General features: G+C 69.3%; 58 protein-coding genes (2 of these 58 cut by a window edge). 45 read left to right on the forward strand and 13 right to left on the reverse strand.

Features of this window, described 5'->3' with window-relative positions; translation table 11 throughout:
* The 4 genes in view from ACRC20_RS08020 to ACRC20_RS08035 are tightly spaced (at most 31 nt apart) and all read left to right on the forward strand, a layout consistent with a single transcriptional unit that may run on beyond the window.
* On the forward strand, positions 1-568 hold the 3' portion of the coding sequence (locus tag ACRC20_RS08020; RefSeq protein ID WP_438685838.1) for a DUF4129 domain-containing protein. 110 nt of this gene lie to the left of the window's left edge; the window shows 568 of its 678 coding nt (coding positions 111-678); the start codon falls outside the window, past its left edge; its stop codon occupies positions 566-568.
* Positions 565-1722, forward strand: coding sequence for a DUF4350 domain-containing protein (locus ACRC20_RS08025; protein ID WP_438685839.1), 1158 nt, complete (start codon positions 565-567; stop codon positions 1720-1722). Before ACRC20_RS08020 ends, ACRC20_RS08025 begins: the two co-directional genes overlap by 4 nt.
* On the forward strand, positions 1719-2687 hold the full coding sequence (locus ACRC20_RS08030; protein WP_438685840.1) for an AAA family ATPase: 969 nt from the start codon (positions 1719-1721) through the stop codon (positions 2685-2687). Before ACRC20_RS08025 ends, ACRC20_RS08030 begins: the two co-directional genes overlap by 4 nt.
* A 31-nt stretch (positions 2688-2718) precedes the next feature.
* Positions 2719-4041, forward strand: coding sequence for a DUF58 domain-containing protein (locus ACRC20_RS08035; RefSeq protein ID WP_438685841.1), 1323 nt, complete (start codon positions 2719-2721; stop codon positions 4039-4041).
* Positions 4042-4091: 50 nt separating this feature from the next.
* Here the strand turns inward: ACRC20_RS08035 and ACRC20_RS08040 are convergent, their stop codons facing one another.
* On the reverse strand, positions 4092-4478 hold the full coding sequence (locus tag ACRC20_RS08040; RefSeq protein ID WP_438685842.1) for a hypothetical protein: 387 nt from the start codon (positions 4476-4478) through the stop codon (positions 4092-4094).
* Positions 4479-4535: 57 nt separating this feature from the next.
* Positions 4536-5528, reverse strand: coding sequence for a stage II sporulation protein M (locus ACRC20_RS08045; protein ID WP_438685843.1), 993 nt, complete (start codon positions 5526-5528; stop codon positions 4536-4538).
* Between the two features lie 39 nt (positions 5529-5567).
* Here ACRC20_RS08045 and ACRC20_RS08050 point away from each other — a divergent pair, with 39 nt between their 5' ends.
* The 8 genes from ACRC20_RS08050 (at position 5568) to ACRC20_RS08085 (ending at position 14884) form a co-directional block, all read left to right on the forward strand.
* A complete protein-coding gene (locus tag ACRC20_RS08050; RefSeq protein ID WP_438685844.1) occupies positions 5568-6389 on the forward strand; it encodes an RDD family protein in 822 nt (273 codons plus the stop codon).
* 5 nt (positions 6390-6394) lie between these two features.
* Positions 6395-7534: an L-dopachrome tautomerase-related protein gene (locus ACRC20_RS08055; protein WP_438685845.1), complete on the forward strand. Its 1140-nt coding sequence runs from the start codon at positions 6395-6397 to the stop codon at positions 7532-7534.
* 56 nt (positions 7535-7590) lie between these two features.
* Positions 7591-8898 carry a glycoside hydrolase family 27 protein gene (locus ACRC20_RS08060; protein ID WP_438685846.1) on the forward strand — a complete coding sequence of 436 codons (1308 nt, stop codon included), beginning with the start codon at positions 7591-7593 and terminating at the stop codon, positions 8896-8898.
* A 4-nt stretch (positions 8899-8902) separates the two neighbouring features.
* The gene (locus ACRC20_RS08065; protein ID WP_438685847.1) at positions 8903-9847 is read left to right on the forward strand and encodes a bifunctional riboflavin kinase/FAD synthetase; all 945 of its coding nucleotides are present in this window, start codon (positions 8903-8905) and stop codon (positions 9845-9847) included.
* Positions 9848-9990: 143 nt separating this feature from the next.
* A complete protein-coding gene (gene rpsO / locus ACRC20_RS08070) occupies positions 9991-10260 on the forward strand; it encodes a 30S ribosomal protein S15 (protein ID WP_438685848.1) in 270 nt (89 codons plus the stop codon).
* A gap of 380 nt (positions 10261-10640) precedes the next feature.
* Positions 10641-12836: a polyribonucleotide nucleotidyltransferase gene (locus ACRC20_RS08075; RefSeq protein ID WP_438685849.1), complete on the forward strand. Its 2196-nt coding sequence runs from the start codon at positions 10641-10643 to the stop codon at positions 12834-12836.
* A 103-nt stretch (positions 12837-12939) separates the two neighbouring features.
* Positions 12940-13260 (forward strand): hypothetical protein, encoded by a 321-nt coding sequence (locus tag ACRC20_RS08080; protein ID WP_438685850.1) that lies wholly within the window; start codon positions 12940-12942, stop codon positions 13258-13260.
* A gap of 121 nt (positions 13261-13381) precedes the next feature.
* The gene (locus ACRC20_RS08085) at positions 13382-14884 is read left to right on the forward strand and encodes an APC family permease (protein ID WP_438685851.1); all 1503 of its coding nucleotides are present in this window, start codon (positions 13382-13384) and stop codon (positions 14882-14884) included.
* On the opposite strand, the gene ACRC20_RS08090 is transcribed toward ACRC20_RS08085, so the two are convergent.
* On the reverse strand, positions 14833-15303 hold the full coding sequence (locus ACRC20_RS08090) for a hypothetical protein (protein ID WP_438685852.1): 471 nt from the start codon (positions 15301-15303) through the stop codon (positions 14833-14835). The genes ACRC20_RS08085 and ACRC20_RS08090 overlap by 52 nt on opposite strands.
* A 91-nt stretch (positions 15304-15394) precedes the next feature.
* Between ACRC20_RS08090 and dapB the strand changes: the two genes are divergently transcribed.
* From dapB to ACRC20_RS08130, 8 genes are read left to right on the forward strand one after another with little or no spacing between them, the layout of a single operon-like run.
* Entirely contained in the window at positions 15395-16162 is a 768-nt protein-coding gene (gene dapB, locus ACRC20_RS08095) for a 4-hydroxy-tetrahydrodipicolinate reductase (RefSeq protein ID WP_438685853.1), read from the forward strand.
* A gap of 18 nt (positions 16163-16180) precedes the next feature.
* The gene (locus ACRC20_RS08100) at positions 16181-16636 is read left to right on the forward strand and encodes a hypothetical protein (protein WP_438685854.1); all 456 of its coding nucleotides are present in this window, start codon (positions 16181-16183) and stop codon (positions 16634-16636) included.
* Positions 16629-17108 carry a flavodoxin family protein gene (locus ACRC20_RS08105; RefSeq protein ID WP_438685855.1) on the forward strand — a complete coding sequence of 160 codons (480 nt, stop codon included), beginning with the start codon at positions 16629-16631 and terminating at the stop codon, positions 17106-17108. The genes ACRC20_RS08100 and ACRC20_RS08105 overlap by 8 nt, the downstream gene beginning before the upstream one ends.
* A 50-nt stretch (positions 17109-17158) precedes the next feature.
* A complete protein-coding gene (locus ACRC20_RS08110; RefSeq protein WP_438685856.1) occupies positions 17159-17971 on the forward strand; it encodes a thymidylate synthase in 813 nt (270 codons plus the stop codon).
* 25 nt (positions 17972-17996) lie between these two features.
* The gene (locus tag ACRC20_RS08115; protein ID WP_438685857.1) at positions 17997-18485 is read left to right on the forward strand and encodes a dihydrofolate reductase; all 489 of its coding nucleotides are present in this window, start codon (positions 17997-17999) and stop codon (positions 18483-18485) included.
* Between the two features lie 4 nt (positions 18486-18489).
* Entirely contained in the window at positions 18490-19830 is a 1341-nt protein-coding gene (locus ACRC20_RS08120; RefSeq protein WP_438685858.1) for a winged helix-turn-helix domain-containing protein, read from the forward strand.
* Between the two features lie 11 nt (positions 19831-19841).
* A complete protein-coding gene (gene dapA / locus ACRC20_RS08125; protein WP_438685859.1) occupies positions 19842-20738 on the forward strand; it encodes a 4-hydroxy-tetrahydrodipicolinate synthase in 897 nt (298 codons plus the stop codon).
* Positions 20735-22477 (forward strand): ribonuclease J, encoded by a 1743-nt coding sequence (locus ACRC20_RS08130; protein ID WP_438685860.1) that lies wholly within the window; start codon positions 20735-20737, stop codon positions 22475-22477. Before dapA ends, ACRC20_RS08130 begins: the two co-directional genes overlap by 4 nt.
* A gap of 2 nt (positions 22478-22479) precedes the next feature.
* Here ACRC20_RS08130 and ACRC20_RS08135 read toward each other — a convergent pair whose 3' ends face one another.
* The 3 genes from ACRC20_RS08135 to ACRC20_RS08145 are packed head-to-tail and all read right to left on the reverse strand — an operon-like array spanning position 22480 to position 24578.
* Positions 22480-23223 carry a hypothetical protein gene (locus ACRC20_RS08135; RefSeq protein ID WP_438685861.1) on the reverse strand — a complete coding sequence of 248 codons (744 nt, stop codon included), beginning with the start codon at positions 23221-23223 and terminating at the stop codon, positions 22480-22482.
* A 13-nt stretch (positions 23224-23236) separates the two neighbouring features.
* On the reverse strand, positions 23237-23629 hold the full coding sequence (locus ACRC20_RS08140) for a hypothetical protein (RefSeq protein ID WP_438685862.1): 393 nt from the start codon (positions 23627-23629) through the stop codon (positions 23237-23239).
* 13 nt (positions 23630-23642) lie between these two features.
* Positions 23643-24578: an alpha/beta hydrolase gene (locus tag ACRC20_RS08145; RefSeq protein ID WP_438685863.1), complete on the reverse strand. Its 936-nt coding sequence runs from the start codon at positions 24576-24578 to the stop codon at positions 23643-23645.
* A gap of 131 nt (positions 24579-24709) precedes the next feature.
* On the opposite strand from ACRC20_RS08145, the gene ACRC20_RS08150 reads away from it, so the two are divergent.
* Genes ACRC20_RS08150 through ACRC20_RS08160 form a run of 3 tightly spaced genes read left to right on the forward strand, consistent with a single transcriptional unit; the run spans position 24710 to position 29861 of the window.
* Complete coding sequence (locus tag ACRC20_RS08150) at positions 24710-25708, forward strand: LLM class flavin-dependent oxidoreductase (RefSeq protein WP_438685864.1); 999 nt, start codon at positions 24710-24712, stop codon at positions 25706-25708.
* A gap of 40 nt (positions 25709-25748) precedes the next feature.
* Positions 25749-27098, forward strand: a complete 1350-nt coding sequence (locus ACRC20_RS08155; RefSeq protein WP_438685865.1) for a cytochrome P450 — start codon at positions 25749-25751, stop codon at positions 27096-27098.
* Between the two features lie 9 nt (positions 27099-27107).
* Positions 27108-29861, forward strand: a complete 2754-nt coding sequence (locus ACRC20_RS08160) for a hypothetical protein (RefSeq protein WP_438685866.1) — start codon at positions 27108-27110, stop codon at positions 29859-29861.
* Between the two features lie 18 nt (positions 29862-29879).
* Here the strand turns inward: ACRC20_RS08160 and ACRC20_RS08165 are convergent, their stop codons facing one another.
* A complete protein-coding gene (locus tag ACRC20_RS08165) occupies positions 29880-31997 on the reverse strand; it encodes a prolyl oligopeptidase family serine peptidase (protein WP_438685867.1) in 2118 nt (705 codons plus the stop codon).
* A gap of 68 nt (positions 31998-32065) precedes the next feature.
* On the opposite strand from ACRC20_RS08165, the gene lpdA reads away from it, so the two are divergent.
* On the forward strand, positions 32066-33466 hold the full coding sequence (lpdA, locus tag ACRC20_RS08170) for a dihydrolipoyl dehydrogenase (RefSeq protein ID WP_438685868.1): 1401 nt from the start codon (positions 32066-32068) through the stop codon (positions 33464-33466).
* 208 nt (positions 33467-33674) lie between these two features.
* Here lpdA and ACRC20_RS08175 read toward each other — a convergent pair whose 3' ends face one another.
* Complete coding sequence (locus ACRC20_RS08175; protein ID WP_438685869.1) at positions 33675-35153, reverse strand: MFS transporter; 1479 nt, start codon at positions 35151-35153, stop codon at positions 33675-33677.
* A gap of 267 nt (positions 35154-35420) precedes the next feature.
* Here ACRC20_RS08175 and ACRC20_RS08180 point away from each other — a divergent pair, with 267 nt between their 5' ends.
* From ACRC20_RS08180 to ACRC20_RS08205, 6 genes are all read left to right on the forward strand, one after another.
* The gene (locus ACRC20_RS08180) at positions 35421-36248 is read left to right on the forward strand and encodes a Bax inhibitor-1/YccA family protein (protein WP_438685870.1); all 828 of its coding nucleotides are present in this window, start codon (positions 35421-35423) and stop codon (positions 36246-36248) included.
* 114 nt (positions 36249-36362) lie between these two features.
* Positions 36363-37427 (forward strand): alpha/beta hydrolase, encoded by a 1065-nt coding sequence (locus ACRC20_RS08185; RefSeq protein WP_438685871.1) that lies wholly within the window; start codon positions 36363-36365, stop codon positions 37425-37427.
* A gap of 48 nt (positions 37428-37475) precedes the next feature.
* Positions 37476-38513: an alpha/beta hydrolase gene (locus ACRC20_RS08190; RefSeq protein WP_438685872.1), complete on the forward strand. Its 1038-nt coding sequence runs from the start codon at positions 37476-37478 to the stop codon at positions 38511-38513.
* A gap of 35 nt (positions 38514-38548) precedes the next feature.
* On the forward strand, positions 38549-39565 hold the full coding sequence (locus ACRC20_RS08195; protein ID WP_438685873.1) for an alpha/beta hydrolase: 1017 nt from the start codon (positions 38549-38551) through the stop codon (positions 39563-39565).
* 22 nt (positions 39566-39587) lie between these two features.
* Entirely contained in the window at positions 39588-40973 is a 1386-nt protein-coding gene (locus tag ACRC20_RS08200; RefSeq protein ID WP_438685874.1) for a cystathionine beta-synthase, read from the forward strand.
* A gap of 150 nt (positions 40974-41123) precedes the next feature.
* Positions 41124-42284, forward strand: coding sequence for a cystathionine gamma-synthase (locus tag ACRC20_RS08205; RefSeq protein ID WP_438685875.1), 1161 nt, complete (start codon positions 41124-41126; stop codon positions 42282-42284).
* On the opposite strand, the gene ACRC20_RS08210 is transcribed toward ACRC20_RS08205, so the two are convergent.
* Positions 42281-42685 (reverse strand): DUF488 domain-containing protein, encoded by a 405-nt coding sequence (locus ACRC20_RS08210; protein WP_438685876.1) that lies wholly within the window; start codon positions 42683-42685, stop codon positions 42281-42283. The genes ACRC20_RS08205 and ACRC20_RS08210 overlap by 4 nt on opposite strands.
* Positions 42686-42728: 43 nt before the next feature.
* Entirely contained in the window at positions 42729-43220 is a 492-nt protein-coding gene (greA, locus tag ACRC20_RS08215; RefSeq protein ID WP_438685877.1) for a transcription elongation factor GreA, read from the reverse strand.
* 387 nt (positions 43221-43607) lie between these two features.
* On the opposite strand from greA, the gene mca reads away from it, so the two are divergent.
* Together mca and ACRC20_RS08225 are read left to right on the forward strand one after the other, a co-directional pair.
* Complete coding sequence (gene mca / locus ACRC20_RS08220; protein ID WP_438685878.1) at positions 43608-44474, forward strand: mycothiol conjugate amidase Mca; 867 nt, start codon at positions 43608-43610, stop codon at positions 44472-44474.
* Positions 44471-44680, forward strand: a complete 210-nt coding sequence (locus tag ACRC20_RS08225) for a hypothetical protein (RefSeq protein WP_438685879.1) — start codon at positions 44471-44473, stop codon at positions 44678-44680. Before mca ends, ACRC20_RS08225 begins: the two co-directional genes overlap by 4 nt.
* A gap of 3 nt (positions 44681-44683) precedes the next feature.
* Here the strand turns inward: ACRC20_RS08225 and trhA are convergent, their stop codons facing one another.
* Entirely contained in the window at positions 44684-45316 is a 633-nt protein-coding gene (gene trhA, locus ACRC20_RS08230) for a PAQR family membrane homeostasis protein TrhA (RefSeq protein WP_438686194.1), read from the reverse strand.
* 133 nt (positions 45317-45449) lie between these two features.
* On the reverse strand, positions 45450-45644 hold the full coding sequence (locus ACRC20_RS08235) for a hypothetical protein (protein ID WP_438685880.1): 195 nt from the start codon (positions 45642-45644) through the stop codon (positions 45450-45452).
* Positions 45645-45703: 59 nt separating this feature from the next.
* Here ACRC20_RS08235 and ACRC20_RS08240 point away from each other — a divergent pair, with 59 nt between their 5' ends.
* The 8 genes from ACRC20_RS08240 (at position 45704) to trmD (ending at position 51687) form a co-directional block, all read left to right on the forward strand.
* Positions 45704-46783 (forward strand): MBL fold metallo-hydrolase, encoded by a 1080-nt coding sequence (locus ACRC20_RS08240; RefSeq protein WP_438685881.1) that lies wholly within the window; start codon positions 45704-45706, stop codon positions 46781-46783.
* Entirely contained in the window at positions 46777-47571 is a 795-nt protein-coding gene (locus ACRC20_RS08245) for an isoprenyl transferase (protein WP_438685882.1), read from the forward strand. Before ACRC20_RS08240 ends, ACRC20_RS08245 begins: the two co-directional genes overlap by 7 nt.
* Positions 47572-47627: 56 nt before the next feature.
* The gene (gene ffh, locus ACRC20_RS08250) at positions 47628-49184 is read left to right on the forward strand and encodes a signal recognition particle protein (protein ID WP_438685883.1); all 1557 of its coding nucleotides are present in this window, start codon (positions 47628-47630) and stop codon (positions 49182-49184) included.
* A 12-nt stretch (positions 49185-49196) separates the two neighbouring features.
* Positions 49197-49553, forward strand: a complete 357-nt coding sequence (locus ACRC20_RS08255) for a VOC family protein (RefSeq protein ID WP_438685884.1) — start codon at positions 49197-49199, stop codon at positions 49551-49553.
* A 132-nt stretch (positions 49554-49685) separates the two neighbouring features.
* Positions 49686-50180 carry a 30S ribosomal protein S16 gene (gene rpsP / locus ACRC20_RS08260; RefSeq protein WP_438685885.1) on the forward strand — a complete coding sequence of 165 codons (495 nt, stop codon included), beginning with the start codon at positions 49686-49688 and terminating at the stop codon, positions 50178-50180.
* On the forward strand, positions 50177-50419 hold the full coding sequence (locus tag ACRC20_RS08265) for an RNA-binding protein (RefSeq protein ID WP_007470775.1): 243 nt from the start codon (positions 50177-50179) through the stop codon (positions 50417-50419). Before rpsP ends, ACRC20_RS08265 begins: the two co-directional genes overlap by 4 nt.
* 15 nt (positions 50420-50434) lie before the next feature.
* On the forward strand, positions 50435-50974 hold the full coding sequence (gene rimM, locus ACRC20_RS08270; RefSeq protein ID WP_438685886.1) for a ribosome maturation factor RimM: 540 nt from the start codon (positions 50435-50437) through the stop codon (positions 50972-50974).
* A complete protein-coding gene (trmD, locus tag ACRC20_RS08275; RefSeq protein ID WP_438685887.1) occupies positions 50971-51687 on the forward strand; it encodes a tRNA (guanosine(37)-N1)-methyltransferase TrmD in 717 nt (238 codons plus the stop codon). Before rimM ends, trmD begins: the two co-directional genes overlap by 4 nt.
* Position 51688: 1 nt before the next feature.
* Here trmD and ACRC20_RS08280 read toward each other — a convergent pair whose 3' ends face one another.
* Positions 51689-52858: a hypothetical protein gene (locus tag ACRC20_RS08280; RefSeq protein ID WP_438685888.1), complete on the reverse strand. Its 1170-nt coding sequence runs from the start codon at positions 52856-52858 to the stop codon at positions 51689-51691.
* Between the two features lie 234 nt (positions 52859-53092).
* Here ACRC20_RS08280 and rplS point away from each other — a divergent pair, with 234 nt between their 5' ends.
* From rplS to ACRC20_RS08305, 5 genes are all read left to right on the forward strand, one after another.
* Positions 53093-53446, forward strand: coding sequence for a 50S ribosomal protein L19 (rplS, locus tag ACRC20_RS08285; RefSeq protein ID WP_438685889.1), 354 nt, complete (start codon positions 53093-53095; stop codon positions 53444-53446).
* A complete protein-coding gene (gene lepB, locus ACRC20_RS08290) occupies positions 53443-54357 on the forward strand; it encodes a signal peptidase I (RefSeq protein WP_438685890.1) in 915 nt (304 codons plus the stop codon). Before rplS ends, lepB begins: the two co-directional genes overlap by 4 nt.
* A 36-nt stretch (positions 54358-54393) precedes the next feature.
* Positions 54394-55101 (forward strand): ribonuclease HII, encoded by a 708-nt coding sequence (locus ACRC20_RS08295; protein ID WP_438685891.1) that lies wholly within the window; start codon positions 54394-54396, stop codon positions 55099-55101.
* Positions 55098-55412, forward strand: coding sequence for a DUF2469 domain-containing protein (locus tag ACRC20_RS08300; RefSeq protein ID WP_007470795.1), 315 nt, complete (start codon positions 55098-55100; stop codon positions 55410-55412). Before ACRC20_RS08295 ends, ACRC20_RS08300 begins: the two co-directional genes overlap by 4 nt.
* Positions 55413-55511: 99 nt before the next feature.
* Positions 55512-56001, forward strand: the 5' portion of a protein-coding gene (locus ACRC20_RS08305) for a M23 family metallopeptidase (protein WP_438685892.1). 68 nt of this gene lie beyond the right edge of the window; 490 of the gene's 558 nt are visible here — the first part of the coding sequence; the start codon lies at positions 55512-55514; the stop codon falls past the right edge of the window.

Consider the following 56001-nt stretch of genomic DNA (forward strand, 5'->3'; position numbering starts at 1 on the left):
GGCGGGGGACCAAGCCTTCCACGGCGGCAGGCACAGCGGCTTCTGGGAGGGGAGCCTGATGCCGCTGCTCGTCCTCCTCCTGCTTGTGGTCTTGGGCGCGCTCGTCGTCTTCTACGCCCGCAGGGCCGCTCGGGGCGCCGCGAAGAACAAGGGGCTCTTCGAGGACGAGGAGGCCGTGCTGTCCTCCTCGGACGAGCATCGGCAACGAGCTGCGGCAGCGGCAGCCTCGGGCGATTGGGCGACCGCGATCGCCGAACGGACGCGCGCGATGGTCAAAGAGCTCGACGAGCGGGCCGTCCTCGCGCTCACCCCTGGCCGCACGGCGGACGAGTTCGCCTTCTTGGCGGGCGGCCTCCTGCCCGCGCTCGAAAGCGGCCTCGCCGAAGCGGCCCGCGTCTTCGACGAGGTGGTCTATGGCGGGCGGGCGGGCTCGGAGGGCGCGTACCTCGATGTGGGCAGGCTCGACGAGGCGATCCCCGCCGCCGTCCGCGCGTTGCGGAAAGACGGCCAGACGACCTCCGACGAGACGAAGCTGGTGGGCGTGGGCCGGGAGGAACAGGCGTGGTGAGCGGGGCGTCTGCGGTCCGAGGCAGGCGAGGCGCGAAGGGCGCGGTGCTGTTCGTGCTCGTCGTGGCCGTGCTCGTCGGCCTCGCGGTGTTCTTCAGCGACGACGAGTCCGCCTCGGACAAGCCGCTCGACCCGCAAGGCTGGCGCAAGGGCGGCGGGCACGCTCTCGCGGAGCTGCTTCGCGAGCAAGGGGTGGAGCTGCGCGTCGTGCGCACCGTGCCCGAGGCGAAGGCAGCGGCCACGGACGACACCCTGCTCTTCGTCACCAATGGCAGCTACATCACGGGCGAGAGCTCTCTGAGCCAGGTCGCGGCCCTCCCCGGGGACCGGGTTGTGTTGGACGGCGCCTACTCCCAGATGCGCGTGCTCGCCCCCGGGATCGATTACGGCTCCCACCGCCTTGTGCAGGAGCAGCGCAAGCCGGGCTGCGGGTGGAGCGGCGCACAACGCGCGGGCCCGGTCGAGATCGGCGGCTGGGCGTACACGGCCCCCGATGTCGTGGATTCCTGCTACGACGGCGCGGTGCTGCGCTACCGGCAGGGCGGCAGGCTTGTCAGCGTCGTCGGCGACAGCAGCTTCATGAGCAACGCGGGAATCGCCGCGCCTGGGGCCGCCGCGCTCGCGCTCAACCTGCTCGGCACGCGCCACACCGTGGTCTGGCTCGCTCCGCAAGTCTCGCAGACCGACGGGGCGAAGGCCGGTCCCGACCTCATGTCCTTGGTCCCCGACCGGATCTGGTGGGCGGCCCGCGCGCTGGCCGTCGCGGTGGTGCTGACCGGGCTGTGGCAGGCGCGCAGGCTGGGGCCGGTGGTCGTCGAGCGGTTGCCGGTGGTTGTCCGCGCCTCGGAGACCTCGGAGGGCCTCGGCAAGCTCTACCAAGCCAGGCGTGCGCGGGACCGGGCGGCCGCGGCGTTGCGCGGGGCCGCGTTGGCGCGCTTGTCCAAACGGCTCGCAGTCCCGGCCCGCTCGCAGGACACGATGGCGGCGGTGCTCGCGGTATGGTCGCAGCGGAGTCCGCAAGAGATCAAAACGATCCTGTACGGGCCGGACCCGGACGACGACGCGGCGTTGGTGGCATTGGCCCACGAGCTTGACATACTGGAGAACGGCACAGCGGAACACGCTGTCTTGGAAGGGAAGGTGCGCGGGGTATGAGCACAGCCGCAAATCCTGTGGTGGCAGATCCGAAGGCGGCGTTCGCCGCTCTGCGACACGAGGTGGGGAAGGTCGTGGTCGGGCAGGACTCGGTGGTCACGGGCCTGTTGATCGGGCTGCTCGTGAAGGGGCATGTGCTCTTGGAGGGGGTGCCGGGCGTCGCGAAGACTTTGTTGGTCCGCAGCCTCGCCCGAGGGCTGGACCTCGATTTCAAGAGGCTGCAATTCACCCCGGACCTCATGCCGGGCGACGTCACCGGGTCGCAGATCTTCGACGCCCGCAGCGCCGAGTTCGTCTTCCGAGAGGGGCCGGTTTTCACGAACCTGCTGCTCGCCGACGAGATCAACCGGACGCCGCCGAAGACCCAGGCCGCGCTTTTGGAGGCGATGGAGGAGCGGCAGGTGAGCGTCGACGGGCATCCCCGGCCGCTGCCGGACCCGTTCATCGTGGCCGCCACCCAGAACCCGGTCGAGCACGAGGGCACCTACCAACTGCCCGAGGCGCAGCTGGACCGCTTCCTGCTCAAACTCGTCGTGCCGTTGCCGCAGCGCGAGGACGAGATCGGGATCCTGACGCGATTCGCGGCGGCCGCCGACCCCAGAGACATCTCCGCCGTCCAGCCGGTGGCCTCCGCTGCCGACCTCGCGGCGGGGCGGGAGGCGGTCCAGCGGGTCCATGTCGCCCCTGAGGTCCTGGGATACATCGTGGACGTGGTGCGGGCGACGCGGCACTCGCCTTCGCTGCGGCTCGGCGTGTCGCCTCGGGGCGCGACGGCGCTGCTCGCCTCGGCGCGGGCCTGGGCGTGGCTCTCGGACCGGGCCTTCGTCACCCCCGACGACGTGAAGATCATGGCCCGCCCCGCGCTCCGGCACCGGATCGGGCTGCGGCCCGAGGCCGAGCTGGAGGGGATGAACGCCGACGTGCTGCTCGAAGGGCTCCTCGCCTCGGTGCCGGTGCCCCGATGATCTCGGCAGCGGACGACGTGGCGAGGCCCTGATGGTGCTGACCTGGCGGGCCGGGCTCGCGATGGCGCTCGGCGCCCTCGCCGTGCTGTTGTCTCCGAGGCCGGAGGCCGTGTGCTACGGCGCGGTCGCGGTGGTCGTCTTCCTCGTGCTGGTGGACGTGGCGTTCGCGGGCAGCCCGAAGCGGCTCGGCCTCGTCCGCTCCGGCGACGAGGTGTCCCGGCTCGGCGAGACGGCGCGGGTCCGGCTCGATGTGGAGAACCTCGGCAAGCGCACGGTCCGGGGAGCGCTGCGCGACGCGTGGGCCCCGAGCGCGGCCGCCCGCCCCTGGCAGCACCGCATCGCCCTGCCGCCAGGCGAGCGCGTGACCGTCGAGACGCTGCTCCGGCCGGTTCGGCGGGGCGAGCAGCATGCGGCGAAGACGACGGTCCGCTCGCTCGGCCCGCTCGGCTTCGCGGGCAGGCAGCGTTCCGTCGAGGTCCCGTGGCGGCTGCGCGCGTTGCCGCCATTCCTCTCCCGCAAGCACCTGCCCGCACGGCTCATGCGACTGCGGGAGCTGGAAGGGCAGACGCTCTCGCTGCTGCGGGGCCAAGGCACCGAATTCGACTCTCTGCGCGAATACGTGGACGGGGACGACGTCCGCTCCATCGACTGGCGCGCCTCGGCCCGGCGCGGCGACGTCCTGGTGCGGACGTGGCGGCCGGAGCGGGACCAGCGCGTCCTCGTCGTCTTGGACTGCGGGCGCACCAGCGCGGGCCGGATCGGCGTCGACCCGCTGTCGTCCGACCCTGCGGGCTGGCCGAGGCTGGACTGGTCGATGGACGCGGCGCTCCTGCTCTCGGCGCTGGCGAGCAAAGCGGGGGACAAGGTGAGCTTCCTGGCCTACGACCGCCAAGTCCGGGGCTGGGTCGGCTCCACGACGGCGGCCGGGCTGCTGCCTGCCATGGTCCAGGCCATGGCGCCGCTCGAACCCGCCCTGGTCGAGGCCGACGCCGAAGGGCTTGTCGAGACCGTTTTGGCCAGATCGCGCAGGCGGAGCCTCGCCGTGCTGCTCACCGACCTTTCCCGGTCCGCGTTCGAGGAGAGCTGGCTCCCCGTGATGGGGCACCTCGCGCTGCGCCACCACGTGCTCGTTGCCGCCGTGGCCGATCCACGGCTCGCCGAGCTCGCGCAGGGACGCGGCGACGCGGAGCGGGTCTACCGCGCGGGAGCCGCCGAGCGGATGCGCGCCGACCGCGATTTCGTGGCGGGAGAGCTGCGGGCCATGGGCGTGGAAGTGCTCGACGAGCTGCCAGAGCGGCTCGCCCCGGCGCTCGCGGACAAATACATCGCGATGAAGGCGACCGGCAAGCTGTAGCGCTTCTGCGAGGTCTCCGCTGGTCTGTGCAGCTGGTCTCTGCCGCGCGCTCAGCGCGGGGCCAGCGTCGGGCCGCCCTCGGGCACGAGGCCGTACGGGTACAGGGGCGCGGTGCCGCCGAGCACGTGGTAGACGGTCTCGTCGCGACGCTCCATGCAGAGTTCTTTGGCCCGCCTCGCCGCCCCTGTCGCGGCGACCACGGGCGGCCTGCCCGGGTGGTCGCGCGACGACATCCGAGGGTCCATGTACCCGAGGGCGTCGTACGCGAGGATCCGCTCCATCACGCCGACCTGGCCTTCCGCCTTGAGCGAGAGGAATTGCGCGCAGGTCGTTCCGACTTCTGCGGGCGGCGCGAGGGGATCGGGGTCTGCGGCCCCGGCGGGCGCTGCGAAGAGGCCCGCGCACGCCACGGCGGCGGAAGCCAAGAAAAGCCTCACCACCTGATGGTACCGCGAAACGTGTCGGACGAGTGCTGTCTTCGGGGCCGGTCGCGCTCAGGCGGACGGCGCGTAGTCGGGCGCGTTCTCGAGGTCGCCGGTCTCGCCCGCGCGAGCCGCAGGCCTGCCGAGCGCGACCACATAGACGAGGAGCACCGACTCGGCGACGACGCCGATGCCGATCCTCGCCCAGGTCGGCAGCGGCGAGGGGGTGACGAAGGCTTCGACTCCGCCGGAGACGAGGAGGACGAGCGCCGCGCCCATAGCGATCGCGATCATGGACCGGCCTTCTTCGGCGAGCGCTTGGACCCGCTGCCGCCTGCCCGGCGCGATCACGCTCCAGCCGAGCCGCATCCCGCCGCCCGCCGCGAGGAAGACTGCAGTGAGCTCCAACAACCCGTGCGGGAGGATCAGCCCGAAGAAAAGACCGCCCTTGTGGGCGTGGAACATGAGGCCGCCGCCGACTCCGACGTTGACCGCGTTCTGGAAGAGCACAAAGGGGATCGGGAGCCCGAGCAGCGCGGCCATGCCGAGGCATTGCGCGGCCACCCAGCTGTTGTTGAGCCAGACTTTTGTGGCGAACGCGCTCGCCTCGTGCTCGCTGTAGTAGTTCTCGAAATCGTGGTCGACGAGCTGCTGGATGTGCTCGGGCGGGGCGATCGCGGCCCGCGCGTTCGGATCGTGGTCGACCCACCAACCTGTCGCGGTGGCGACCACGATGGTGAAGACGGCGGCTCCCAGCCACCACCACCGGGCGCGATAGGCGGCGACCGGGAAGACGACCGTCCAGAACCTGCCGAACTCTCGCCACGCGGGCGCGTGGGCCCCGGTGACCGCCGACCGGGCGCGGGCGACCAGCACAGAGAGCCTGCCGATCAGCGCCGGGTCCTCTGCGGCGGAACGGAGCATCGACAGATGCGTGGCGGTGCGTTGGTAGAGGGAGACGAGCTCGTCCACCTCGTCCCCCCGGAGCGTCCGTCTGCGCTCCAGCAGAGATTCGAGCCTGCGCCAGTTTTCCCCGTGCACACTGGCGAACGCGTGAGAGTCCACACGCAGAGCATAACGCCACCGCTCAGGTACAGTGCGACTATGGCGGAACTGGTGACTGGGGACGCGGTTGTGCTCGACGTGCAACTGGCGCAGCTGCCGATGCGCGCGGTCGCGAAACTCATCGACGCCGCCCTCCAGCTCGCGGCGGCCGTTGTGCTGCTGTTCGTGTTCTGCTTTGGCGCTTTCGCGGCGGCGTCCGCGGGCAGCTTCGACAGCGCGTGGGTCTTCGCGATGACGCTCTTCTTGTATTTCATGGTCATCGTGGGCTATCCGGTGCTGCACGAGACTTTGAGCCGGGGCCGGACGTTCGGGAAGATGGCGACCGGCTTGCGGGTGGTGGCCGAGGACGGCGGCCCGATCCGGTTCCGCCAGGCGCTGATCCGGGGCTTGATGGCCGTGTTCGAGATCTACACGCTCGGCGCGGCCCCGGCGGTGATCAGCTCGTTGGTCTCGGCGAAGGGCAAACGGATCGGCGACGTCTTCGCGGGGACGGTCGTGATCAACGAGCGGTCCGAGCTCGTTCCGCCCCCGCCGCCCATGCCGTGGGGCCTCGCGCCTTGGGCGAGCACGCTCTCGCTCGGCAGGCTCTCGCCGGAGCTCGCGCTGCTCGCCCAGCAGCACGTTCGGCGCTCTCGCAGCCTGCGCCCCCAAGTCTCGCGCGCCCTGGAGCAGCGGATCGCGGACGAGATCGCGGCTTCGATCTCCCCGCCGCCGCCCGCGAGCATGCCCGCGAGCACGCTCATCGTCGCTGTGCTCGCGGAGCGCCACCGGCGGGAGTGGCTGCGGTACACCAAGGACGCGGCCGGGCGGGACGAGTTGCGGGAGCGCAGGAAAAGGGCGCTGGAGCCGGTGGCAGGATGACAGTCGTGAAGCCTGTGGTCGCACTCGTCGTCGCGTTGGGCCTCGTCGCCTGTTCGCCGCCTCCTGCCCGTGAGCGCGCGGGCGGGCCGTCCGGCCAACCCCCGCAGGTGGAGACCGTGTTCGAGTTCCACGGCTCGATGCCGACCGGGGTGACCGTCTCGAAGGGCGGGCGGATTTTCGTCAACTACCCGCGCTGGGGCGACGACGTGCCGTTCTCCGTGGCCGAGCTCAAAGACGGCAAAGAGGTCCCGTATCCGGACCCCGAGGCCAACAAGCTCGACACGACGGACCCCGGGCGCCATTTCCTGAGCGTCCAGTCGGTCGTGGTGGACGCGAAGGACCGGTTGTGGGTGCTCGACCCCGCCGACGTCGCCGGGGCCCCGGTCCCCGAGGGCGGCCCCAAGCTTGTGCAGATCGACCTCGCCACTGATCGGATCGTCCGCACCATCGTGTTCCCCCCGGACGTGGCGGGTCCGCGCAGTTTCGTCAACGATGTGCGGTTCGACCTGGCCAAAGGGCCGGAGGGGACCGCGTACATCACCGACACGAGCTTCACCGGGCCGAACGGGATCGTCGTGGTGGACCTCGCGACCGGACATGCCTTCCGCAGGCTGGACGACCACCCGAGCACGAAGCCGGAGCCGGGCTTCGACCCGGTGGTGGAGGGCAAGCCGCTGCTCAATGCGGGGAAGCTGCCGACTGCGGGCTCGGACGGGATCGCGCTCAGCCCGGACGGGGCCCGCCTGTACTACTGCTCGCTGATCGGGCGAGAGCTGTGGTCGGTGGACGCCGGGACGCTCGCCGACCCCTCGAAATCCGAGGCCGACGTCGAGGCGACCCTCCGCGACGAGGGGCTGAAAGGCGTCTCGGACGGGTTGGAGACGGACAGCCTCGGGCGGGTGTACGGCGGCGACCTCGAACACAATTCGATCGTCCGGCGCGACCAGGACGGCGTGTGGCGCGCCTTGGTCCATGACGACCGTATGGTGTGGCCGGACACGCTCTCGATCGGCTACGACGGCAAGCTCTACGTCACCGCGAACCAGCTGGACCGGCAAGCCTCGTTCCAGAACGGGGCCGACCGGCGGCAGAAGCCCTACCTGCTCCTGCGCGTCCCGATCGGAGCGGGCCCGGCGCGAAGGTGACGGAGGCCGCCCGCGCGCTCTCGGCGCGGCGGGGCAGAGCCATGCAGAATGGACGCATGCAGCAGCGCGACCGCCGGAGGCTCGTCGGCCTTGGCGCGGCAGGCGCGGTGGCCGTGGCGCTCGTCGCGGCGCTCGTCCTGTGGTCGGGGCCGAAAAGGGAGGTCCTCCCGCCGCCCGCGATCCCTGGCCTGCCCGGAACCCCGCCGCTCGGCTGGAACTCGTGGAACGCGTACGGCTGCGATGTGGACGAGGCCAAGGTCCGCCACGCGGCGGACGTCCTGGCCTCGTCCGGGATGCGCGACGCGGGATACCGCTACGTCGTCGTCGACGACTGCTGGTTCGCCCCGGAGCGGGACGCGTCGGGGCGGCTGCGGGCGGACCCGGCGAGATTCCCGAGCGGGATGCGCGCCCTCGCGGACGACGTGCACGCGAAGGGCCTCGGGTTCGGCCTCTACACCGGGGCCAGCTTCCAAACCTGCGCGCAAATGCTCGGCGCCTATCCCGGCTCGACGGGCAGCCGGGGCCACGAGCGCCAAGACGCGCAGACCTTCGCCGAGTGGGGAGTGGACTTCCTCAAGGACGACTGGTGCGGCCCGGTCGCGGGCGCGGACGAGGTGGTGGGCGTGTTCGCCGCGATGCGCGACGCGCTGCGAGCCACCGGCAGGCCGATCCTCTACAGCATCAACCCCAACAGCGGCAGCGGGCTGCGGCCTGCCGATTTGCGGCAGTTCGCAGGCGTCGCGACGATGACCCGGACCAGCAGCGACGTCATTCCGGTCTGGCATGCGCTCGGCGGGGCGGCGGGCATGCTGGGGGTGCGCGACGCCGTGGACCTCTCCGCCGAGGGGGCGTCGACATGCGTCACGCGGCCGGGCTCCTTCTGCGACAACGACATGCTCGTCATCGGCTCGGCCCCGGTTGTCGTCGACGGGGCGGCGACTCCGCCGCTCACCGCCGAGGAGGAGCGCACGCAGTTCGCCATGTGGGCCATGTGGGCCGCGCCGCTCATGCTGGGCGACGAGCTGGAGGCCGTGTCGCCGCAGACGCTGGCGATGTTGACCAACCCGGGGGTCTTGGCGATCGACCAAGATCCGCTGGTTCGTCCCGCGACCGCCGTGCCCGGCAGCGGCGGCTCGTTGTGGACCCGGCAACTGGCCGACGGGTCGACCGCGATCGCGATGGTCAACCGCGACGACGTCCCCCGGCTCATCTCCACCGGCCTCACCGGCCTCGGGCTGCCGTCCTCGCCCCAGTACGAGGTGTCCGACGTGTTCGCCGGGACGGGCAAAAGGCAGAATGTCCAGCTGCGCATGCGGGTCGCCCCCCACGACACGGTGCTGCTGCGAGCGCGCGCGGTAAGCTGACGCGGTGCGGCACTGGCGCGGTATCGAAGACATCACCCCGGACTGGGGGCGGTGCGTGGCGACCATCGGAACCTTCGACGGCGTGCACCGGGGCCACGTCGAGCTTGTCCGGCGCACGGTGAACGAGGCCCGCAAGCGCCGCCTGCCCTCGGCGCTGGTCACCTTCGACCCGCATCCAGCCCAAGTGATCCGGGCGGGCGACCACCCGGCGCAGCTGACCACGCTCACCAGGAGGGCGGAGCTAGTGGGGCAGCTGGGCATCGACGTCTTCTGCGTCGTCCCGTTCACCAGGGAGCTCGCCAAGCAGCCCGCGGAGGAATTCGTGCACGAGTTCCTCGTGAGCAAACTGCATGTGGCGAAGGTGCTGGTGGGGGAGAACTTCACGTTCGGCTACAAGGCGGCGGGCAATATCGACATGCTTGTGGACCTCGGCAGGCGGTTCGGTTTCGAGGCGGAAGCGGTGCGGCTCTACGCCGAGCACGCCGTCACCGTCTCCTCGACGTACATCCGCTCCGTCGTCGCGGCTGGCGACGTCTCGGCGGCCACCGAGGCGCTCGGCCGGCCGCACCGAGTGGAGGGCGTGGTCGTGCACGGGGACGGACGAGGCCGCGAACTCGGCTTTCCGACCGCGAACGTCGCCCCGCCGATGTACTCGGCGATCCCGGCAGACGGCGTGTACGCGGCGTGGTTCTCGATCTTGAGCCCGGGCGGGCGCGGTGCGCTCGGGCGCGTCCCCGCGGCGGTGTCGGTGGGGACGAACCCGACGTTCTCCGGCAGGGAGCGGACGGTCGAGGCGTACGTCTTGGACAAGGACGTCGACCTCTACGGCCAGTACGTCGCCGTGGATTTCGTGCGCAGGCTGCGCGACATGTGCGCGTTCAAGTCCCGCGAAGAGCTGGTGGACGCCATCGCGAAGGACGTGGCGGACACCCGCGAAGTCCTGCAGTAGCGATTTCGCGTTCCGCGTCCGCGCTGCTAGAATCGCCCGTCGGCGCTTCTGCGGCCCGCAGCGGTGCGCCGACGGAGCGAAGTCGAGTTTTCGAGTTCGCGCCGATGAATGACATGCGGAGCTGAAACAAAAGGAGCACCCTCATGGCGTTGACCGCCGAGGCGAAGAAAGCCATCCTGGCCGAGCACGGCCTGCACGAGAGCGACACCGGATCCCCGGAGGCGCAGATCGCCCTCCTGAGCCGTCGCATCTCCGAGCTCACCGAGCACCTCAAAGAGCACAAGCACGACCACCACTCCCGTCGTGGCCTCCTGCTTCTGGTCGGCCAGCGCCGCCGCCTGCTCAAGTACCTGACCCGGGTGGACATCAACCGGTACCGGACTATTATCGCGAAGCTCGGCATCCGCCGCTGATTCCCGAAACCCGGCTGGCGATCTCCGGCGTTGTCGGAGGCTCGTGTACAAGGCTCGTTCCTCGCTATTTCCCGTACACGTCGACTCCTTCCGCCTTGGATCTCATCCAGCCGGATCTCCGGGAATGAGCTTCGTCGCACGCTGGAAAAGGCAGGCCACATGGCCTGCCTTTTCTGCTTTGTCGCGCTCCAGTGCTACCCTCTACCTGGCAGCAGCCTTCGGCGTGCACAGGTTTTCCTGCGGTCCTCGGTGGTGGCTTCCGCAGACTCGACGTTTGCGGTGGCTTCGATCGATGACCGTACGTGTGGGAGACACTTCGGTGCCGCTGACGATGCTCAGCCATGCCTTGAACATTCCTAATTGAGAGGAACACTCCCGCAATGAATGCCTTGAACCCAGAGGTGCACGAGGTCACTTGTGAGCTCGACAACGGCGCGTTCGGCGTCCGCACCGTGAAGTTCCAGACCGGCAAGCTCGCCCTGCAGGCGGCGGGCTCGGTCTTCGCGTCGCTCGACGAGGACACCACCGTCCTGTCCGCCACCACCTTCTCCTCGCAGCCGAAGAGCCAGTTCGACTTCTTCCCGCTCACCGTGGACGTCGAGGAGCGCATGTACGCCGCGGGCCGCATCCCCGGCTCCTTCTTCCGCCGTGAGGGCCGCCCCTCCACGGAGGCGATCCTCGCCTGCCGCCTCATCGACCGGCCGCTGCGCCCGTCCTTCGTCGACGGCCTGCGCAACGAGGTGCAGATCGTCGTCACGGTGCTCTCGCTGAACCCGAACGCGCTCTACGACGTGCTCGCGATCAACGCGGCCTCCGCGTCCACCCGGATCTCGGGCCTGCCGTTCTCCGGCCCCATCGCCGGTGTGCGGGTCGCCCTCATCGGCAGCCAGTGGGTCGCCTTCCCGACCGTCGAGCAGCTCGAAGGCGCTGTCTTCGACATGGTCGTCGCGGGCCGCGTGCTCGACGACGGCGACGTGGCGGTCATGATGGTCGAGGCCGAGGCCACCGACAACGCGATCGAGCTGATCGCGGGCGGCGCCACCAAGCCGACCGAGCAGATTGTCGCCGAGGGCCTCGAGGCCGCGAAGCCCTTCCTCAAGCAGCTCGCCATCGCCCAGGAGGCGCTTGCCGCCGTCGCGGGCAAGGAGGCCTTCGAGCTCCAGCAGTTCCACCCGTACCAGCAGGACGTCTACGACGCCGTGGACTTCAACGCCCGCGCGGTGCTGTCCGAGGCGTTGAGCCTGCCGGGCAAGCTGGAGCGCGAGGCGCGGATCGAAGCGATCAAGGCCGAGGCCAAGGCGCAGCTCGAGCCGCAGTTCGAGGGTCGCGAGGGCGAGATCTCCGCGGCGTTCCGCTCGCTGAACAAGAAGCTCGTCCGCGAGCGGATCCTCTCCGACGGCTTCCGCATCGACGGCCGGGGCCTGCGGGAGATCCGTCCGCTCTCCGTCGAGATCAGCCCGATCCCCCGGGTGCACGGCAGCGCGCTGTTCCAGCGCGGCGAGACCCAGATCCTGGGCGTCACCACGCTGGACCTGTTGAAGATGGCCCAAGAGGTGGACGCGCTCGGCCCGGTCACCAAGCGCCACTACATGCACCATTACAATTTCCCGCCGTACTCCACCGGCGAGACCGGCCGCGTCGGCTCCCCGAAGCGCCGCGAGATCGGCCACGGCGCGCTCGCCGAGCGCGCCCTGGTGCCGGTGCTGCCCGACCAGGCGGACTTCCCCTACGCCATCCGCCAGGTCTCCGAGGCGCTCGGCTCGAACGGCTCCACGTCGATGGGCTCGGTCTGCGCGTCCACGATGTCGCTGCTCGCCGCGGGCGTGCCGCTGAAGGCTCCGGTCGCGGGCATCGCGATGGGCCTGGTGTCCGGCGAGATCAACGGCGAGACGAAGTACGTGACGCTGACCGACATCCTCGGCGCCGAGGACGCGTTCGGCGACATGGACTTCAAGGTGGCGGGCACCGCCGACTTCGTGACCGCGTTGCAGCTGGACACCAAGCTCGACGGGATCCCCTCGCAGGTCCTGGCGGGCGCGCTCGCGCAGGCCAAGGAGGCCCGCGACACCATCCTCGACGTGATCGCGAACGCCATCGACGAGCCGGGCGAGCTCTCGCCGCACGCGCCTCGGATCACCACCATCAAGATCCCGGTGGACAAGATCGGCGAGGTCATCGGCCCCAAGGGCAAGATGATCAACTCGATCACCGAGGAGACCGGCGCCAACATCTCCATCGAGGACGACGGCACCGTGTACGTCGCCGCGACCAACGGGGACTCCGCGCAGGCTGCGATCGACAAGATCAACGCCATCGCGAACCCGCAGCTGCCGAAGGTCGGCGAGCGCTACCTCGGCACGGTCGTGAAGACCACCGCCTTCGGCGCGTTCGTCTCGCTCACCCCGGGCAAGGACGGCCTCGTGCACATCTCGAAGCTCGGCAACGGCAAGCGGGTCGCGAGCGTCGAGGACGTGGTGCAGATCGGCTCGAAGCTGCGCGTTGAGATCGCCGACATCGACGACCGGGGCAAGATCAGCCTGATCATCGCCCAGGACGAGGCTCCGGCGCAGGCGTAAGCGCCCAGAGCACGAAGGAAGGCCCCGGTCGGTTCGACCGGGGCCTTCCTCGTCTTTGTTTTCTCGCTGGCTCCGGGTCCTGGGCAATAGGTACGATCATGCGGTGATTCAGGACGGCATCCCGCCCCTCGGCGAAGATCTTTTGTACGCGGTCGTGTTCGAGGACGAGCTGTTCGAGGACTTCGGAGCGTGGGCGCTGTTCATCCCCGTGTTCTTCCTGCCGAGCCTCACGAGCTCCGCCGCCGCCCGCGTCGCGGGCCGGGCGAAATACGCGATCAAAGTCGAGGGCTTCGGGCTGGTCCCTGCGGTCGTGGCGTTGAACAAGGACAAAGACTTCATCCAGCTCACCGAGTGGCGAAAGCTCGTGCCCGACAGCGACGTGACGGCGTGGGCGGCCGTGGTGACGACGCGTCCGGGGTTCTGACCCCTCGGCTCGGGGCGCCCGTTGCGATCTCGCCGATCTCAAGGCTGGTGTTGGCCAGCGCTGTCTGCCACTGTTCTTCTCCGCAACGACCACCCGTTTGAGAAGGACTTCGAAACCGAATATGACGACCCTGCGCGACGCGCCCCCGCCTGCCGAGGCCCAGCCTTTGAGCCCGTCGGGCTCCTCGCCTGCCCAGCTCAAAGGCCAGTTGGGGGTGTGGAGCGTCGTGTTCATGGTCGCGGCTGCGGCTTCGCCGCTCGGAGTGGTCGGAGGTCCGACCCCGCTGGGGATCGCCCGGGGCAACGGCGTCGGCTTCCCCGCCGCGTTCCTCGTCGCGGGCGCCGTGCTGCTGCTGTTCGCCGTCGGCTTCACGGCGATGACGCCCTACGTGCGCGTCGCGGGGGCGTTCTCCGCCTATATCGCCGAAGGGCTCGGGCGACGCGCGGGCACGGGCGCGGGGTTCGCGGCGCTCCTGTCCTACCTCACCCTGTTGGCCGGGGTGTACGGGCTGCTGGGCTCCGGCCTGGACGCGCTGCTGGTCTCGTACGGCGCGCCGAGCCTGCCGTGGCACGGCCACGCCGCGGCGGCGCTCGTGCTCGTCGGGCTGCTCGGGTACCGCACGATCGACCTCTCGGGCAGGGTGCTCGCGGTCGGCCTGGTCGCGGAGGTGCTCATCGTGGCCGTGTTGGACGCCGCAGTCGTCGTCAGCGGCGGGAAGGGGCTCTCGGCCGGGCTCTTCGACCCGAGGGAGGTCTTCTCCGGGTCGCCGGGGATCGGCCTGCTCTTCGCGTTGCTGAGCTTCATCGGCTTCGAGGCGACCGCCGTCTTCCGCAGCGAGACCCGCGACCCGGAGCGGACGATCCCGCGCGCCACCTACGTCGCGCTCGTCCTGGTGGGGGCCTTCTACGCCGTGGCCAGCTGGGCGCTCATCAGCGCCTTCGGTGACGCGGGGGCGCTGGAAGAGGCGCAGAGCCGTGGCGGCGACATGTTGGCGGACGCCACGACGGCGTACCTCGGCGCCGTCGGCGGGCACATCGTCCAGATCCTCTTCGTCACGAGCCTCTTCGCCTGCGTGTTGTCCCTGCACAACGTCGCGGCGCGGTATGTCTTCGCCCTGTCCGGGCAAGGCGCGCTGCACGTCTCGCTCGCCGCCGCGCATGAGCGGCACAACTCGCCCCACCGCGCGTCCGTCGCGGTCTCGTTGGCCGTCGCGGCGGCGTTGGCCGCGGCGGGAGCCTCGGGCGTGGACGCGGTCGACCAGTACTACACCTGGCTCGCCGGGTTCTCCTCCGTGGGCGTCGTGCTCCTCTACGCCGCCACGAGCCTGGCGGCATTGGTCTACTTCGCCCGTTCCCCGAAGCCCGGGCTGCACTGGTGGAAGACGACGGCCGCCCCGGCGCTGGCCTTCTTGAGCCTTCTGGCGCTGCTCGTCCCGATCCTGGAGAACCTGCCCGCGCTGGTCGGCGGCAATCGTCTGCTCGCCGTGCTCATCGTGGCCTCGATCCTGGCCGTCTTCGCGCTCGGCGCGGTGTTGGCGGGGCGGCAGTCAGCGACGACGGCGCCCGAACTCGCTCACCAGGCTTTCGACCCTGAAGGCCGCAAAACGAACCCGTGGTCCCCGTAGCCGCAGGCGGTCATGCCCTCGTCGTCCACCAGGCACACAACGCCCGCGTCGTTGAAGTAGTGGTTGGCCTCCAGCTCCATGGCGGGGGCGCCGGGGATGTCGTGCGAGGCCGCGCCGAGGAACTGTCCTGGCCTGCCGTGCTGCACCCGAACGCTGTTCGCGCCCGCCGGAGCGCCGGGCAGGCGGCCGTCGCAGCCGTAGCGCATCTCCATGTACCAGCTCACCCAGCAGTACAGGCCGTCGGGGGTGGAGAACTCGGCGGTCATCGGGCGCGAGCCGTGCCGGAAGAACCAGTCGGGGGAAGTCCACGCGTAGCCGTCGAGGTCCGGGAACTCCGGGGCGTCCGCCCGCGCGCTCGGCGCGAGCATCGGCCACGCGGCCAGCACAGCGACGACGGCGTTGGCCAGTCTGTGGCGCATGAGCCTCCCTTCCTAGGTTTTGTTATCTGACTAACACTGGTGTCCGAGCCTAGCGCAAGGCTGTTCGGGCCGAGGACTAAGGTTGACTTCGATGACACATAGCACGCAATCGGAGACGCTGCGGGTCGGGCTGCTCGGAGCCCTCGGCAGGGTCGGCAGCACATTGGTCCCGCTCTTGAACGAGGCTCCGGGAGTCGAGCTCGTCGCGGCATTGGACAGGGACGACCCGTTGGAGAGCCTGCTCGAAGCGCAGGCCCAGGTGGTCGTCGATTTCACCCACCCGGACGCGGCGCTCGGCAACACCTTGTTCTGCGTGGCGAACGGCCTGCACGCCGTCGTCGGCACCTCTGGGCTCACCCCCGAGCACCACGACCAGATCCGGAGCGAGCTGGCCCGCCAGCCCTCCGTCGGCGTCGCGGTGGTCCCGAACTTCGCGCTCGGCACGGTGCTCGCCGTGCACCTCGCCGAGCAGGCCGCCAGGTTCTTCGAGTCGGTCGAAGTGATCGAGATGCACCACCCGAAGAAGGTGGACGCGCCCTCGGGGACGGCCGTGCACACCGCGCAGGTGATCGCCCGGCGCCGGGCGGAGGCGGGCGTGCCGCCCGCCCCGGACGCGACGACGCACGCCCTTCCCGGATCGCGCGGCGCGGACCTGGACGGCGTGCCCGTGCACTCGGTGCGGATGTCGGGGTATCTCGCCCACGAGGAGATCTTGTTCGGCAACCCCGGGGAGACGCTCGTCATCCGGGCGGACTGCGTCGACCGCGCGGCGTACGGCCCAGGCGTGCTCGCCGCGGCCAGGGCCATTGTCGCCACGCCGGGGCTCACGCTCGGCCTCGCGCCGCTCCTCGGCCTCTGAGATGGCAGCGCCGGTCAGATGAGAACCTTCTGGGCGACCGCGTTCGTCACAGTCTTCCTCTTCGGCTATCTCGGGGTCATGGCCTGGCGAGGGGTCCTGCTCTTGCGCAACGGCGGCTCGCTCGCGGGCCTGCTCGCGTTCGGCGTGCTGCTCTTGCCGCTGGTGGGGCTGTGGGTGATCGTCGCGACCCTGCGCGAGGCGTTGACCCACCAGCGCCTCGTTTCGATCATGCAAGACTCCGGCCAGGATCTCGACCTGTCGGGCGTGGCGCGGACGGCCTCGGGCAAGCTCACGGCCGAGGCGGGGGAGGAGCTGGTCGCGCAGCTGCAGAACGGCGTCGACCAACGGCCCGGCGAGTGGCAGGCGTGGTACCGGCTCGCGCGGGGGCAGGACGCGGCGGGGAACCGAAGCGCGGCGCGGGCTTCGATGCGCCGTGCGGTGGACCTCGAACGCCAGGAGCTGCCCCGTGGCTGACGGCGCTGGTCCGCACGGCACGAAGACCCTGCTGATCGTCCACCACACGCCGTCGCCCGCGACGCGGGAGATCTTCGAGAAGGTGTTGGCCGGGGCGAAGGACCCGGAGATCGAGGGGGTCGGGGTCCGGGCTGTGCCCGCGTTGTCCGCGACAGCGTCGGACGTGCTGGCGGCGGACGGCTACCTCTTCGGCACCACGGCGAATTTCGGCTACATGTCCGGAGCGCTCAAGCATTTCTTCGACACCGTGTACTACCCCTGCCTCGACGCGGTGGCGGGGCGGCCGTTCGGGCTGTGGGCGCACGGCAACAACGACACGGCAGGCGCGGTCGCCGCCGTGCTCAAACTCGCGGGCGGCATGGGGCTGGCGCAGGCGGCGGCCCCGCTGGAGCTCACGGGCACGCCGGACGCGAAGGCCCGCGAGGCCTGCTACGAGCTCGGCGCGACCGTGGCCGCGAGCCTCATGGGGTGAGCGGAGCTCGCGCGTCCGATTTTGTCGGCGCCCTCGTCTACATTGGATCTATGACTGAAGCACCTGTGGTCCCCACGCCGTACGAAGACCTTCTGCGTCTCGTGCTGGAGCAGGGCGTGGAGCGTTCCGACCGCACCGGGACGGGCACGCTCAGCCTCTTCGGGCATCAGCTGCGTTACGACCTCGCGAAGGGCTTCCCGCTGGTCACGACGAAGAAAGTGCATTTGAAGTCCATTGTCTACGAGCTCTTGTGGTTCTTGCGCGGCGACACCAACGTCCGTTGGCTCCAAGAGCACGGCGTGACGATCTGGGACGAATGGGCGAGGGAGGACGGCAGCCTCGGGCCGGTCTACGGCGCGCAGTGGCGCAGCTGGCCCACGCCGGACGGCGAGTTCGTGGACCAGATCGCGCAGGCCGTCCACCTCTTGCGCACGGACCCGCACTCCCGACGGATCCTCGTCTCGGCGTGGAACGTCGGCGAGCTGCCGAAGATGGCGCTCGCCCCGTGCCACATCCTCTTCCAGTTCTATGTCGCGGACGGGAAGCTCTCCTGCCAGCTGTACCAGCGCAGCGCCGACCTTTTCCTCGGCGTGCCGTTCAACATCGCGAGCTACGCCCTGCTCACCCACATGATGGCGCAGCAGGCGGGCCTCGGCGTCGGGGACTTCGTCTGGACCGGCGGCGACTGCCACCTGTACCTCAACCACGTCGAGCAGGCGCGCGAGCAGCTCGCCCGCGACGCGTACCCGTATCCGAGGCTCGAACTCGCGCCGCGCCCCTCCGTCTTCGAGCACGAGTACGAGGACGTGCGGATCCTGGACTACCAGTCGCATCCTCCGATCAAGGCTCCCGTGGCCGTATGATTCCCTGGGAGCGGAAGGAGAGGCCATGACGGTGGGGGTTATTTGGGCGCAGGGGCGCAACGGGGTGATCGGGATCGACGGCGAGCTGCCGTGGTCGATTCCCGAGGACATGAAAAGGTTCCGCCAGCTCACTGTGGGACACATCGTGGTCATGGGCAGGCGGACCTGGGACTCCTTGCCCGAGCAGTTCCGCCCGCTGCCGAAACGGACGAACGTGGTGCTCTCCAGAGACCGGTCGTTCTCGGCGGAAGGCGCGCAGGTCGAGCACGACATCGTCACCGCGACGGCTCCGGGCCGCGCGGGGGAGGCGGTCTGGGTGATCGGCGGCGGCGAAGTGTATTCGAAGGCCGTGCATCTCGCCTCGGTCGCCGAGATCACCGAGGTCGACTACGAGGTCGAGGGCGACGCGTACGCCCCGCAGCTCGCGGTCGGGTGGCGGGTCGTCAAAGAAGGCGCGTGGCAACGCTCCGAGTCCGGCCTGCGCTATCGGTTCACCACCTTCCACCGGGCCTGACCATATGAAAGCCCTCGCCATCGGCCAAGCCCGCAGGATCGCCCTGCGGGCGCAAGGCCTGACGGGTATTCCCCGCGCTCAGGTGGATGAGCTGCAAGGCGCACCGAGCCGACTGGGGGCACCTCCCGCTTGCGGGGGAGTGCCGGAAGGCGGAGGCGTACACGAGGGGAGGAGCAACGCCGCAGATCGCCGCCTGGATGCGGGGATCCGCAAGGTGCTGGCGAGGACGAGGCTGCTCCAGCTCGACTCGGTGAACGTGGTGGAGCGGGCGCACTACTTCCCGGTGTTCAGCAGGATCGGCGCATACGACAAAGCCGCGCTGGACGCGCTCGCTTGGGCTCCTCGCTCGAAGAAGGGGCCTGGCCGTCGGGCGTTGGTCGAGTACTGGGCGCACGAGGCCGCCTTGATCCCGTTCGAGGATTGGCCCGCGTTCCGGTGGCGGATGGCCGAGTACCAGCACGGACGGTGGCATGTCCAGAAGGAGCTCATCGCGGAGCGCGCGGGGTTGGGGCAGAAGATCTGCGCGCTCTTGGAGGAGTCCGGGGCAGCGACGGCGGGCGAGCTGGAACGCAGGCTCGGCCTCGACCGGCCGGAGGCGAAGGGCCCGTGGTGGGACCGGGGCGAGACGAAGATCGTCTGCGAGGCGCTCTTCGCGGCCGGGGTGCTCACTGCGGGGAAGCGGGTCAACTTCAACCGGCATTACGACCTCGTGGAGAACGTGGTGCCACGAGAATTCCGTGAGGTCCAACTCACTCGGGAGGAAGCGGTCCTCCGGCTGGTCGCGAACGCCGCCGACGCGTTGGGAATCGCCGTCGAGCAGGACCTGCGCGACTACTACCGCCTGGACTCCAAAGATGTGAAGACGGCCCTCGCGGCTCTCATCGCGCGGGGCGAGGTGGAGGAGGCGCAGGTGCGGGGGTGGAACCAGACCGCGTACCTCGCTTCGGGCACGACGATCCCGAGGACGTCCGACGCGCGGGCGCTGTTGTGCCCGTTCGATCCTATGGTCTTCTTCCGGCCCAGGTTAGAACGGCTTTTCGGGTTCCAATACCGCATCGAGATCTACACGCCGCAGCATAAACGAGAGCACGGCTACTACGTCTTCCCCTTCCTCTTGGGCGAGCGGCTCGTCGCCCGCGTCGACTTGAAAGCGGACCGGAAAGCGGGCGTCCTCCTGGTCCACGGCGCATTTTTGGAAGACCACGCCACCGCGCTCGAAACAGCGGAGCCGCTCGCGGCGAGCCTCGGCGAACTCGCAGGCTGGCTCGGGTTGGAGGCGGTGCGGATCGGCGACAAGGGGGATCTCGCGCCAGCCCTGCAACAGATCTCCAAGGCGCGCGGGTAGGCTCTCCATCCATGACACAGAGCGCAACAGAGCCCCTGTTCGGCACGGTCGCCGTGGCGATGGCGACGCCTTTCGCCGCAGATGGCTCGCTCGATATCAAGGCAGGCGTCGCGCTCGCCGAGCACCTCGTCGCGCGCGGCGTCGACGGACTGGTCCTCGCGGGCACCACTGGCGAATCGCCGACCACCTCGCCCGCCGAGAAGCAGCAGCTGCTCATCGCGGTCCTCGACGCGGTCGGCGACCGGGCGAAGATCACCCAAGGAGTCGGCAGCTACGACACGGCGAAAACAGTCCAGGCCGCCCGCGACGCGGAGTCCGCAGGAGCCCATGGGCTGCTCGTCGTCACCCCGTATTACTCCAAGCCTTCCCAAGCGGGCCTCGTGGCGCACTTCCGCGCCGTCGCGGACGCGGTCTCGACCCCGGTGATGCTCTACGACATCCCGCCGCGCTCGGCGATCCCGATCGAGCCCGCCACGATTCGGGCACTCGCCGAGCATCCGAACATCGTGGCGGTGAAAGACGCGAAGGGCGACCTCGGGTCGGGCGCGGACCTCATTGCCACGACCGATCTGCTCTGGTACTCGGGCGACGACGTGGTCAACCTGCCGTGGCTGTCGGTCGGCGCGGTTGGCTTCGTGAGCGTCATCGGGCACCTCATCCCCGAGCGGCTTCGGGAGCTGCACGCCGCGTTCGCCAAGGGCGACCTCGTCCGTGCCCGCGAGCTGCACGCGTCGACGCTCCCACTGGTGCGGGCGCAAGCCCGCTTCGGCGGAGTCGCGCTGGCCAAAGCGGGCCTCGCGCTCCAAGGCATGCCGGTCGGACAGCCCAGGCTCCCGATCCTCGGCTTGGACGAAGCAGAGGCCGCCGACCTCGCCGCCGCTCTTAAGCTCGCCGGTGCGCAGCTGTGACCGACGCGCACGTCCTGGACGCTCTACCTGCCCCCCGTCCGCTGGCAGAGGGGGCCTTGCGCGTGACTGCGCTCGGCGGCCTCGGCGAGATCGGCCGGAACATGACCGTCTTCGAGTACGGCGGGAAACTGCTCATCGTGGACTGCGGGGTGCTCTTCCCAGAAGACCGCCAGCCCGGAGTCGACCTCATCCTCCCAGACTTCTCCTCCATCGAGGACCGGGCGGAGGATATCGTCGGGCTCGTCCTCACCCACGGCCACGAGGACCACATCGGGGCCGTGCCGTTCCTGCTGCGCATCTGCCCGGACGTGCCGGTCATCGGCTCGAAGTTCACGCTCGCGCTCGTCGCCGCGAAGTGCCGCGAGCATCGGCAGAGGCCGACGTTCGTCGAGGTCACGGGTGGCGAGAAGCGTCAGATCGGCGCGTTCGGCCTGGAGTTCTTGACGGTCAACCACTCCATCCCCGACGCGCTCGCGGTCGCGATGCACACGCCTGCGGGAGTCGTGCTGCACACCGGGGACATCAAGCTGGACCAGCTCCCGCTCGACGGGAAGCTCACCGACCTCGCAGGCATGTCCCGCCTCGGGGACGCGGGGGTGGACCTCTTCCTCGTCGACTCCACCAACGCCGAGGTGCCCGGCTTCGTCATGCCCGAGCGCGAGATCGGCGAGGTGCTCGACCGGGTGATCGGCAAAGCGAAACAGCGGGTCATCATCGCCTCCTTCGCGAGCCACGTCCACCGGATCCAGCAAGTGATCGACGTGGCGGTCGCGAACGGGCGCAAAGTGGCGTACGTGGGCCGCTCGATGGTCCGGAACATGAAAATCGCGCAGGACCTCGGGTATCTCACCGTGCCGCAGGGCGCGGTCGTGAACCTGGACACGGCGGCGGAGCTCCCCGATTCGAAGATCGTGCTCATCTCCACCGGCTCGCAGGGCGAGCCGTTGTCCGCGCTGTCCCGGATGTCGAGGGGCGACCACCAGAGCATCAGCATCCGCTCCGGCGACCTCGTCGTCCTGGCCTCCTCGCTCATCCCCGGCAACGAGAACTCGGTCTTCGCGGTGGTGAACGGCCTGACCAGGCTCGGCGCGAAGGTGGTGACCCAGCAGACCGCGAAAGTCCACGTCTCCGGGCACGCCTCGGCGGGCGAGCTGTTGTTCTTGTACAACGCGGTGCGGCCCAAGAACGCGATGCCCGTGCACGGCGAATGGCGCCACCTGCGGGCCAACGGGGCGTTGGCGCAATCGACCGGTGTCCCGGAGAAGCGCGTGGTGCTGGTGGAGAACGGCGTCGCGGTGGATCTGAAGGACGGGGTCGCCAAGGCGGTCGGACGGGTGCCGGTCGGCTACGTCTACGTGGACGGGCTGTCCGTCGGCGACGTGGGGGAGTCGACGCTCTCGGAGCGCTTGATCCTCGGCGAGGGCGGTTTCATCGCGATCAACGTCGTGGTGGACTCGGCGACCGGTGTGGCGGTGAGCTCGCCGACCCTCTTGGGCAAGGGCTTCTCGGACGATCCGAAAGCGCTTGTGGCTGCGGAAGAGCTGGTCGTCGCAGAGCTCGAGAGGCTCGCCTCGGACCGAGGCCCGAACGCGAAGTCCACGACCGTGGACACGCACCAGATCGCCCAAGCGGTCCGCCGCACAGTCGGGCGCTGGGTCTCGGACACCTACCGGCGCAGGCCCATGATCGTCCCGACGGTGATTGCCGTGGACACGGGGTCGTCGGCCATTGTGCCCTGACCTCAGGGCCGCAGGGCGCCCCTGAGATCGGGGACGAGCCGGTCGGCGAGCTCGGGGTCTTTTTCCCGTAGCTCCTGGGCGAGCGCGCCGACTGCGGCAGAGAGCGCTCGGGCTATCTCGGAAGCCGAGAGCCCGCCGGGTATGGCGGATCGCAGCTGGGCTGCGATTGCTTCTGGCAAGAGGTGCGCCCCTTTCCCGTACGCGGACGGGAGGCCGAGCCGCAGGCAGGCGAGCGAGAGGACATGGTTGCGCAGAGCGTTGGTCCAGTGCAGCGCTTCGAAAGGTTTCGCGCGATCCAGCGCGGCCCTCGCATGGACGACGTGGTGCCACGCGAGTCCGACGAGATGGTCCGAATCCGTCGGAGCCGAGACCCGTGGCACGGGCTCGCCGAACACGGTCTGGAACCCGCCGTCCCCGAGCGGTCCCCACACGTCGGCAGGCGCGAAGCCGAGGTCGACTTCGAGGAGGTCCGGCAGCAGGAACGCGCGATAGCGCGCGGTTCCGGCGGCGAGGTCGAAATGGTGCAGCGCGCCGAACTCCGCGTCGAGGAGGGCGCTGAAGCCGGACAGCGCCGCGTCGATGTCGGCCACGCCGAAGAAGAGGTCGATGTCGGACCAACGATCCATCTGGCCGCTCGCGCCCGAGCCGGTGATCGCGGCGCCGTGGACGTCTGGGTCGGCCTCGGCGTGCGAGAGGAGCCGCTCGAGCGTTTCCGCCCTGCGTCGCTCCCGCCGTTCGTCGAACACGGGGCCAGCATACTCAGAGCGACTCGACGATGTCCTTCGCCTCTTTGAGGCCGAGGCCGGGGAAGTCGTCGCGCAGGAGCTTGATGGCTTGGATTTTCTTCCCTTGGGCGAGGACCGCCCGGTATTTCGCCATGTCCTGTGCCGCAGGCACGCTCTGCGATGGCAGCGGCGCCACGCCCGTGGGGCGTGGCTGGGCGGAAAGGAAAGGGTCCGGGCGCTGCTCTGCTCCGCGTTTGTCCGCACCGTGCTTGGAGCCGTCCGCCGCGACCGCCGCGATCAGCGAGACGGAGAGCAGGGCCAGGCCCGTCCAGCGGAATTGGTCCGGCGGGAGCGCGGAGCCCTTGACGATCAGATACGCCCAGAACGCGGCGTTGAGCAGGCAGACGGAGCGGATGAAAACGCGCATGGGCTTTTCGGTTTCACAGCGCGGCTTTGAGGGCGGCGAGGGATCTGATGAAGGCTTTGCCCGCGGCGGGGACGGCTCCCGCGTAGCTGACGTAGCCGTGGGCCAGGGTCTCGGCGTTATGCAGCTCGACGGGGATTCCCGCGTCCGCGAGCAGCTTGGCGTAGATGGTGCCGTCGTCGCGGATCGGGTCGTATTGCGCCGTCGCGATGTAGGCGGGCGGCAGGCCTTCGACATTGCCGTTGGCCGGGGCGATGGTGGCCGGAAAGCCCGAGGGGCCGGCCTCGCCGCCGCCGAAGTAGTACGTGGCGTACAGCTCCATGCTCGCGAGGCTGAGCAGCGGCCCGTCCGCGTTCTCGGCGACCGAGGGGAGGGAGAGGTCGAAAGTGGTGGCGGGGTACCACAGCAGTTGGAACTTCAGCGGCGGCCCGCCCGCGTCGCGGGCGAGCTGCGCGACGACGGCGGCGAGGTTGCCGCCCGCGGAGTCGCCTGCCACGGCGACTCGGTCCGGATCGGCTCCGAGCTCGCCCGCGTGCTCGTGCGCCCAGACGAGCGCGTCGAAAGCGTCGTGCACGGCGGCGGGGTGGGGGTGCTCGGGCGCCAGGCGGTAGTCCACCGAGACGACGACCGCGCCGACTTCGGCGCAGATCGCCCTGGCCACGGGGTCGTGGGTCTCCAGATCGCATCGGGCGAAGCCGCCGCCGTGGTAGAAGACGACGAGCGGCAATCGGCCCGGCCCGTCCTCGGCGGGCCAGTAGACCCGGACTCCGACCGCGCCGTCCCTGCCGGGAATGTCGCGGTCGTCGGCGGCGCGCACGCGGATGCTCGACGGATGGGCGAGGGCGAACTCGCGAGCCGCCTTGCGCGCTGCGACGAGAGTCTCCAAACTTCCGTCGAGCGGCGGGAAGGCCCCGGCCGCGAGCGCTCGTTCGAGGATCGGGTCGATGGGCATATCGCCTCCTTGTTTGTCGTCGCCGTTGACGAGCATACAACTCGTTGCCGTCTGGCAACTGTCTGCCCCTGCCAGGCTTTTTCAGGAGCACGTTCTGGAATACATCGAACGCCGCGCGGGTTGCATGAGCCATGGTCAAGCTCTCTGTGCTCGATTTGTCGACTGTCGGCGAAGGACAGAGCACCGCCGAGGCGGTCGCGGCGACGACCCGGCTCGCCCAGTTCGCCGAGCGTCTCGGCTACCACCGGTTCTGGGTGGCCGAGCATCACAACATGCCTTCGGTCGCGGCCACGAGCCCGCCCGTGCTCATCGCCCATATCGGCGCGCAGACCGAACGGATCCGGCTCGGCTCGGGCGGGGTCATGCTGCCGAACCACGCCCCGCTCGTCGTGGCCGAGCAGTTCGCGCTCCTCGAAGCGATGTATCCGGGCAGGATCGACCTCGGGATCGGCCGCGCGCCGGGATCGGACCGGCGCACGGCAGCGGCGCTGCGCGGAAGCCGCGCGGAGGAGTCGGTCGCGAGCTTCCCGCACGACGTGGTGCGGACCATGGCGCTGCTCGGCGACGAGCGGGTGCGGCCAGAGGCGGCCGATGGGTTGTCCGCGACGCCCGCCGCGACCTCGGCCCCAGAGGTGGTGCTGCTCGGCTCCAGCGGCTATTCGGCGCATCTCGCGGGCACGTTGGGGCTGCCGTTCGCGTTCGCCCACCACTTCGCGCCGGAGCACACCGAGCTCGGCGTCGCGACGTACCGGGAGAGCTTCCGGCCCACGGAAAGGCATCCCGAGCCGTATCTGATCGTCGGAGCCGCCGCGCTCGCCGCCGACAGCGAGGACGAGGCCGAGGATTTCGCGCTGCCAGGCCTGCTCGCCTCGCTCGGCGTCCGGACGAACCGCTTGCGCCCGACTCCGAGCGTCGCGAACGCGCTCGCCGACCCGGACCGGCATTGGGTCGACGAGGTGCGCAAGGGCCGTGTCATCGGCGCGCAGGAGCGGGCGGTCGGCGAGCTGAAGGAGCTCGTCGCGCGCACCGGCGCGGACGAGCTGATGATCACCACGGCCACGCACGGCTACGCGGAACGCGCCCGCAGCTTCGAGCTCATCGCGCAAGGGTGGGGACTGGGCGGCATGTGACGCGCTCCGCCAGACAGCGGCAGGCGGGTATATTCATGTTATGAGCATCACAGCAGAGGAGGCGGTCGCCCCCGGCCCGAGCTGGCCCGCGTGGGCGCAGACGGCGCTGACCTTCAGCCGGGGCTGGTGGCTCGGCACCGGGCTCCTGCGCCGCCGGTACGGCGACGTCTTCCGGCTGCGGCTGTACCGGCAAGGGTCGGGGTCGCTGCGCAACGTGCTCGTCCTCGCCGATCCCGAGCATATGCGGGAGGTCTTCGCGGGCTCGCCGAAATCGTGGCACGTCGGCGACGGCAACCTGCTGCGCCCGGTCCTCGGCGAGCATTCGCTCCTGGTGGTGGACGAGGACGTGCACGCAAGGATCCGCAAGCTCCTCATGCCGTCCTTCACCGTTGGCGCGCTGCGCGGCTACGCGACAATGTTCGAGGCATTGGCCGAAGCCGACGTCGAGCGGTGGCCGACGGGCCGGACGATCCGCGCGCACGAGCACACCCAGCGGCTCACGCTCGACATCATTCTGCACACGGTGTTCGGAGTCTCGGACCCGAAGCGCTCGGCGACGTTGCGGCCCTTGCTCGCCCGGATCCTGCGCCCGAGGGCCGCCGACGCGCTCTGGATCCTCCAGCCTGGATTGGAGAGGATCGGAGTCGGCCGCGCCTACCACAGGGAGCTCGTGCGCCTCAACCGGCTCATGGAGCAGGAGATCGCCGAACGTCGGACGGACCCGGCGCTGCACGAGCGCGCCGACGTGCTCTCGCGGATGACCGCCGCAAACGTGGACGACGACCGGCTCTCGGACGAGGAGCTGCGCGACCAGCTCGTCACGCTGGTCATCGCGGGCTACGAGACAACGGCCAAAGCGCTCGCGTGGTGCCTTTTGGACCTCGCGCACAACCCCGCTGCCCAGCAGGAGGCGCAGCGCGCCGCCGACTCGGGGGATCTGGGCCATCTCACAGCTGTGTTCAAAGAGAGCCTGCGGCTGCACCCGGTGGTCGCGGGCACCGCGAGGCAGCTTGTCGAGCCGATGCGGGTGGCGGGGCGGTTGGTCCCGAAGGGCTGGTCGGTGTTCCCGTGGTTGAGCGCCCCGCATTTCGACGGGCGGTACTTCCCCGACCCCAAGGCGTTCCGCCCGGAGCGGTTCCTCGGCGAGCATCCGCCGTCGAACCACCATTGGCAGCCGTTCGGCGGGGGCGTGCGCCGCTGTATCGGCGCGGCGTTCTCACAGGCCGAGGCGGCGGTCATTCTGAAGTCGGCGCTGTCGCGCTACAGCGTCGAGCCTGTTGCCGCCGAGATGGAGGGGGACAGCCGGATACCCAATATCGTGATCGGCCCGAGGCTCGGCGCGCTGGTGCGGCTGACCCGGCGAGAGAAGGCTCCCCAGGCCGCTGGCTAGAATGCGCGGATGGCGGAGAGGCGGATATTTTGGGCGGGGTGCGTCTGCGCGCTTGTGGTTTTCCTGGCCGTTGTCTGGGTTGGTGTTCGGCTGCCTGGGCGCGGGCACAGCGGAGCGCCCGGGCCTGTCGAGAGGCCGAGCCTGGCGGGGTGGCAGGCTCGGGACCTCGCAGCCTTGCTGCCGACCGCGGCGGACTTCCCGCCGGGCACGAGAGTCGTGGTCTCCACCGATGGGGCGGGGCAGCCGCCGTATGCCCGCGTGTTCACTGCGACGGCCCCTGCTGACTGCGGCGCTGCGCCTTTCGCGGACCGGGGCGGCGTGTTCGACGTGGTGGGCGCGTCGAACGCCCCGCGCGGCGAGGAGCTGCCCGGTTTCCACCTCGTTTTCGGGAAAGAACGCCCCGGCCAGGACCTGCTCGCGCTGACCCGGGACTGGGCGGCGCGGTGCGGGCGCTTCGATGTGCTGGACGTGAAGGGGGAGCGCGCCGACAAGCCGCGCCGTGCCGCCGTGCTGTCCTCTGCCACGGTCGAGGGCGAGCCCGCGCTGGACCTCGCGCGCGGCGACGGCTCCACGGAGGAGCGGGTCCGAGCGGTCCGGGTCAGGGGGATCGTGGTGGTCGCCACCTCGTCTCGATGGGACCCCGAGCCCGTCGTGCCGGACGGGTCCGAGGCCGTGGCCCAGCAGGTCCTCGCGACGACGGTGCGGCGGTTGCGCGACGTCTCGGCCCTGCCCGCTCCTCGCGCCGCGTCGCCGTCGGCTCGGGAGCAGAGCTCGCTCGCGGACGTGCCGAACGAGCGTCTCGCCGCGCTCCTGCCGAACGTGTTGGAGGCCCCGCCGGACTGGTTCCTCTCGCTCGGGACCAGCACGGCGACCAACGACCGCCTCCACCACGCTCCGAAGGCCGACCTCGGCACGACGAGCCCGTCCGGATGCGCCGACCGGCCGTATGCCAGTTATCGGAGCGTCAGGGACGACTTCTCCGATGTGTCGGTCTTCTCGGCTGCGGAGCTGCAGACCTGGCCGCAGGCGCAGGGGAGGTACGCGTCCAGCTCCTATGTCGCTTTGTCGCTCGGCAAAGAGCGCGCCGGGGCCGATGTCGCCGAGCGCACGCAGGCCTGGTTGCGGCGGTGCGGCCACAGCCGGAGCTTCGGGCAGGCGAAGGGCTCCCACTGGGAGCACGAGATGACGATCGAGATGGCCCCTGCCGAGGGCTACGGGCCGGAGCCCGCGTACGAGATCACGGAGACGACGGCCTCCGGGAGCGGCGCTCCGCGCGTCCAGCGCGGCCTGCTCGTCCGGGTCCGGGGGCTCGTCCTCACGGCCTGGAACAGCCAAGGCTCTCTGGAGGCCGAGGCCGATCGGCTGCTTCGGGCTGCCCTCGACAAGATCCGCTCCGCGCCGGACGCTCCCGCGCCGACAGATCGGCACAGCCATGCGGGCCGCTCGTCGCAGGAGCTCGCGGCCTTCCTGCCGACGATCGCCGATTTCCCCACGGCGAGCACGTTGGAGCTCGCGCAGGGCGAGGCGGACGACTTCAAAAGGATGACCATCGGATCCGGGCGGACCGAGCCGCCGGGCTGCGTCGATCCGCCCATGTTCGACGGAGCCTCCGCCGAGCACGCCACGGCCTGGCTGAACCGGGTTTCGTTGCAGCATCTGCCCGAGACCGCCTTCCGGCTCGCGAACGCCGCCCCCGGCGAGGACCTGCTTGCCGAGGCCAAGGACTGGGCGAAGCGCTGCGCCCGGTATGACGGCAACTTCGGGTCATGGCCGGGGCCGGGCGCGGTGGAAGCCTTGCCGCCCCCGGTCCAGCCCCAGAACCAGAACGGGGCGGACGGAACGGTCCGGCTCGCGATCACGACGAATCTGCGCTGGTTCGGCGACACGGAGCCGGCCGAGCGCCGGTACCTCTTCTTCGCCCAAGTCGGCCCGACGCTGGTGGGGGCGGCGACCGATCTCCTTCGCGCCGGGGACGAAGACGGCGCGCGACTGGCCGAGGGGCAGCTGGAGCGGGGGCTTCGCCTGATCACGGCCCGGCTGCGGGCGGGCGACCCGAATCGCGAGCCGCCCCGCAAACCTGCGCAGCCAGACCTCGCCGCGTGGCCGAAAACCGACCTGGCCCGGCTCCTGCCGCAGGCGCGAGTCCTTCCCGAAGGCTGGGGCCTGGTCCAGAACGTGCCGACGCGCGACGAGCGGAAGGCGAAACCGGGCGAGAAGCCGTACACGGCCCCCGCCGCTGTCTGCGCCTCCCCGTTCCCGCAGCAGCGCCCGAAGGCGCAGGGCTGGCTCCCGAACGACGGGGACGAGCCCGCCGCGGCGAATTTCCAGAACTCGTACGGCGGCGGCCTTCGCCCGTTGGTCTCCGAGGGCGCCATCGGCGGGGGCGACCGGACGGCGGAGGACGAGCCCCGGAACGCGACGGTGACGCTGTACCAGGAGGATCCGGGCTTCGACGTGTTCGACCGCGCGCGGTCGTTCGTCCAAGGGTGCGCGCGCTTCGCGCAGAACGGGGCCGAAGCGTGCGAGGCGGGCGCGGCGCCGGGGGCGGTCGAGGCGCTGGCCCTCCCCGCGCTCGGCGCGACAGAGGTTTCCGGCTTCCGCAGGACGTCGGAATGCGGGCATGCCGTCGAGATCGTGGAGTTCGCCAGGGCGCGCGGCCTGGTGGTGGTCGCCCAGTTCAAAGGCGCCACCGACGGGGCTTCGTCCCTGCCGGTGCTGGAGACGATGCTCCGCGAGGCGGTGTCGCGGATCCAGCGCGCGTGACCTCGGCGAGGGCCCGCGTCAGTCCAGGCCGAGCCGCGTCGCGAAGAACCGGTAGGCGAGCGTCGTCATGAACGCGGTCTGCTTGTTGTCCGCCGCCATGCCGTGCCCGCCCTCGACGTTCTCGTAGTAGAGCACCGGATGCCCGCGCTCCTCGAACCTCGCGGCGAGCTTGCGGGCGTGGCCCGGATGCACCCGGTCGTCCTTGGTCGAGGTGGTGACGAGCAGCGCCGGAGTGCGGACTTCGGACGCGGGGACGTTCTGGTAGGGGGAGTACGCCGACAGGAACTCCCGGTCGGCGGGGATCTCCGGGTCCCCGTACTCCGCGACCCACGACGCGCCCGCGAGCAGCAGGTGGTAGCGCAGCATGTCGGCGAGGGGCACCTGGCAGACGATCGCCCCGAAGAGCTCTGGGCACCGGGTCGCCATCACGCCCATGAGCAGGCCGCCGTTGCTGCCGCCCATCGCGCCGAGCTGGCGCACCTCGCACACCCCGCTCGCCGTCAGATCGCCTGCCACCGAGGCGAAGTCCTCGAACGCGAGACGCCGGTTCTCGCGCAGCGCGGAGGTGTGCCACGCGGGCCCGTACTCCCCGCCGCCCCGGATGTTCGCGAGCGCGTAGGTCCCGCCCCGCTCCAGCCACCCGAGGCCGAGCGATGGGCTGTAGACCGGGGTCATGGAGTGCTCGAAGCCCCCGTAGCCGTACTGGATCGTCGGGCGGGGCTCGTCGAGGTGCTTGCCGACGAGGAAGTACGGGACCTTCGTCCCGTCCGAGGACGTCGCGAAGCGCTGGCGGACCTCGACGCCGGTCGCGTCCCAGAACGCCGGAGACTGTTTGGCGGTCTCGAGGCCCGTCTCCGGGGAGCCGACCAACAGGCTCGCCGGGGTGGTGAACGACATCGAGGTCACGTACAGGTCGTCGTCCTCGTCCGGGTCGGTCGTGAGGACGGAGACCTCGGCGTACCGGGGCACTCCGGGCAGCTGGGCGGGCTCCCAGTCGCCGAGGGAATAGACGCGCAGCTCGGAGCGCACGTCTTTGAGCGTCCCAAGGACGAGGTAGCTCAAGGTGAACCCGAAGTCGGCGAGGCTGGTGGAGCCGTCCGGCTCGAACAGCACGTGGGGCTCGGCGGCGCCGTCCGAACGGTGCTTGCCCTCGAGAAATTCCTCGTAATCGAAGACCAGCAGCGAGCCCTCGGGGTAGGTCGTCTCACCGATGGTCCAGGGGGAGCGGGGGCGGACGAAGAACCAGTCCTCGTGCACCACGGCGTCGGCGTCGGGCGGCACGGGCAGCTCGACCAGCTCGACGCCCCCCGAGCCGGGGGCGCTGCGGATCTCGTACTGGACCTTGCGGTGGAAGTCCAGCATTCTGGCCACGAATTCCCGCTCGAACCCCGGTGTGCGGTCGGCCCACGCGTTCACCAGCACGTCCTGGGGCTCTCCGGCGAAGACGACCGCCGCGTCGGCGAGCGCCTGCCCGCGCTCCCACCGCCGCACGGTGCGCGGGTACCCCGAGTCGGTGAGCGCCGGCACTCCCTGGCCGTCCGCCCCGAAGTCCGCGCCGACGAGGAGCGCGTCCCGGTACGCCCACGAGACGAAGTTCTTGCCCTCGGGCAGCTCGAAACCGCGCCCCCCTCGCCCGACCGGCGGCACGAAGGCCCGGCCCGTGATGTCGAACTCGCGGACCACAGCCGCGTCGCTCCCGCCGCGCGAGAGGGTGATGAGGGCGAGGTCGCGGTCCGGGTAGAGCACTTTCGCGCCGCCCCACACCCAGTTCTCGCCCTCTGTCTCGGCGAGCGCGTCGAGGTCTAAGACCACGTCCCACTCGGGCTCCGCCGCCCGGTACGAGGCCTGGGACGTCCGTCGCCACAGCCCTTTCGGGTGGCTCTCGTCGCGCCAGAAGTTGTAGAGCCATTCGCCCCGGCGGGCGGGGTAGGGGATGCGGTCGTCGCTGTCGAGCGCGGCGAGGATCTTCCCGCTGAGCGAGTCGAACTCCGCCCCGCCGAGCTCGGCGACAGCGGCGGCGTTGCGCTCGGCGACCCAGTCGAGCGCCCGGCCGCCGGTCACCTCCTCCAGCCACAGAAGCGGGTCTTCGGGGTGGGGGCGCCCCCCGTTTGCGGGGAGCTCTTGGTCGCCAGTCATCCCGCCACCCTATCCGAGCTTGAGGCCACCTTGGCGGAGCCAGAGACGCGTCCAGTAGGGTTTCTCTCGTGGCTGATGAATACGATGTTGTTCTGCTCGGCGCAGGGCCGGGAGGTTATGTCGCGGCGATCCGGGCGGCTCAGCTCGGGCTTTCTGTGGCTGTGATCGAAGAGAAATGGTGGGGCGGTGTCTGCCTGAACGTGGGCTGCATCCCCTCGAAGGCGCTTTTGCGCAACGCCGAGCTCAACCAGATCCTCACCAAAGAGGCCAAAGAGTTCGGCATCTCCGGCGAGGCCAGCATGGACTTCGGCGCGGCGTTCGACCGCAGCCGCAAGGTCGCGGACGGCCGGGTCAAGGGCGTCCACTTCTTGATGAAGAAGAACAAGATCACCGAGGTGAACGGCTGGGGGACCTTCCTCGACGCGCACACCATCGAGGTGAAGGCCGAGGACGGCAGCGTCACGCAGGTGCGCGGGAAGAACGTCATCATCGCGACCGGCTCCACCGTCAAGCTCCCGCCGGGGACGCAGCTCTCGCAGAACGTGGTGAGCTTCGAGGAGCAGATCCTCTCCCGCGAGCTGCCGAGGAGCATCGTCATCGTCGGCGCGGGCGCCATCGGCATCGAGTTCGCCTACGTGTTGCGCAGCTTCGGCGTCGAGGTGACCATCATCGAGTTCCTCGACCGGGTGCTCCCGAACGAGGACGCGGCGGTCTCCGCCGAGCTCAACAAGCAATACCGCAAGCTCGGGGTCAAACTGCTGACCTCCACCGCGGTGAAGTCCGTCGTCGACAACGGGTCCTCGGTGCACGTCGAGTACGAGAGCCGCGACGGCAAGGCGGGCTCCATCGACGTGGACCGGGTGCTGCTCGCCATCGGCTTCGCCCCCCGGACGCAGGGCTACGGCCTGGAGAGGACCGGGGTGGCCCTCACCGACCGGGGCGCCATCGCCATCGACGAGCGGATGCGCACCAACGTCCCTGGCGTCTACGCCATCGGCGACGTCACCGCGAAGCTGCAGCTCGCGCACGTCGCGGAGGCGCAGGGCGTGGTCGCGGCCGAGACCATCGCCGGGGCTCCGACCCTGGAGCTCGGCGACTACCGCTACATGCCGCGCGCGACGTTCTGCAACCCGCAGGTCGCCTCCTTCGGCCTCACCGAGGAGCAGGCCAAGGCGGAGGGGCACGACATCAAGGTGGCGAGCTTCCCGTTCTCCGCGAACGGCAAGGCGGCGGGCCTCGGCGACTCGGTCGGCTTCGTGAAGCTGATCGCGGACACGAAGTACGGCGAGCTGCTCGGCGGGCACATCATCGGCCCGGACGCCTCCGAGCTGCTGCCGGAGCTCACGCTCGCGCAGAAGTGGGACCTCACCACCCAGGAGCTGATCCGCAACGTGCACACCCACCCGACCTTGTCGGAGGCCCTGCAGGAGGCACTGCACGGGCTCGCGGGACACATGATCAACTTCTGATTCCCGGCGTTCTGACGGCGACCTCCGTCGTTGCTCCGCTCCTCGTGTACCGGGCTCGTTCCTCGCTGCCTTCGTACACCACGTCGCGGTGCGCCTTGGATCTCATCCGTCAGCTTCACCGGGGAGACGGTGGTTGCCTTGCCGCCTTGCATCTCATCCACGCGGGGCTCCCCGGAGGCTTGAGATGGGTTGCCTTGCGGGGCTCCGGCTAGTCCGCCGACGGCGCTTTCGGCCGCGCGAACAACACGACGGGGGCGACGCAGGCGAGCACCACGCCCGCGACAGTGAACGCGGCGGTCGATCCTGCCATTTCGGCGGCTTTGCCTCCGGCGGCGGTGAAATGCTTCGCGCCCGCGTACACCTGGCTGAAGAAGGCGGTGCCGAGCGCCCCGCCGATCTGCCCGTATGCGGTGAAGAGCGCGCTCGCCGAGCCCGCCTCCTTCTTGCGCGCGCCAACGAGCGCCAGGTCCGGCAGGCAGACGGAGAGCACGCCGAGCCCCAATCCGAACACGGTGATGATCGGCAGCATCCGGGTCGCGTAGTCGTCAGCGAGGCTGAGCCGGGAGAAAAGGAGCATGCCGGAGGCGGCGACCAGCGAGCCGATCACGCTGAGCGTGCGGATGCCGACGCGCTCCGCGAGCTTGGTGATCGAGAGGCCGCCGACGAGGATGCCGAGCAAGATGGGGAGCAGCCGGAAGCCGGTCTCCGACGGGTTGTAGCCGCGCAGCTTCTCCATATACGTCGCGAGGAACAATGTTCCGCCGAGCACTCCGGACAAGGTGAAGGCATTGCCGAGCGACGCGAGGGTGCAGGTGCGGTCGAGCAGAACGGTCGGCGGCACGAGCGGCGCGGCCGCGCGCCGCTCGATGACGACGAATCCGCACATGAGCGCGATGAAGAGGGCGAGGCAGATGACGAACGGGAGGATAGAGCGCTCGGCCTCTATGTGGTAGATCCCGACGCCGAGGCTGAAGAAGGCGGCGATCGAGAGCGCCGAGCCAGACAGGTCGTAACCACGCCGCCCCCGCTCCACGCCGCCTCGGAACAGGATCAGGACGAGGCAGATGATCAGCACCGACAACGGGACGTTGAGCAAGAGGCACCAACGCCAGTTGGCGAATTCGGCGAGCACGCCGCCGAGGGCCAGGCCAGAGGCTGTGCCGAAGACGGCGGTGGTGCCGATGGCCACGAACGCCGCCGCCCGCGCGCGCGTCCCGACGAACGAGTTGGTCACGAGGGCGAGCACGGCCGGGGCGAGGAGTGCGGCGAAGCCGCCCTGCGCCGCTCTGGCGAGCAACAGCTGAAGCCCGTCGGAGGCGGTGCCGCCGAGCAGGGACACCAGTCCGAAACCCGTCATCCCGATCAGGAAGGCGCGCCGATGGCCCCATGAGTCCACCGCGCGTCCGCCGAGCAGGAGGAAAAGGCCGTGGAAGAAGACGTAGAAGATCACCACGCTCGACCGCTGCGGGTCGGCGAGGTGCAGGTCGTCCTGGATTTGGGGCAGGGCGACGCTCATGATCGTGGTGTCGAGGTTGAGCAGGAACTGGGTCGCGCCGCCGATGAGCAAGACCGGCCATTGCGACCAGAGGCCCGCTTCTCGCGCCGTTCTCGGCCCGGCCTGGTCCGCCGATTCGACAATCCGTTGGCCCTTCAGCTCAGGCGCAGAGCTTTCGCCCGGATTTGTCATTGGATGAAAGTAGCAATCCGAAGCTTCACGAGCAATAGAAGCCAGGTATCTGATATCGCGTGTTCCCTCCGGGGAGGACCTGCGGCCAGGTCTCGTGGCAGCGCGGCGGGCATGTGGCGCAAGAGCGGAGCAAACCTGTGGAACGAAATCTCTTCGTGATACGTTCACTTGGGTAAGGGCGCGGTGGAGCGCCTGAGCCGGCTGAATTCCGAGTACCCTGGGAAACACAAGAGAACCGGACAGCAAGAGAAGACGAAAGGACTCACGGTGCGTCAGAGCAGCAACCCAGTTTTCCGCAGCCTCACGAGGCTCGGCGCGCAAGGCGGTGCGCAGGCTGGTGCCTACCAGTCGTACCAGTACGGCCAGCAGCAAGCCCCCTACAACTACCAAGCGCCCGCCACGTCGCGGACGCTCTCGGTCGACGACATTGTGGCGAAGACCGCGACCAGCCTCGCGGTGCTCTCCGTCACGGCTGTCCTGTCGTACCTCCTCACCGCCTCGAACCCGGCGCTGGGCGGCGTCGTCGCCATGGTCAGCGGCCTGGTGGGCCTTGGCCTGATCTTGTTCGCGACCTTCGGCCGCCAGCAGGACAACCCCGCCGTGGTGCTCGGCTACAGCGTGGCCGAGGGCCTGCTCGTCGGGGCGTTCACGAACGTGCTCACCATCCCGTTCGCCGGGGTGGAGGCCGGGAAGCTCATCCTTGAGGCGCTGATCGGCACGTTCGGCGTGTTCGCGGGCATGCTCGCCGTCTACAAGACCGGGGCCGTGCGGGTCACGCCGCGCTCCACCCGCGTCTTCGTCGGCCTGCTCTCGGGCGTGGTGGCGCTGATGCTCGTGAACTTCATCGCCTCCTTCTTCATGGCAGGCGGGCTCGGCCTGCGCGGCCACGGCCCTATCGCGATCATCTTCTCGCTGATCTGCATCGGTTTGGCCGCCTACAGCTTCCTTGTCGACTTCGACCAGGCCGACCAGCTGATCCGGGCGGGCGCCCCGCAGAAAGCGGCCTGGGGCGTCGCCCTCGGCCTGACGGTCACCGTCGTGTGGCTCTACATGGAGATCCTCCGGTTGGTCGTCAACTTGAATTCGAACGACTAGGCTCCGGTCCCGACCGTTTGACTACAGGAAGTCCCGCCTGCGCCGCTGGCGGGACTTCCTGTAGTGTTCCCAGCACATTCTTCGCGCGGCGCGGATCGACCTGGAAAGGTGGCCATGGGCTCGACAGAGCGAGAAGACGCCCCGGACCAGGGCGTCTCCGGGCCGACGGCGGGCAAGGACGGCGGGCTGGTCTGGGAGCGGCATTCGAAGACGAGCTTCGGCGCTCGGGCGATGGTCGTCCTTTCGTGGTTGACGGTGCGAAAAGTGCTCGCCCTTCTCGCGTACATGCCGCGCGTCCGGTACCCGTGGGCGCTGGTGGACATGCTCGCCCAGCTCGTCGTCTTCCCCGTTCGAGGCTTCCGCGGCGAGCTGGTCAGGCTGCCGCACTGCGACGGGCAATGGTTCACGAAGGACCGCAAAGACGCGCCGAGGGCCATCTTGTACCTCCATGGCGGAGGCTTCATCGCCTGCGGCATCAACACGCATCGCAGGCTTGCCACGACGATCGCGAGGACGGCGCAGGCCTCGGTGCTCTCGATCGGCTATCGCCAACTGCCCGAGCATTACGTCGACGAGTCGGTCGAGGACTGCGTCCTCGGCTACCGGTGGCTCCTCGACCGGGGGTACGAGCCGGACCAGATCGCTTTCGCGGGGGACTCGGCTGGCGGCTATCTCGTGTTCGCGACCGCGTTCCGCCTCCGCGAGGAGGGCTTGCCCCTGCCTGCGGCGCTGGTGGGGATCAGCCCGTTCGCGGACTGGGCCGTGCGAACCAAGGCCAACCATCCCAATGAGCGGACCGACGCCCTGCTGGCCCGTCCGGCGTTCTACTACATCGAGCGGAAAATGGACGAGGCGCGGGCGCGGGCGACCGTGGACGGCGTCGAGCCGCCCCGCATCGACCTCTTCGAGCGCTCGCCCGCAGGGTTTCCGCCCGTGCTGCTCCACGCCTCCGCGCACGAGGTCCTGCTGCCCGACGCGGAACGTCTCGCCACCGCCTTGGCCGAAGCCGGGGTGCCGGTGACCGCCAAGCTCTGGCGGGGCCAGCCGCATGTCTTCCAGGCCGCCGATTTCGTCATTCCCGAGGCGCGGGCCTCGATCGCCCAAATCGGCCGGTTCATCCATCGGTCCACCAAGGCTCCGGACGGCGCCGGGCGCGACCCGGACGACGAGGACGAGTAACCGATACCTGCGGTAGCGCTTACAGCGACGGCCCGCTATCCTTGGGTGATGTCGACCACATCAGACATCCGGGAGCCGCTGAGGACCGCCGGGCGGTGCGCGTCCGCCCCGTATGTCCTGCGGCATACGACGACCAGTCTTATCGGCAGGGCCGGGGTGGTGCTGCTCTGGCTGACCGCCCGCCCCGCCATTTTCGTGTTCGCGATGTTGGGCAGGCTGCCGTGGCCAGACCGGGTGCCGTCCTCCGTGATCCGGCTGCTCGATGTGGGGGCGAGGCTGCTGCCCGAGCCGCGCGGCTCTCGATTCGAGGAGGTCAGGCTGCCGGGCTGCTCCGCGCGCTGGTATCTGCCGCCGCGTGTTCCGCAACAGCCGGAGCGGGCGGTTCTGTACTTGCACGGCGGCGGGTTCGTCGCCTGCAGCGCGCACACCCACAAGCGCCTCGCGAACCACCTCGGCTCGCGCGCCGGGGCAGGGGTGCTGTTCGTGGAATACGGCCAGCTGCCCTACTACCCGGTCGACGAGACGGTGCGCCAGTGCCTGGACGGATACAGATGGCTGCTCGAACAAGGCTGGCCCCCGGAGAAGATCGTCATCGCGGGCGACTCGGCAGGCGGGTTCCTCGCCTTCGCCACCGCTCTGCGGGCCCGCGAGGAGGGCCTGCCGCTGCCTTCGGGACTGGTCGCCATTGCGCCTTTCACGGATTGGGACGACACGGCGAAGCTCGCCCACCCGAATATCCGCCTGGACAGCCTCTTCTGCAAGGGGACGGTGCGCAGCCTCGAAGTCGTCGTGCGCCGGGCCCAGGAGCGGGCGAAGCGGCGGGGATATCCGGTGCGGCCGCTGCCGGATCTCTTCGCCTGCCCGCTCGAAGGCATGCCGCCGACGATGATCCATGTGTCGGACATCGAAATGCTCCTGCCGGACTCGGAGAAGCTGGCTGCTGCCCTCGCGGCGGCGGGCGTGCCGACCACGCTCAAAATCTGGGCGGGCCAGCTGCATGTCTTCCAGGCCATTGTCGAGCCCGCCCCCGAGTCGCGGGCTTCCCTGAGGGAGCTCGGGGCCTTCATCCGCGCGGTCGCGCCGTGAGCGCCGGGTCGTCAGCAGCAAAATAGGGAGCAGTTATGGATATGGCCGCCGTCGAGCCTGTGGAGGTCGTCAGCCCCGTCGTGCTGGCGCATACCGCCACGAGCAAGCACGCCCGCAACGTGGGGATCGTGTGCCGGTACACGGCGCGGGTGCTGTTGAAGGCCGTGGCCTGGCTGCTCAAAGCGCCGCTGCCGAACGCGGTGGTCGCGCTCGTCGTCGCTGTGCCAGAGTTCCTCGCGCGCGTGGGGAGGCCGTCCCCGAAAGGGGCGCGGTTCGCCGAGGTGGCCCTGCCGGAGTGCTCCGCGCGGTGGTGCTTGCCGGAGCAGGCGGCGGAGCGGCCCGAGCGCGTGATCTTGTACTTGCACGGGGGAGGCTTCATCTCGTGCGGTTTCCACACCCACAAAGGGATCGCCTGCAGGCTCGGCGGGCTCGCGGCGGCCGGGGTGCTCTTCGTCGAGTACAAGCAAATGCCCTTCCACACGGTCGACGACTCGGTGCGGCACTGCGCGCACGGGTACCGCTGGCTGCTGGACCAGGGGTGGCGGCCCGAGCAGATCGTCTTCGCGGGGGATTCGGCTGGCGGGTTCTTCGTGTACGCCGCCGCGTTGCGCGCTCTTGAGGAAGGGCTGCCCGCGCCAGCCGGGATCGTCGCGATGTCGCCGTGGACGGACTGGGACCTGTCCGGGAAATTGGCGGCTCCGACGCTGGAGCACGACCTGCTCTTCCCGCCGGATGTGCTCGACATTGTGGATCGATCGATCGGGCGCGCGCAGCACCGGCTCGGCAAGCGCGGCCCGGTCCGTCCTGTGCCCGACCTGTTCTCGGGACCGCTCGGCGAGCTGCCGCCGTCGGTCATCCACGTGTCGGATTGCGAGCTGCTGCTCCCCGACTCGCAGAAGCTCGCCGCCGCGCTCGGCGAAGCGGGCGCGAAGGCCACGCTCAAGACCTGGGCGGGGCAGACGCATGTCTTCCAACTCGTCGCCTCGCGAGCCCCTGAGGCGGAGGAGTCGTTGGCCGAGCTGGCCGCCTTCATCCGCTCTGTGAGCAGCTGAGCCGCTGTGGAATGATAGGGGCATGCGCATCGCAGGCCACGTCACAGAGCTCATCGGCAACACTCCGCTCGTCCAGTTGAACTCGGTCGTGCCCGCCGGGGCGGCGACCGTCGCGGTGAAACTCGAATACCTGAACCCCGGTTCGAGCTCGAAGGACCGCATCGCGGCCAAGATGGTCGAGGAGGCGGAGAAGGCAGGCCTGCTCAAGCCTGGCGGCACGATCGTCGAGCCGACCTCGGGCAACACCGGCGTCGGGCTCGCGCTCGTCGCGCAGCAGCGGGGCTACAAATGCGTCTTCATCTGTCCGGACAAAGTCAGCGAGGACAAGCAGAACGTGCTCAAGGCCTACGGCGCCCAGGTCGTCGTGTGCCCGACGGCGGTCCCGCCGGAGCACCCGAGCAGCTATTACAGCGTCTCCGACCGGCTCGCCAAGGAGATCGAAGGCGCGTGGAAGCCGAACCAGTACGTCAATCCTGCGGGCCCGGCGAGCCACTACGAGACCACCGGCCCTGAGATCTGGCGGGACACCGACGGCACGATCACCCATTTCGTCGCAGGCGTCGGCACCGGCGGCACGATCAGCGGGACCGGGCGCTACCTCAAAGAGGTCTCCGGCGGCGCGGTGAAGATCGTCGGGGCCGACCCCGAGGGCTCGGTCTACTCGGGCGGCTCCGGGCGCCCGTACCTCGTGGAAGGCGTTGGTGAGGACTTCTGGCCCGACGCGTACGACCGCACGGTCACCGACGAGATCATCGCCGTGTCCGACGCCGATTCCTTCAACATGACCCGGCGGCTCGCGAGGGAGGAGGGCCTCCTGCTCGGCGGGTCGAGCGGCCTCGCGGTGGTCGCGGCCATCCGCGTCGCGCAGCGCGTCGGCCCCGGCGGGCTGGTGGTCGCGCTGCTTCCCGACGGCGGACGAGGGTACTTGTCGAAGATCTTCAACGACGCCTGGATGCGCTCATACGGATTCTTGCGCACCCGGCTGGACGGCACTGCGGACGAGCACACCGTCGGCGAGATCCTGCGGGGCAAATCCGGCCAGCTGCCGAGTTTCGTGCACACCCACCCGCAGGAGACCATCCGCGACGCCATCGACATCCTCGCCGAATACGGGGTGTCGCAGATGCCGGTCGTCGGGGCCGAGCCGCCGATCATGCTGGGGGAAGTGGCGGGCTCCGTCGACGAGCGCGAGCTGCTGTCCGCAGTGTTCAGCGGGCGGGCGAACCTCGCCGACCCGGTGAGCAAGCACATGAGCGCGCCGTTCCCGTTCATCGGTATCGGCGAGCCGTTCTCCCAGGCGCTCAAGGCGTTGGGCGAGTCGAACGCCCTCATGGTGGTCGAGGACGGCAAGCCGGTCGGGGTCATCACCCGCCAAGACCTTTTGTCCTTCCTGCGCACGGCGGAGTGATTCCCGCCGCCTCGATGGCGATCTCCGGCGTTGTCGGCTCCTCGCGTGCCTGCGCTCGTTCCTCGCTATGACCGCACGCGTCGTCGCCTGCCGCCTTGGATCTCATCCATCGAGATCGGTGGGGGCTCATGGCCGACTAGACTCTTGCGGGTGAGCGCACAGGATTTCTCCAAGCAAGGCTTTTCCACTCGGGTCATCCATCCCGACCACGAGCTGGACCCCGCGTTCGGCGCGGTGAACGCGCCGATCTACGCGACCTCCACGTTCGCCCAGGACGGCGTGGGCGGCCTCAAAGGGGGATACGAGTACTCGCGCAGCGCCAACCCGACCCGCACTGCCCTTGAGAAGACGATCGCGGCGAGCGAGACGGCGCAGTACGCCAGGGCGTTCAGCTCGGGCCTCGCGGCGACGGACGCCGTGCTGCGCTCGCTGGTGAAGCCGGGCGACCATCTGGTCATCCCGCACGACGCGTATGGCGGCACGTTCCGGCTCGTGGACAAGATCCTGCGCCCCTGGGGCGTCGCGTACTCCATCGCCAAGTCCCATGAGCCGCAGGCCTTCGTCGACCAGATCACCCCGCAGACCAAAGCGGTGTGGGTGGAGACCCCGAGCAACCCCTTGCTCTCGATCACCGACATCGCCGCGCTCGCGGAAGCGGCGCGCGAGGCAGGCGTGGCGCTGCTCGTCGACAACACGTTCGCCTCGCCCTACCTGCAGCGTCCGTTGGAGCTCGGGGCCCGCGCGGTGGTGCATTCCGCGACGAAGTATCTCGGCGGGCACTCCGACGTCATCGGCGGGGCCGTGGTCACGAACGACGCGGAGCTCGACGCGGCGGTCGGCTTCCTGCAGAACGGCTCTGGCGCGGTGCCCAGCCCGTTCGACGCGTTCTTGATCCGACGGGGCATGCTCACCCTCGGCGTGCGGGTGCGTCGCCAGAGCGAGAGCGCGTTGGCGATCGCCGAGCACCTCGCGGGCCATCCCAAGGTCTCGCAGGTGCTGTACCCAGGCCTTGCGGGCGACCCCGGCCACGCCGTGGCCAGCAAGCAGATGCACGGTGGCTTCGGCGGCATGCTCTCGGTGCGCCTCAAGGCGGGCGAGCAGGCCGCGCTGGACCTGTGCGCCCACACCAATGTGTTCATCCTCGGCGAATCGCTCGGCGGCGTCGAGTCGCTCATCGAGCATCCCGCGCGGATGACGCACGCCTCCGTGGTCGGATCGGACCTTGAGGTGCCGTCCGACCTGGTGCGCCTCTCCGTCGGCCTTGAGGACGTGGAAGACCTGATCGCGGACCTCGACCAGGCGCTCGGCTAGCCGCAGCCCCGAGGGCTGTTTGCGGCGTTGCCTGCCTCGCCCTCTGTCAGCACGGCTTTGAGCACGGCCAGATGGCTGGTCTCGATATGCTTCGCCGCCGTGAGGAGGGTGACTGGGCCTGCGCCGAGCAGCTCGCGGATCTCGTCGAGCCCGGCGGCTTGGCCGGGCTGCGCGAGTTCGGCGCGGTACCGCTCGTCGAACTCGGCGAACAACCCGGGGTTGCTGTGGTACCACTGGCGCAGCTCGTTGGACGGCGTGATGGCCTTCGCCCACCGGGCGAGGCCTGCTTGCTCTTTTTTGACCCCGCGCGGCCAAAGCCGGTCGGCGAGCACTGCCGTGCCGTGCCGCAGGCTGTGGTCGTCGTACACGCGGAGCAGGCGGAGGCGCTGTTCGTCAGACATGACGAACAGCGTAGGACTGCTGCCGCGCGGGCCTCAGCGCGGCTCAGCCGTGGTAGGGCTCCGCAGAAACAAGCGTCACTTTCACAACGGCGCCGTTCGGCACGGTGTATTCCCGCGTCTCGCCGACCTTCGCGTCGAGGAGCGCGCCGCCGAGCGGGGAGTTGGGGGAGTAGACCTCGAGCTTGCCGCCCTGCCCGCTCTCTTCGCGCGTGGCGATGAGGAAGCTCTCGGTGTCGTCTTTGTCCCCGTCGTAGTAGACCTTCACGACAGAGCCGGGAAGGGCGACGCCGGACTGGGTCGGCGCAGCGCCGACCTTCGCGGTCGCCAGGAGGTCTTGCAGCTGGCGGATACGCGCTTCCTGCTGGCCCTGCTCTTCGCGGGCCGCGTGGTAGCCGCCGTTCTCCTTCAGGTCGCCCTCTTCGCGGCGCTCGTTGATCTCGGCGGCCAAAACGGGCCGGTTCGCGATGAGCGTGTCGAGCTCGGTCTTCAACCGGTCGTGGGCGTCCTGCGTCAACCAGGTCACGTTCTCAGTCATTGTCTTCGTCCTCTGTTTCTTCGATTTAGGGCTTCTCGACCGCTCTCTTCGGGTCGAAGAGCCGCTGCTCGGAGTGGTGTGCGGCCATGACACGTCACGAGCCGGGACAGGGTTGGCCCCCATCGGCCGCGTCGGTCGGCGGGGCGCCTCCCGCAGCGCTTTCAGCTGTGGGGGCGGGCCGCTGTCCGCATCACCGCGTCGTTGCCGCGTTCGCAGGCGGATCGGACTATCGTCCGCCGCCGGCCGCTGGGGCGCCGCAGTGCTTTGCCTTCACCAAGCATTACGCGCCGTGGACTCCACGGCGCGCGTCGGTCTAGAATACCACGCTGTGCCGTTCGCTAACACAATGACGACGACTGTGTCCCAGATCAGATCGGATAAAACCGCATGAGCGGTTTTCGACTGATGGCGGTCCACGCGCATCCTGACGACGAGTCGAGCAAAGGGGCGGCCACGACGGCCCGGTACGCCGCAGAGGGCAACGACGTGCTGGTGGTGACCCTCACCGGGGGAGAGCGCGGCGACGTGCTCAACCCCGCGCTGGACGTTCCCGCCGTCAAGGCGAACCTCACCGCGGTCCGCCGCGAGGAGATGGCCGAGGCGGCGCGCGTGCTCGGCGTGTCCCACCGGTGGCTCGGCTATGTGGACTCCGGCTTCCCCGAGGGCGACCCGCCGCCACCGCTGCCCGAGGACTCTTTCGCCGCCGCGCCGCTCGACGCGCCGCTGCGCGACCTCGTCGCGGCAGTGCGCGAGTTCCGTCCGCACGTCATGACCACGTACGACGAAAAAGGCGGCTACCCGCACCCCGACCACATCCGCTGCCACGAGGTGGCGATGGCGGCGTTCGAGGCGGCGGCGGACCCGTCGCGCTTCCCCGAGGCAGGCCCCGCCTGGTCCGTGAGCAAGATCTACTACGACCACGCCTTCATCCGCAAGCGGTTGGTCCAATTCCACGAGTTGCTCCTCGAACGCGACGGAGAGAGCCCGTACACGGAGCTTTTGGAGAATTTCCCGCCCGGCGAGGACAAATCGCACCGAGTCACCACGAGCGTGGAGTGCGCGGCGTATTTCCCGCAGCGGGAGGCCGCCTTGCTGGCGCATCGCTCGCAAATCGACCCCAACGGGTTCTTCTTCGCGGTGCCGGTCGCGTTGCAGCAGGAGCATTGGCCGACGGAAGAGTTCGAGCTGGCTCTTTCCAGGGTGTCGACGAGCTTGCCCGAGAACGATCTTTTCGCAGGAGTGGAGCAGATATGACCGCAGATCTCGCAATGCAGCTCTTGGCGGTCGGGCCGCCGGGGCCGGAGCAGGGCAAAGGCTCTCCGTGGGGCGTGGTGATCACCTTGCTCCTCGTCGTCGCGGTGTTCGTCCTGGGCTGGTCCATGCAGAAGCATCTCAAGAAGATCCCGAAGAGCTTCGACGAGCCGGACGAGCAGAGGCCCGAGGACGATCAGCGCGGCTGAGCCTCAGGCCGAGGCCACGACGGCGAACCAGACGGCGACATGGTGGCAGATCGCCGCGACCACCGTCGCGGCGTGGAAGAACTCGTGGTGCCCGAACGTCTTCGGCCACGGGTTCGGCCACTTCGTCGCGTAGAGGATCGCGCCGACGCTGTAGAGCGCGCCCCCGACCGCGAGCAGCACGACCGGGGTCACCCCGCCCCGGTCGAGGACTTCGGACAGCATGAACACGGAGATCCAGCCGAGGACGAGGTACAGGACGACTCCGAGCCATCTGGTGGAGTGCGGGAAGCAGACTTTGAGCACGACCCCGGTCAGCGCGCCTATCCACACCACGGACAAGATCCAGTGGTATGTCTCGGGTTTGAGCAGGAGCAAGCAGAACGGCGTGTACGTGCCCGCGATGAACAGGAAGATCATCGAATGGTCGAGCCGCTTCATCACGCCCCTGGACTCGGGGGTCCGCCACTGCACGCGGTGGTAGGTGGCGCTGATCGCGAACATGGCGCACACGGTGAGCGAGTACACGGCGGTGGCCCCGACCGCTTTCGCGCCCGCGTAGCCGCCGGAGAAGCTCACGAGCGTGATGCCGCAGACCACCGAGACCGCGCAGGCCCACAGGTGGATCCAGCCGCGCATACGTGGCTTCGGCGCGGGAGCGTCCTCGCCTGCGGGCGGCAGCGGCGGGGTGCAGAAGTCCCATTCGGTCAGCGTGCTTGTCGTCATGTCGTTCCTTCCTGCAAAGACCATGGTAGCGCGCCGGAAGGCGGGGCTACAGGAACAGGGCTTCCGCGATGGTTTCGCGTATAGCCTCGCCGAGACGGCCTTCGGCGAGCTGCTCGCGGGCGGTCCGGTGCAGCCGCCGAGCCTTCGCGAGCGCGCCGCGCGCCTCCTCGGCGTACTGCGCGGCCCTGGCCTGGGATTGCAGGTCGGTGCGGGGGAGCCGCCTGTTCAGCCGGACGATCATTCGACATAGCCCCGAGCTTGGGCACGGCTGCGCGGGCGGCCACCGGATAAGCTGTCCGCGTGACATCCTCCACGAGCCGCACACTGCTCGGCGACCGCGCCGAGTACCAGGGCGGTTGGCGCGAAGTGGCCGAGGGGACCTGGGCCTGGCTGCAGCCGAACGGCAGGCTCGGCGAGTCCAACGCGGGCCTGGTCTGCGGGGGCGGCGCGGGGAATCGGGGCGAGGCGCTTTTGATCGACACACTGTGGGATCCGGCCCTCACCGCGCGGATGCTCGCAACGGCCCCGGTGCCCGCCGAGACGATTTCGGTCGTCGTGAACACCCATGGGGACGGCGACCATTGCTGGGGGAACCAGCTGGTGGCGGGCAAGCGGATCATCGCGGCCGAAGGGGCGGCGGACGATATGGCCGAGTTCGACCCGCGAGCGCTCGCGGCCCTCGGCCGAGTCGGCTCGTTCGCGGCGCCGTTGCTCGAAAGGATCCCGCCGCGCGCCAGGATCCCCGGCGTGAAGCCAGCGGCCGCCTTCATGGGTTTTCTGCGGGACACGGGCCGCTACAGCTTCCGGGGCGTGCGGCTGACCCTCCCGACCGAGTCGTTCGCCGACTCGCTTTCGCTCGACGTGGGCGGACGGCGTGTGGAGCTGGTCAAAGTCGGCCCCGCGCACACCAGGGGCGACCTCCTCGTCCATGTGCCGGACGTCGGCGTGGTCTTCGCGGGCGACATCCTTTTCTCCGGGGTCACGCCGATCATGTGGGCGGGGCCGGCGGAGAACTGGATCGCGGCGTTGGACCGGGTCCTCGCGTTCGAGCCGAAGACGGTGGTGCCGGGGCACGGGCCCGTGGGCGAGGCGGGCGCGGCCACGGCGTTGCGCGCGTATTGGGAGTTCGTCCTTCGGGAGGGGGCCGACAGGCATCGGGCGGGGCAGAGCGCGCTCGCGGCGGCCGAGGCGATGGTGAACGGCGACGAGTTCGCCGAGCGGGGCTTCCGGGAATGGCATGACGCGGAGCGGCTCGGGGTGAGCCTCACGGTTCTTTTCGACAAGCTGTCGGGCCGGAAGAGCTCCGCCACGTTGCGGGCCCGGGGGCTCATGGCCATGGCGCGATTGGCCTCGACGAGTACAGTGGCGGACGCATGTTGAATCGGAACAACCCCGTGCGCCGGGCGGCCGCCCGGGCCGTGTACGGCCTCTACCAGCGACAGGTGGAGCGGCAATTGCGCGGCGCGAAGCTGCCGCAGCACATCGCGGTGCTCTGCGACGGCAACCGGCGCTGGGCGCGGGCCAACGGCTTCACCGACGTGAGCCACGGGCATCGGGTCGGGGCGCTCAAGATCGCGGAGTTCTTGTCCTGGTGCGACGCGGAAGGCATCGGCCACGTCACTGTGTGGCTCCTGTCCACGGAAAACCTCCGGCGCGACCCAGAGGAGCTCGCGGCCTTGCTCGACGTCATCAACGAGGTCGTCGCCGAGCTGTGCGCGAAGGACAAAAACTGGCAGGTGCGGATCGTCGGGGCGTTGGAGCTTCTTCCCGAGGAGTTCGCCACCGATCTCGTGGAAGCCGCGAAGAAGACGGTGGGCCGCACCGGCATCCACGTCAATGTCGCAGTCGGCTACGGCGGCAGGCAGGAGATCTCCGACGCGGTGCGCTCGCTCGTCGCGGACCGCCTCGCCGCAGGGCTGTCGGGGCAGGAGCTGGTGGAGTCGATCGACGTGGCGGCGATCGGCGAGCACCTCTACACCTCCGGCCAGCCCGACCCGGACCTGGTGATCCGCACGTCGGGGGAGCAGCGCCTCTCCGGCTTCCTGCTCTGGCAGAGCGTCCACTCCGAGATCTGGTTCACTGAGGCGTTCTGGCCCGAGTTCCGCCGGGTGGACTTCCTGCGGGCGCTGCGCGACTACGCCGCCCGCCACCGGCGATTCGGGGTCTGACGGCCCAGGCCGATACACTGTTAGCCTCAAGACTTTCTCACCAAGGAGCTTCATTCGTGTTCAGTTCGTTGTCGGACCGGCTGGTCGGAGCGCTGTCCCAGCTGCGGGGCAAAGGCAAATTGTCCGAAGAGGACATCGACGTCACCTGCAAGCACATCCGCGTCGCGCTCCTCGAGGCCGATGTCGCGCTGCCGGTCGTGCGGGAGTTCATCGGACGGGTGAAGGAGCGGGCCAAGGGGGTGGCGCTCTCCGGCGCCTTGAACCCGGCCCAGCAGGTGGTGAAGATCGTCGACGAGGAGCTCACCGAGATCCTCGGCGGGCAGTCCCGGCGCCTTCAGTTCGCGAAGACCGCGCCAACCGTCATCATGCTCGTCGGTCTGCAGGGAGCCGGAAAGACCACGCTCGCGGGCAAGCTCGCCAAATGGCTCAAGGCGCAGGGCCACGCCCCGCTCTTGGTGGCTTGCGACTTGCAGCGCCCAGGGGCGGTCAAACAGCTCCAGGTTGTCGGCGAGCGCGCCGGGGTGAGCGTCTTCGCGCCGGAGCCGGGCGCGAGCTTCGAGAACGACGGGACCACCGTCGGCGACCCGGTTGTGGTCGCCCGAGCAGGCGTGGAGCTCGCACGGGCGCAGCAGCACGACGTGGTCGTGGTGGACACCGCGGGCCGCCTCGGCGTGGACCAGGAGCTCATGGCGCAAGCCGCCGCGATCCGCGACGCGGTGTCGCCGGACGAGGTGCTGTTCACCGTCGACGCGATGATCGGCCAGGACGCGTTGCACGCGGCGACGGCGTTCGACGCAGGCGTCGGGATCACCGGCGTTGTGCTCACCAAGCTCGACGGCGACGCCCGAGGCGGCGCCGCGCTGTCGGTCCGGCAGGTGACCGGCAAGCCGATCCTCTTCGCCTCTATCGGGGAGAAACTGGAGGACTTCGACGTCTTCCACCCCGACCGGATGTCGAGCCGCATCCTGGACATGGGCGACCTCTTGTCCCTCATCGAGCAGGCCCAGCGGGTCTTCGACGAGCGGCAAGCCGAAGAGGCCGCGCAGAAGATCGCCTCTGGGGAGCTGACGCTCGAAGACTTCCTCCAGCAGCTCAAGCAGATGCGCCAGCTCGGCCCGCTCGCGAACATCCTCGGCATGCTGCCGGGCGCGGGCCAGATGAAAGACGCGCTCGCGCAGGTGGACGAGCGCGAGCTGGACCGGCTCGAAGCCATCATCTGCGGCATGACCCCGCAGGAGCGGGCCGACCCGAAGCTCATCAACGCCTCGCGCCGCATGCGGATCGCGAACGGCTCGGGAGTGACGGTGAGCCAGGTCAACCAGCTGGTGGACCAGTTCTTCCAGATGAAGAAGGTCATGAGCCAGTTCGCGGGCGGTATGTTCGGCGGCGGCGGCTTCGGCTCGCGGCCGAGCAAGGCCAAGGCGAAGGCGGCGAAAAAGGGCAAGGGCAAGAAGGGCGGCGGCAGGGGGCCGCAGCGCCAACCCGCGCCCGGCGGCCTTCCCGGCATGCCGGAAGGCCTCTACGACCTCCCGCCGGGTCTGGACGACGTCGACCTCTCCTCGCTCAAGCTCCCGCCCATGCCGAACTTCCCCGGATTTCCCGGCCAACGGTGATCGGCGCGCGGTATGACAAGCAGGCTTGAGACAGTCACCGTCGACTGCCGCGACCCGGCGCGGCTCGCGGCGTTCTGGACGCGGGCGCTCGGCTGGGAGGAGGTCCGAGGGGACGAGGAGGGCGTCGAGATCGCCCCGCCGGACCGTCGAGGAGCCTCGATCCTCTTCCTTGCGGTCCCTGATGCGAAAACGGTCAAAAACCGCCTGCACTTCGACCTGAGGGCGGCGGAAGGGGGACAGGCCGGGGAGGTCGCCCGGCTTGAGGCGCTCGGAGCCCGCAAAGCCGACATCGGCCAAGGCCCGTCCGTGTCGTGGGTGGTGCTCGCCGATCCGGAGGGGAACGAGTTCTGCGTTTTGCGGGACACGTGAGGGCAGGCTGGGCGCGCCATTTGTCCGGGTAGAAGATTTCTGGCATACTGGCATGCCGGATTTGCGCGCGTTTCGTCATGGCCGCAGCGCGCCGATAAACGAACAACTCGAACCTGTATGTAGAGGAACCTAGTGTCAGTCAAGATCAAGCTTCAGCGGCTCGGTAAGATCCGTAGCCCGCACTACCGCGTCGTCATCGCCGACGCCCGCTCCCGTCGGGACGGCCGGGTCATCGAGACCATCGGCAAGTACCACCCGAAAGAGGAGCCGAGCTTCATCCAGATCGAGTCCGAGCGGGCGCAGTACTGGCTGGGCGTCGGGGCGCAGCCGACCGAGTCCGTCGAAGTGCTGCTGAAGATCACCGGCGACTGGCAGAAGTTCAAGGGCCTCCCCGGCGCGGAGGGCACGCTCAAGGTCGCGCCCGCCAAGCCGTCCAAGCTCGAGGTCTTCAACGCGGAGCTGGCCAAGGTCGGCGAGGCGGGCCAAGGCGCCGCCACCACCCCGAAGAAGTCGCGCAAGAAGGCCGAAGAGGCCAAAGAGGAAGCCGCCGAGGCTCCTGCTGCGGAGGAGCCTGCTGTGGAAGCTGCGGCCGAGGCTGCTCCAGAAGCTGATACGACAGAGCAGTGACCGACACGTTGGTGGAGGCCACCGAGCACCTCATTCGCGGCATCGTCGCGAATCCGGACGACGTCCAGGTCCGCCTGGTCGGCGGTCGCCGTGGCCGGGTCCTCGAAGTGCATGTGCACCCCGAGGACCTCGGCAAGGCGATTGGCCGGGGCGGCCGCACGGCCAGCGCGTTGCGCACCGTGGTCAACTCGATCGGCGGTCGGGGCGTTCGCGTGGACTTCGTCGACCTGGATCGCTGACGTAGGGGCTCTGGGTTGGCAGAGCTGGTCGTCGGGAGGATCGCCAAGTCCCACGGGCTCGCTGGCGAAGTGGCGGTCGAGATACGCACGGACGAGCCCGAGCTGCGTTTTGCGCCTGGCTCGACGTTGACGGCGCACCCGCCGAGGTCGAAAGCGGCAGGGCAGGCCCTCCGTGTCGTCGCCGCGCGGGAGCACGCGAACCGGCTCCTCGTCACGTTCGCGGAAGTCGTGGACCGCACAGCGGCAGACCTGCTCAGGGGCGCGCTGTTGGTGGTGCGCAGCGAGGACCTCCCCCCGAGCGAGGACCCGGACGAGTTCTACGACCACGAGCTGATCGGCATGAAGGCGCAGGACTGCGGCACGGGCTCGACGCTCGGCGAGATCGCCGACGTCGCCCATTCCACTGGCGGGGACTGGCTGGTGATGAAGGACGGGGACGGCCGTGAGACGCTCATCCCGTTCGTCGCCGCCATCGTCGTGGACATCTCTCGGTCCGACGGCGTCGTGCGAGTGGATTTGCCGGACGGCCTCCTTGAATTGAACGACCAACCGTGAAGCTCGATGTCGTCACCATCTTCCCCGAATGCTTCAGCCCGTTGCGGGAAGGCCTGATCGGCAAGGCGGTCGAGCGGGAGATCGTCGGGCTCGAAGTCCACGATTTGCGGCAATGGGCGACAGGCAACCACCGGAGCGTGGACGACTCGCCGTACGGGGGCGGGCCCGGCATGGTCATGCGCGCGGACGTCTGGGGCCCGGCGCTCGACGCGGTCTGCCCGGACGACGCGCTGCTCGTGGTTCCCACGCCTGCGGGAAGGCCGTTCACGCAAGCGATAGCCGAGGAGTGGTCGGCAGAGCAGCGCTTGGTCTTCGCTTGCGGCCGGTACGAGGGCATCGACCAGCGGGTGTTGGAGGACGCGGCGCGGCGGGTGCGGGTCGTGGAAGTCAGCATCGGCGATTACGTGCTTGTCGGCGGGGAAGTCGCGGTGCTCGCCATGGTCGAGGCTGTGGTCAGGCTGATCCCCGGCGTGCTCGGCAACCCGCAGTCCCATCAAGAGGACTCGTTCTCCGAGGGGCTGCTCGAAGCCCCGTGCTACACCAGGCCAGAGTCATGGCGGGGGCTCGACGTCCCGAACGTGCTCCTTTCCGGGGACCACGGGAAGATAGCCGCGTGGCGGCGGGAGCAGGCCTTGCTGCGCACCGCTCAGAACAGGCCCGATCTGCTGCGCGAAGCGGACGCATTCGATGGCAAAGACAGCGCGGGCCTCTGAATCAGGGGAGTTTGCCGTCGGGGAACGCCCTCATCAGCGCGCCGGTCAGGGTGACAGCCGCATGCTTGGCGGACTCGTCGTTCGTGACCTGGGTCGCGGCGTAGCGCTGCTCGTTCACCGAGGACCCGGCAGGGTCGATCTTCTCGATCGAGAGGGCGACGAGGACGGCGTTCTTGCCTGCGGTGAGGTCGAACGCGGTGCTCCAGTACACCCAGTGGTCTTCGACGCAGCACATCCGGGCCTGCTTCATGCCGAACAGGTTCGCGTTCTCTGGATGCTCGGCGGGGAGCGCCTGGGGGAAGCCGAAGGTCTGCGCGGCGGCGCATTGCCGCTTCTCCTTCACATCCGTCTCGTAGCAGGAGCCGGTCTGCGTCGCGTTGTAGTGCTCCAGGTTCTGGACCACTTGGCTCGCGGCGTTCTTCCACGCGGCCGCCGCGTTCTTGTCGTCGTCGGACCCGTCCGCAGGCGGGGCTGCGGCCTGCTGCGCGAGGAGCTGGTCGTAGTACGAGACGATGTCGTCGGGCGTGCTCAACGTGTTCCACCACGTGCCGTCCTCGGCGGGGACGGTGCTGTCGTCGAGCCTGTAGCGGTCTTTGATCTCCTCGACGACGCTGGAACGCCCGTATTTCGCCCACAGCCGCCACGCCGCCGTGTCGTCGGAGTTCTTCAGGATCGACTCGATGTCGTTCTTGTCGTCGGCGCTCAGCTCCACGCGGCCCGGGTCGGCCGGGTCTGCCTTCGGCCTGCTCGCCCAGAGCGAGTCCTCGTACAGGAGATGGTCGGCGATCCAGACCTTGGTGAGCGAGGCGATCGGCGCTTGGATCTTCAACGCGGCCTCCCCGTTGGAGACGGTGACCGCGGGGTCTTTCGAGCGGTCGCGGTACGCGATGGAGAGCGAGGCCCCGCGCGCGGCGGCGGCGAACGTGGCGACAGACAGCCGGTCTTCGAGCTTGGTCTTGCCGCTCACCGACGCGTTGACCGCCGCCGGGTCGAGGAACGGGTCCGGCTTGGCGACGAGGTCGGAGTAAGGCGAGGCCAGGTCGTGGCCTCCCGTGGAGCCCACCGGGAGCTGGATAGTGCAGCCAGTGGCCGCGACGCAGGCGAGCGAGCCCGCTCCGACGATGCGGCCGAACTGGCGCGCCGTCCGGCGAGCGCTTCGACGCAATCGCATGACACCCCGATCCTCAGCTGTTTCGCTGCGCGAAAATCTATCCTGACTTCAGGGAGTGTAGCGTAGCGATCATGTCCGGCCCGTTGCGGATGTCGATTTCGTATTCGCGGCCGCGTCTGGCACAATAGAGCAGTTGCCCAACCGGGCTGGCGCACGTCCGCGCCCGATCTGTTGTCAGAGAAGAAGCGGAGCGCGCGACCCAAAAAGTATGTTGCTAAGGACTGTGAGAACACCATGAACAGGCTTGATTTCGTCGAGAAACCGCTGCTGCGCGACGACATCCCGGACTTCGGCCCGGGCGACACGGTCGAGGTGCACGTGAAGGTCATCGAGGGCTCCAAGGAGCGTATCCAGGTCTTCAAGGGCGCCATCATCCGTCGCCAGGGCGGCGGGATCCGTGAGACCTTCACCGTGCGCAAGGTCTCCTTCGGCGTCGGGGTCGAGCGGACCTTCCCGGTGCACAGCGGCAACATCGCCAAGATCGATGTCGTGACCCGCGGCGACGTCCGCCGGGCCAAGCTCTACTACTTGCGCGATCTGCGTGGCAAGGCCGCGAAGATCAAGGAGAAGCGCGTCCTCGCCAAATGACCGAAGCCGCCCCTGACGAGTCCGGCGAGGACGGTCGTTCCCCTTCGGGCCAGGGCGAGCTGTCCGAGGCGGAGAAAAGCCAGTCCGACAAAGAGGGGGAGTCCTCTTTGAAGAAGGACGGCAAGTCCGGCAAGGGCGAAGAAGAGGGCAAGCGCGAGCGGCCCTTCTGGCAAGAGACGATCATCCTCCTCGTCCTTGTCCTGGGCATCAACTTCGTCGTGCAGACGTTCATCGCCCGGCCGTTCGTGATTCCGTCGGAATCGATGGAGCCCACGTTGCACGGCTGTTTCGGGTGCACCGGCGACCGGGTCTTGGTGGACCGGATGGGATACCGGTTCTCCGATCCCCGGCCCGGAGACGTCGTGGTGTTCGTCTCCCCGCAGAGCTGGGTGCACAACTCGCACGACCTGCGCCGTCCGAAGCGGGACGAGTCCACGCTCGGCAGCGTTGTCGACGGGCTCAAATGGCTCGGCAGGTTGGTCCGACTGCTCCCCCCGGACGAGAACTACATCGTCAAACGCGTGATCGCCACCGGCGGACAGACCGTGGGGTGCGACAAGGACCGCGGCCTGCTTGTCGACAACAAGCCGGTTGTCGAGCCGTACCTCGACAACCCGTCGATGAACGAGCAGAAGGCGTCCGGCAATATCTGCCTGACCCCGCCCGGCGAGGACTTCGCGAAGTTCGGGCCGTTCACGGTGCCGCCCGGCAGGTTGTGGGTGATGGGGGACAACCGTATCAACTCGACGGACTCCCGCTACCACACCTACCACTTCCCCGGCTCGGGCGGCGAGCCGAACCTCGACATGGGCACCGTGCCGGTCGGCAACGTCGTCGGCAAGGTGCGGGTCATCATTTATCCCGCCTCGCGGTGGGCTGTGGTGCACGCGCCGGAGATCGCTCAGCATTGAGCTGTTCTGCCGCCGCCGGTCTGTTACTGTGAGAAGATGTCTCCGAGTTCGATAGAATTCGCTGGACCAGCGCCTTTGCCAGTCCAGGGCAAAGGATTGCACGCTTTCGAGTCAGCGCTGCGTCGCGCGGGCCTCGTGGCGGTGGCCGGTGTGGACGAGGCGGGCAGAGGGGCCTGCGCGGGTCCGCTGGTGGTGGCGAGCTGCGTCCTCAAGCCTCGGTCCGCCCGGGCGCTGCCCGGCCTCGACGATTCGAAGCGGCTCACCGCGCAGAAGCGGGAATGGCTGGAGCCGCGTATCCAAAAGCAGGCCGTGAGCTGGCATGTGGTGGTGATGCCGCCCGCCGAGGTCGACGAGATGGGTGTGCACAAGGCCAACCTCGAAGGGATGCGTCGCGCAGTGGCGGGACTCGCCGAAGCTCCCGATTACGTGCTGCTCGACGGGTTCGAAGTCTCGGGCCTGGCTTCCCCCGCCCAACGAGTGGTCGGCGGAGACCGGCTTGTCGCATGTATCGCGGCGGCGAGCGTCCTGGCGAAAGTCGCCCGAGACCGGATCATGGCCGAGCTGGACCAGGTCCACACAGGCTACGGTTTCGCGACCCACAAGGGGTACTGCACTGCGGCGCATCTGTCCGCGCTCGCCGAGCTCGGACCCTGTGAGCAACATAGGTACTCCTACGCCCCCGTCGCAGCCGCAATGCGCGAGAATAGAATTGAACGAACTGAAGGAGCCGGAACACTTCGATGAGCACAGAAGACCTGGAGAATTACGAGACCGAGCTTGAGCTGTCGCTGTACCGCGAGTACAAAGACATCGTCGGCCAGTTCAGCTACGTGGTGGAGACCGAGCGCCGGTTCTATCTCGCGAACTCGGTCGAGGTGGTCCCGAGGAACGCGGACGGCGAGGTCTACTTCGATGTGCGCATGACTGACGCGTGGGTATGGGACCGGTACCGTCCTTTCCGTTTCCTGAAACAGGTCAGGGTGATCACATTCAAGGACGTGAACATCGAGGAGCTCGAGCAGCCGGATCTCCGGCTGCCGGACAACCCTGCCTGAGCGGAACAGGCACGGGGGCCCTGTGGATGAGCGGCCTGCGCTCTCCACATCTTCCCCACAACGGCCATGACGGCGCTGCCCGCACGGCAGGCTTGACGCATGAAGATCGCTCGAATGCTGGTCCGGGTCTCCGCCTGTCTCTGGAGCGCCTGCCTGTTCGGCTGCTGCCTTCTCGCCGTCGGCTCGCTGGCGCAGGCCTCTCCACAGGACGCCCCGACCACGGGATACGTCTGGCCGCTCTCCCCGAGGCCGCGTGTGGCGACGAGGTTCGACCCGCCAAGCCACCGCTGGGGCTCGGGCCACCGGGGAGTCGACCTCGTCGCTGCTGCTGGCGCGGACGTGCGCTCGGCAGGGCGGGGCACAGTGGTGTTCGCGAGCGCGATCAACGGGGTCGGCGCGGTCTCGGTCGAGCACCCTGGCGGTCTCAGGACCACCTATGAGCCGGTGGAGCCGACGGTTCGGATCGGCCAGCTCGTCGCGGCGGGCGATCCGATCGGGCTCCTTGTCGCAGGGCATCCAGGCTGCCCCGGCCAGGCCTGTCTGCATTGGGGCCTCAAGCTCGGCCATGGCCGCCACGACCAGTACTACG

The organism is Segniliparus sp. (genome assembly GCF_051660745.1).
GTDB lineage: Bacteria > Actinomycetota > Actinomycetes > Mycobacteriales > Mycobacteriaceae > Segniliparus.

Coding starts and splice junctions, on each gene's coding strand:
- ACRC20_RS08030 (WP_438685840.1), top strand. CDS start 1,719: ATGAGCACAGCCGCAAATCCTGTGGTGGCAGATCCGAAGGCGGCGTTC.
- ACRC20_RS08035 (WP_438685841.1), top strand. CDS start 2,719: ATGGTGCTGACCTGGCGGGCCGGGCTCGCGATGGCGCTCGGCGCCCTC.
- ACRC20_RS08050 (WP_438685844.1), top strand. CDS start 5,568: ATGGCGGAACTGGTGACTGGGGACGCGGTTGTGCTCGACGTGCAACTG.
- ACRC20_RS08060 (WP_438685846.1), top strand. CDS start 7,591: ATGCAGCAGCGCGACCGCCGGAGGCTCGTCGGCCTTGGCGCGGCAGGC.
- rpsO (WP_438685848.1), top strand. CDS start 9,991: ATGGCGTTGACCGCCGAGGCGAAGAAAGCCATCCTGGCCGAGCACGGC.
- ACRC20_RS08075 (WP_438685849.1), top strand. CDS start 10,641: ATGAATGCCTTGAACCCAGAGGTGCACGAGGTCACTTGTGAGCTCGAC.
- ACRC20_RS08085 (WP_438685851.1), top strand. CDS start 13,382: ATGACGACCCTGCGCGACGCGCCCCCGCCTGCCGAGGCCCAGCCTTTG.
- ACRC20_RS08090 (WP_438685852.1), bottom strand. CDS start 15,303: ATGCGCCACAGACTGGCCAACGCCGTCGTCGCTGTGCTGGCCGCGTGG.
- dapB (WP_438685853.1), top strand. CDS start 15,395: ATGACACATAGCACGCAATCGGAGACGCTGCGGGTCGGGCTGCTCGGA.
- ACRC20_RS08100 (WP_438685854.1), top strand. CDS start 16,181: ATGAGAACCTTCTGGGCGACCGCGTTCGTCACAGTCTTCCTCTTCGGC.
- ACRC20_RS08110 (WP_438685856.1), top strand. CDS start 17,159: ATGACTGAAGCACCTGTGGTCCCCACGCCGTACGAAGACCTTCTGCGT.
- ACRC20_RS08115 (WP_438685857.1), top strand. CDS start 17,997: ATGACGGTGGGGGTTATTTGGGCGCAGGGGCGCAACGGGGTGATCGGG.
- ACRC20_RS08120 (WP_438685858.1), top strand. CDS start 18,490: ATGAAAGCCCTCGCCATCGGCCAAGCCCGCAGGATCGCCCTGCGGGCG.
- dapA (WP_438685859.1), top strand. CDS start 19,842: ATGACACAGAGCGCAACAGAGCCCCTGTTCGGCACGGTCGCCGTGGCG.
- ACRC20_RS08140 (WP_438685862.1), bottom strand. CDS start 23,629: ATGCGCGTTTTCATCCGCTCCGTCTGCCTGCTCAACGCCGCGTTCTGG.
- ACRC20_RS08145 (WP_438685863.1), bottom strand. CDS start 24,578: ATGCCCATCGACCCGATCCTCGAACGAGCGCTCGCGGCCGGGGCCTTC.
- ACRC20_RS08150 (WP_438685864.1), top strand. CDS start 24,710: ATGGTCAAGCTCTCTGTGCTCGATTTGTCGACTGTCGGCGAAGGACAG.
- ACRC20_RS08155 (WP_438685865.1), top strand. CDS start 25,749: ATGAGCATCACAGCAGAGGAGGCGGTCGCCCCCGGCCCGAGCTGGCCC.
- ACRC20_RS08160 (WP_438685866.1), top strand. CDS start 27,108: ATGGCGGAGAGGCGGATATTTTGGGCGGGGTGCGTCTGCGCGCTTGTG.
- ACRC20_RS08165 (WP_438685867.1), bottom strand. CDS start 31,997: ATGACTGGCGACCAAGAGCTCCCCGCAAACGGGGGGCGCCCCCACCCC.
- ACRC20_RS08175 (WP_438685869.1), bottom strand. CDS start 35,153: ATGACAAATCCGGGCGAAAGCTCTGCGCCTGAGCTGAAGGGCCAACGG.
- ACRC20_RS08185 (WP_438685871.1), top strand. CDS start 36,363: ATGGGCTCGACAGAGCGAGAAGACGCCCCGGACCAGGGCGTCTCCGGG.
- ACRC20_RS08190 (WP_438685872.1), top strand. CDS start 37,476: ATGTCGACCACATCAGACATCCGGGAGCCGCTGAGGACCGCCGGGCGG.
- ACRC20_RS08195 (WP_438685873.1), top strand. CDS start 38,549: ATGGATATGGCCGCCGTCGAGCCTGTGGAGGTCGTCAGCCCCGTCGTG.
- ACRC20_RS08200 (WP_438685874.1), top strand. CDS start 39,588: ATGCGCATCGCAGGCCACGTCACAGAGCTCATCGGCAACACTCCGCTC.
- ACRC20_RS08210 (WP_438685876.1), bottom strand. CDS start 42,685: ATGTCTGACGAACAGCGCCTCCGCCTGCTCCGCGTGTACGACGACCAC.
- greA (WP_438685877.1), bottom strand. CDS start 43,220: ATGACTGAGAACGTGACCTGGTTGACGCAGGACGCCCACGACCGGTTG.
- mca (WP_438685878.1), top strand. CDS start 43,608: ATGAGCGGTTTTCGACTGATGGCGGTCCACGCGCATCCTGACGACGAG.
- ACRC20_RS08225 (WP_438685879.1), top strand. CDS start 44,471: ATGACCGCAGATCTCGCAATGCAGCTCTTGGCGGTCGGGCCGCCGGGG.
- trhA (WP_438686194.1), bottom strand. CDS start 45,316: ATGCGCGGCTGGATCCACCTGTGGGCCTGCGCGGTCTCGGTGGTCTGC.
- ACRC20_RS08235 (WP_438685880.1), bottom strand. CDS start 45,644: ATGATCGTCCGGCTGAACAGGCGGCTCCCCCGCACCGACCTGCAATCC.
- ACRC20_RS08245 (WP_438685882.1), top strand. CDS start 46,777: ATGTTGAATCGGAACAACCCCGTGCGCCGGGCGGCCGCCCGGGCCGTG.
- ACRC20_RS08255 (WP_438685884.1), top strand. CDS start 49,197: ATGACAAGCAGGCTTGAGACAGTCACCGTCGACTGCCGCGACCCGGCG.
- ACRC20_RS08280 (WP_438685888.1), bottom strand. CDS start 52,858: ATGCGATTGCGTCGAAGCGCTCGCCGGACGGCGCGCCAGTTCGGCCGC.
- rplS (WP_438685889.1), top strand. CDS start 53,093: ATGAACAGGCTTGATTTCGTCGAGAAACCGCTGCTGCGCGACGACATC.
- lepB (WP_438685890.1), top strand. CDS start 53,443: ATGACCGAAGCCGCCCCTGACGAGTCCGGCGAGGACGGTCGTTCCCCT.
- ACRC20_RS08295 (WP_438685891.1), top strand. CDS start 54,394: ATGTCTCCGAGTTCGATAGAATTCGCTGGACCAGCGCCTTTGCCAGTC.
- ACRC20_RS08300 (WP_007470795.1), top strand. CDS start 55,098: ATGAGCACAGAAGACCTGGAGAATTACGAGACCGAGCTTGAGCTGTCG.